Source organism: Mucilaginibacter dorajii (assembly GCF_024808255.1).
Taxonomy (GTDB): domain Bacteria; phylum Bacteroidota; class Bacteroidia; order Sphingobacteriales; family Sphingobacteriaceae; genus Mucilaginibacter; species Mucilaginibacter dorajii.
This window is the reverse complement of the sequence record NZ_JANTYS010000002.1, coordinates 173,015-230,685: the sequence shown is the minus strand read 5'-3', so window position 1 is coordinate 230,685 and position 57,671 is coordinate 173,015. Positions and strand designations below refer to the sequence as shown.

Annotated in this window: 49 protein-coding genes (1 of these 49 cut by a window edge); 30 read left to right on the top strand and 19 right to left on the bottom strand. The window is 44.6% G+C overall.

Going from position 1 to position 57,671, the window contains the following annotated elements:
• Positions 1-336 carry the 3' portion of a contractile injection system cap protein gene (locus tag FHS10_RS02985; protein WP_259087561.1) on the top strand. The gene continues 237 nt to the left of window position 1, outside the view, so 336 of the gene's 573 nt are visible here — the last part of the coding sequence; its start codon lies off the left edge, out of view; its stop codon occupies positions 334-336.
• A gap of 29 nt (positions 337-365) precedes the next feature.
• Here FHS10_RS02985 and FHS10_RS02980 read toward each other — a convergent pair whose 3' ends face one another.
• Positions 366-2,207: an alkaline phosphatase gene (locus FHS10_RS02980; protein ID WP_259087560.1), complete on the bottom strand. Its 1,842-nt coding sequence runs from the start codon at positions 2,205-2,207 to the stop codon at positions 366-368.
• Positions 2,208-2,491: 284 nt separating this feature from the next.
• A complete protein-coding gene (locus FHS10_RS02975) occupies positions 2,492-3,523 on the bottom strand; it encodes an LLM class flavin-dependent oxidoreductase (protein WP_259087559.1) in 1,032 nt (343 codons plus the stop codon).
• Between the two features lie 157 nt (positions 3,524-3,680).
• Between FHS10_RS02975 and FHS10_RS02970 the strand changes: the two genes are divergently transcribed.
• Together FHS10_RS02970 and FHS10_RS02965 are read left to right on the top strand one after the other, a co-directional pair.
• Positions 3,681-4,118: a hypothetical protein gene (locus FHS10_RS02970; RefSeq protein ID WP_259087558.1), complete on the top strand. Its 438-nt coding sequence runs from the start codon at positions 3,681-3,683 to the stop codon at positions 4,116-4,118.
• Positions 4,119-4,155: 37 nt separating this feature from the next.
• Complete coding sequence (locus FHS10_RS02965) at positions 4,156-4,908, top strand: DUF72 domain-containing protein (RefSeq protein ID WP_259087557.1); 753 nt, start codon at positions 4,156-4,158, stop codon at positions 4,906-4,908.
• A gap of 5 nt (positions 4,909-4,913) precedes the next feature.
• Here FHS10_RS02965 and FHS10_RS02960 read toward each other — a convergent pair whose 3' ends face one another.
• On the bottom strand, positions 4,914-5,282 hold the full coding sequence (locus FHS10_RS02960; protein ID WP_259087556.1) for an iron chaperone: 369 nt from the start codon (positions 5,280-5,282) through the stop codon (positions 4,914-4,916).
• Positions 5,283-5,409: 127 nt separating this feature from the next.
• On the opposite strand from FHS10_RS02960, the gene FHS10_RS02955 reads away from it, so the two are divergent.
• On the top strand, positions 5,410-5,796 hold the full coding sequence (locus FHS10_RS02955; RefSeq protein WP_259087555.1) for a putative quinol monooxygenase: 387 nt from the start codon (positions 5,410-5,412) through the stop codon (positions 5,794-5,796).
• 123 nt (positions 5,797-5,919) lie between these two features.
• Here the strand turns inward: FHS10_RS02955 and FHS10_RS02950 are convergent, their stop codons facing one another.
• Both FHS10_RS02950 and FHS10_RS02945 read right to left on the bottom strand, forming a co-directional pair.
• Positions 5,920-7,275, bottom strand: coding sequence for a DUF2142 domain-containing protein (locus FHS10_RS02950; protein WP_259087554.1), 1,356 nt, complete (start codon positions 7,273-7,275; stop codon positions 5,920-5,922).
• Positions 7,276-7,465: 190 nt separating this feature from the next.
• The gene (locus FHS10_RS02945; protein WP_259087553.1) at positions 7,466-7,840 is read right to left on the bottom strand and encodes a hypothetical protein; all 375 of its coding nucleotides are present in this window, start codon (positions 7,838-7,840) and stop codon (positions 7,466-7,468) included.
• Between the two features lie 341 nt (positions 7,841-8,181).
• Between FHS10_RS02945 and FHS10_RS02940 the strand changes: the two genes are divergently transcribed.
• Complete coding sequence (locus FHS10_RS02940) at positions 8,182-8,652, top strand: pyrophosphohydrolase domain-containing protein (RefSeq protein WP_259087552.1); 471 nt, start codon at positions 8,182-8,184, stop codon at positions 8,650-8,652.
• 67 nt (positions 8,653-8,719) lie between these two features.
• Positions 8,720-9,682 carry a 23S rRNA (adenine(1618)-N(6))-methyltransferase RlmF gene (rlmF, locus tag FHS10_RS02935; RefSeq protein WP_259087551.1) on the top strand — a complete coding sequence of 321 codons (963 nt, stop codon included), beginning with the start codon at positions 8,720-8,722 and terminating at the stop codon, positions 9,680-9,682.
• Positions 9,683-9,812: 130 nt separating this feature from the next.
• Here rlmF and FHS10_RS02930 read toward each other — a convergent pair whose 3' ends face one another.
• Positions 9,813-10,964, bottom strand: a complete 1,152-nt coding sequence (locus tag FHS10_RS02930) for an acyltransferase family protein (protein ID WP_259087550.1) — start codon at positions 10,962-10,964, stop codon at positions 9,813-9,815.
• A 247-nt stretch (positions 10,965-11,211) separates the two neighbouring features.
• Here FHS10_RS02930 and FHS10_RS02925 point away from each other — a divergent pair, with 247 nt between their 5' ends.
• The 7 genes from FHS10_RS02925 (at position 11,212) to FHS10_RS02895 (ending at position 23,800) form a co-directional block, all read left to right on the top strand.
• Complete coding sequence (locus tag FHS10_RS02925) at positions 11,212-11,889, top strand: pseudouridine synthase (RefSeq protein ID WP_259087549.1); 678 nt, start codon at positions 11,212-11,214, stop codon at positions 11,887-11,889.
• Positions 11,890-11,959: 70 nt separating this feature from the next.
• Positions 11,960-12,256, top strand: a complete 297-nt coding sequence (locus FHS10_RS02920) for a hypothetical protein (protein ID WP_259087548.1) — start codon at positions 11,960-11,962, stop codon at positions 12,254-12,256.
• Between the two features lie 505 nt (positions 12,257-12,761).
• On the top strand, positions 12,762-14,063 hold the full coding sequence (locus tag FHS10_RS02915; protein WP_259087547.1) for a DEAD/DEAH box helicase: 1,302 nt from the start codon (positions 12,762-12,764) through the stop codon (positions 14,061-14,063).
• A gap of 15 nt (positions 14,064-14,078) precedes the next feature.
• The gene (locus FHS10_RS02910) at positions 14,079-14,330 is read left to right on the top strand and encodes a DUF1456 family protein (protein WP_259087546.1); all 252 of its coding nucleotides are present in this window, start codon (positions 14,079-14,081) and stop codon (positions 14,328-14,330) included.
• Positions 14,331-14,670: 340 nt separating this feature from the next.
• Entirely contained in the window at positions 14,671-15,207 is a 537-nt protein-coding gene (locus FHS10_RS02905) for an AAA family ATPase (protein WP_259087544.1), read from the top strand.
• 151 nt (positions 15,208-15,358) lie between these two features.
• On the top strand, positions 15,359-17,683 hold the full coding sequence (locus FHS10_RS02900) for a PAS domain S-box protein (protein WP_259087542.1): 2,325 nt from the start codon (positions 15,359-15,361) through the stop codon (positions 17,681-17,683).
• Between the two features lie 105 nt (positions 17,684-17,788).
• The gene (locus FHS10_RS02895; RefSeq protein WP_259087540.1) at positions 17,789-23,800 is read left to right on the top strand and encodes an alpha-2-macroglobulin family protein; all 6,012 of its coding nucleotides are present in this window, start codon (positions 17,789-17,791) and stop codon (positions 23,798-23,800) included.
• A gap of 488 nt (positions 23,801-24,288) precedes the next feature.
• Here the strand turns inward: FHS10_RS02895 and lolA1 are convergent, their stop codons facing one another.
• Entirely contained in the window at positions 24,289-24,966 is a 678-nt protein-coding gene (lolA1, locus tag FHS10_RS02890; protein ID WP_259087530.1) for an outer membrane lipoprotein periplasmic chaperone LolA1, read from the bottom strand.
• 70 nt (positions 24,967-25,036) lie between these two features.
• A complete protein-coding gene (locus FHS10_RS02885) occupies positions 25,037-27,622 on the bottom strand; it encodes an FtsK/SpoIIIE family DNA translocase (protein WP_259087528.1) in 2,586 nt (861 codons plus the stop codon).
• A gap of 475 nt (positions 27,623-28,097) precedes the next feature.
• On the opposite strand from FHS10_RS02885, the gene FHS10_RS02880 reads away from it, so the two are divergent.
• Entirely contained in the window at positions 28,098-28,745 is a 648-nt protein-coding gene (locus FHS10_RS02880; protein WP_259087526.1) for an ankyrin repeat domain-containing protein, read from the top strand.
• A 347-nt stretch (positions 28,746-29,092) separates the two neighbouring features.
• Positions 29,093-34,165 carry an NHL domain-containing protein gene (locus FHS10_RS02875; protein WP_259087523.1) on the top strand — a complete coding sequence of 1,691 codons (5,073 nt, stop codon included), beginning with the start codon at positions 29,093-29,095 and terminating at the stop codon, positions 34,163-34,165.
• 47 nt (positions 34,166-34,212) lie between these two features.
• Here FHS10_RS02875 and FHS10_RS02870 read toward each other — a convergent pair whose 3' ends face one another.
• Positions 34,213-34,452 carry a hypothetical protein gene (locus tag FHS10_RS02870; RefSeq protein WP_259087514.1) on the bottom strand — a complete coding sequence of 80 codons (240 nt, stop codon included), beginning with the start codon at positions 34,450-34,452 and terminating at the stop codon, positions 34,213-34,215.
• Positions 34,453-34,962: 510 nt separating this feature from the next.
• Between FHS10_RS02870 and FHS10_RS02865 the strand changes: the two genes are divergently transcribed.
• The 12 genes from FHS10_RS02865 to FHS10_RS02810 all read left to right on the top strand — a co-directional run bounded on the left by FHS10_RS02865 (position 34,963) and on the right by FHS10_RS02810 (position 45,739).
• Entirely contained in the window at positions 34,963-37,242 is a 2,280-nt protein-coding gene (locus tag FHS10_RS02865; protein WP_259087512.1) for a glycoside hydrolase family 95 protein, read from the top strand.
• 264 nt (positions 37,243-37,506) lie between these two features.
• The gene (locus FHS10_RS02860; RefSeq protein WP_259087510.1) at positions 37,507-37,680 is read left to right on the top strand and encodes a hypothetical protein; all 174 of its coding nucleotides are present in this window, start codon (positions 37,507-37,509) and stop codon (positions 37,678-37,680) included.
• Between the two features lie 9 nt (positions 37,681-37,689).
• Positions 37,690-38,322 (top strand): hypothetical protein, encoded by a 633-nt coding sequence (locus FHS10_RS02855; RefSeq protein ID WP_259087508.1) that lies wholly within the window; start codon positions 37,690-37,692, stop codon positions 38,320-38,322.
• Positions 38,323-38,684: 362 nt separating this feature from the next.
• Complete coding sequence (locus FHS10_RS02850) at positions 38,685-39,503, top strand: hypothetical protein (RefSeq protein ID WP_259087506.1); 819 nt, start codon at positions 38,685-38,687, stop codon at positions 39,501-39,503.
• 693 nt (positions 39,504-40,196) lie between these two features.
• Positions 40,197-40,841, top strand: coding sequence for a hypothetical protein (locus tag FHS10_RS02845; RefSeq protein ID WP_259087505.1), 645 nt, complete (start codon positions 40,197-40,199; stop codon positions 40,839-40,841).
• A gap of 536 nt (positions 40,842-41,377) precedes the next feature.
• Positions 41,378-41,953 (top strand): plasmid pRiA4b ORF-3 family protein, encoded by a 576-nt coding sequence (locus tag FHS10_RS02840; RefSeq protein ID WP_259087503.1) that lies wholly within the window; start codon positions 41,378-41,380, stop codon positions 41,951-41,953.
• A gap of 129 nt (positions 41,954-42,082) precedes the next feature.
• A complete protein-coding gene (locus FHS10_RS02835) occupies positions 42,083-42,322 on the top strand; it encodes a hypothetical protein (protein ID WP_259087501.1) in 240 nt (79 codons plus the stop codon).
• Positions 42,323-42,332: 10 nt separating this feature from the next.
• Positions 42,333-42,614 (top strand): type II toxin-antitoxin system RelE/ParE family toxin, encoded by a 282-nt coding sequence (locus FHS10_RS02830; protein ID WP_259087499.1) that lies wholly within the window; start codon positions 42,333-42,335, stop codon positions 42,612-42,614.
• Positions 42,615-42,925: 311 nt separating this feature from the next.
• Positions 42,926-44,260, top strand: coding sequence for an argininosuccinate lyase (argH, locus tag FHS10_RS02825; protein ID WP_259087497.1), 1,335 nt, complete (start codon positions 42,926-42,928; stop codon positions 44,258-44,260).
• Positions 44,261-44,264: 4 nt separating this feature from the next.
• A complete protein-coding gene (locus tag FHS10_RS02820) occupies positions 44,265-44,729 on the top strand; it encodes an HAD domain-containing protein (protein ID WP_259087492.1) in 465 nt (154 codons plus the stop codon).
• Between the two features lie 31 nt (positions 44,730-44,760).
• The gene (locus FHS10_RS02815; RefSeq protein WP_259087482.1) at positions 44,761-44,964 is read left to right on the top strand and encodes a YwbE family protein; all 204 of its coding nucleotides are present in this window, start codon (positions 44,761-44,763) and stop codon (positions 44,962-44,964) included.
• Positions 44,965-45,037: 73 nt separating this feature from the next.
• Positions 45,038-45,739: a DUF1345 domain-containing protein gene (locus FHS10_RS02810; protein ID WP_259087481.1), complete on the top strand. Its 702-nt coding sequence runs from the start codon at positions 45,038-45,040 to the stop codon at positions 45,737-45,739.
• Here FHS10_RS02810 and FHS10_RS02805 read toward each other — a convergent pair.
• The 5 genes from FHS10_RS02805 to FHS10_RS02785 all read right to left on the bottom strand — a co-directional run bounded on the left by FHS10_RS02805 (position 45,736) and on the right by FHS10_RS02785 (position 50,549).
• Positions 45,736-46,662 (bottom strand): DUF72 domain-containing protein, encoded by a 927-nt coding sequence (locus FHS10_RS02805; protein WP_259087477.1) that lies wholly within the window; start codon positions 46,660-46,662, stop codon positions 45,736-45,738. The genes FHS10_RS02810 and FHS10_RS02805 overlap by 4 nt on opposite strands.
• A gap of 53 nt (positions 46,663-46,715) precedes the next feature.
• Complete coding sequence (locus FHS10_RS02800) at positions 46,716-48,347, bottom strand: amidase (RefSeq protein ID WP_259087475.1); 1,632 nt, start codon at positions 48,345-48,347, stop codon at positions 46,716-46,718.
• A gap of 159 nt (positions 48,348-48,506) precedes the next feature.
• Positions 48,507-49,049, bottom strand: coding sequence for a YbhB/YbcL family Raf kinase inhibitor-like protein (locus FHS10_RS02795; RefSeq protein ID WP_259087474.1), 543 nt, complete (start codon positions 49,047-49,049; stop codon positions 48,507-48,509).
• An 89-nt stretch (positions 49,050-49,138) separates the two neighbouring features.
• Entirely contained in the window at positions 49,139-49,996 is an 858-nt protein-coding gene (locus tag FHS10_RS02790) for a helix-turn-helix domain-containing protein (RefSeq protein ID WP_259087468.1), read from the bottom strand.
• A gap of 46 nt (positions 49,997-50,042) precedes the next feature.
• A complete protein-coding gene (locus FHS10_RS02785) occupies positions 50,043-50,549 on the bottom strand; it encodes a hypothetical protein (protein WP_259087467.1) in 507 nt (168 codons plus the stop codon).
• Between the two features lie 216 nt (positions 50,550-50,765).
• Here FHS10_RS02785 and FHS10_RS02780 point away from each other — a divergent pair, with 216 nt between their 5' ends.
• Complete coding sequence (locus FHS10_RS02780) at positions 50,766-51,746, top strand: glycoside hydrolase family 5 protein (RefSeq protein ID WP_259087465.1); 981 nt, start codon at positions 50,766-50,768, stop codon at positions 51,744-51,746.
• 51 nt (positions 51,747-51,797) lie between these two features.
• Here the strand turns inward: FHS10_RS02780 and FHS10_RS02775 are convergent, their stop codons facing one another.
• A complete protein-coding gene (locus FHS10_RS02775; RefSeq protein ID WP_259087463.1) occupies positions 51,798-53,405 on the bottom strand; it encodes a GDSL-type esterase/lipase family protein in 1,608 nt (535 codons plus the stop codon).
• A gap of 142 nt (positions 53,406-53,547) precedes the next feature.
• Here FHS10_RS02775 and FHS10_RS02770 point away from each other — a divergent pair, with 142 nt between their 5' ends.
• Positions 53,548-54,018 carry a hypothetical protein gene (locus FHS10_RS02770; RefSeq protein WP_259087456.1) on the top strand — a complete coding sequence of 157 codons (471 nt, stop codon included), beginning with the start codon at positions 53,548-53,550 and terminating at the stop codon, positions 54,016-54,018.
• 74 nt (positions 54,019-54,092) lie between these two features.
• Here the strand turns inward: FHS10_RS02770 and FHS10_RS02765 are convergent, their stop codons facing one another.
• The 3 genes from FHS10_RS02765 to FHS10_RS02755 form a co-directional block, all read right to left on the bottom strand.
• Positions 54,093-54,509, bottom strand: a complete 417-nt coding sequence (locus tag FHS10_RS02765; protein WP_259087454.1) for a BLUF domain-containing protein — start codon at positions 54,507-54,509, stop codon at positions 54,093-54,095.
• Between the two features lie 132 nt (positions 54,510-54,641).
• Positions 54,642-55,403, bottom strand: coding sequence for an MBL fold metallo-hydrolase (locus FHS10_RS02760; protein WP_259087452.1), 762 nt, complete (start codon positions 55,401-55,403; stop codon positions 54,642-54,644).
• Positions 55,400-55,672 (bottom strand): hypothetical protein, encoded by a 273-nt coding sequence (locus FHS10_RS02755; RefSeq protein WP_259087451.1) that lies wholly within the window; start codon positions 55,670-55,672, stop codon positions 55,400-55,402. The genes FHS10_RS02760 and FHS10_RS02755 overlap by 4 nt, the downstream gene beginning before the upstream one ends.
• Before the next feature lie 137 nt (positions 55,673-55,809).
• On the opposite strand from FHS10_RS02755, the gene FHS10_RS02750 reads away from it, so the two are divergent.
• Positions 55,810-56,868: a polysaccharide deacetylase family protein gene (locus FHS10_RS02750; RefSeq protein ID WP_259087450.1), complete on the top strand. Its 1,059-nt coding sequence runs from the start codon at positions 55,810-55,812 to the stop codon at positions 56,866-56,868.
• A 220-nt stretch (positions 56,869-57,088) separates the two neighbouring features.
• Here the strand turns inward: FHS10_RS02750 and FHS10_RS02745 are convergent, their stop codons facing one another.
• Positions 57,089-57,637, bottom strand: coding sequence for a CAP domain-containing protein (locus FHS10_RS02745; RefSeq protein ID WP_259087448.1), 549 nt, complete (start codon positions 57,635-57,637; stop codon positions 57,089-57,091).
• Positions 57,638-57,671 lie beyond the last annotated feature (34 nt).

Below are 57,671 nucleotides of genomic sequence, written 5' to 3'. Positions count from 1 at the left end.
TATCTCAACCTGTATGTTTTGTTCTCGTCATGTAATTACCTGTCTTACCCCGATTCATTGAAGATGCTTTCGCGGATGGTTGCCTTTTTTGAAAAGAACCCCATATTTACCAAACTGGCCGATACCGACCAGGAAGATGGTATGCCTGGTTTTAGGTTAAATGTAGATAGTTATGCCCCTGGCTTTGATGAAAGCAACAATATGTGGACAACCATGGGTGGCAAACAATTCCCGCATATGCTTTACCGGGTGCGGCTAATTGAGATCCCTAAACCGGTAAACAGCCCTAAAATGGGCATTATTAAACAGTTTGAACTAAAGGACAGGCTAAGTTAACCTGCCCTCATTGATATTATAGTACCCCGTTATTTACCTTTAATCAACGCCAGCAGCTTATTAAAGATCTCGGTGTTGTTATAAACGCCCCTAAAATCGCCGGCATGCACTCCGTAAGCAAAAACGGGTACGGGCGTGCCGGTATGGTCGTTAGTACTAAAACTGCCATGTACATAGCCATTTTTAATGCTACCATCAAGCAGGGTTAGTCCGCCCGTTTCGTGGTCGGCAGTTACAATAACCAGGGTTTCGCCATCTTCGTCGGCAAATTGCAGGGCTTTGCCAACCATCTGGTCAAAATCATTGTTTTCGGTAATTACCTGTTTAATATTGTTGGCATGGCCGCCATGGTCAATCTGCGAACCTTCTATCATCACAAAAAAGCCGTTTGGCTCATCCTTAAGTGTACTTGCCACTTTATTGAAAGCTTGTGGCAGGTAATCGCCCCGGCCATGCATTTTGGGGCGTGTTTCCTGGTCATCAACCAGGGCAAGGATTTTTTTTGATGGCGAGTTTAAAAAGTCATTAAAGCTGCGGATAACGGTATAACCTTTCTGCTGCATTTTGTCTAACGGGCTTAACCCATTTATCTTTTGCGTAAAATCTTTATAGCCCGAACCCAGGAAAATATCTATGGATGATGATGTAATATCATTAGCAATGGCCGTGGTGCTGCCCCGTTCCATTTGGTGGGCGTAAAAAGCCGCGGGTGTAGCATCGGTTAATTCGCAAACTACAATGTCTGCCGTTTTTTTGCCGGCATCGGTGCTGTAAACTGCTAATGATTTTAAGGGGTTACCTTCGGGATCAACGCCAATTGCCCGATCATTGGTTTTTTGTCCCGATGCAATAGCGGTAGCACCAGCCGCCGAATCGGTAATATAAGCGTCGGCAGCATTGGTAATGGAGAAGCCTATGTTTTGCATCTGGAAGATGTTAAGCTGTCCGCGGTTAGCCGTATAAGTAGCGTAGATCTGCGATAAACCCATGCCATCACCAATACATAAAATAATGTTCTTTACTTTTTTATTCGCGCCATCTGTTTTATAGGTGGGCTTATATATGGTAGTAGGGGCGGGCTGCACGTAGGTGTTGGTAGGTTGGGCATTCAGGAAATCGCCAAGCTCCTCAATTTTATCGGTGCCAATTACATCAACCCCTAAACGCATGAGGGCCAGCCAGCTACTTTTGGTGTCTGGTGTTTCCCAAAAACGGATCATTTTGCCTGCCTGGTGCACACTATCAATACCTGCCTTTATTTTGGCAATTTCGTCGCGGTTAAGTACTCCTTTACCGTTCCACTTAATGTATTTGCTTATTGGATAGCTTACCAGGCCAATCTTTTTCCATTGGTTAGGAGTATAGCCATCTAAATGATCAACATCAAAAGAAATCCAATCGGGATAATTATTTACTTCATCGGCTGGTGGCACCGCTCCTGTCATCACAATTGATAACCTGCCCGGGTTACCTGGATAAGAAAAATATTGCTCCAGTGGCTTAAGCTCTTTGATTACCAGTGGTAATACGGCTTTGTGGTCTTCCTTTATTTCGATAAGCAGGCGCAATTGTCTTTTTGGATCACGCTGAAATTTTTCGATCAGCGGATCGATATATAGTTTTTTTAATGAATGATTGGCCGTGATCTCCTTTTTACTGTGTGCCACTATCAATTGTCCGTTTACGGCGTAAACATCGGCCTCAATGCTGCCAAAGCCTTTTTCGTAAGCCCTAAAAAAGGGGATATTGTTTTTATAATCGTTATGCGAGTGCGCGTCTGCAACAGTATATGCCCTGGTTTGGGCTTGCGTAGCGGTATAACAAATAGTGGCGAGTGCTGATAAGGCGATAGTCCGGGTAAAGTTATTCATGCTGATGTAAAGATAAAGCAGGCAATTGCCCGCCGCTATATTAGGCAAAGAAACCTTTATGTTGTTAAAGTTAGTTTAAATAGATGTTAAGAGTATGGGAGCGGATGTAACAATCATCTGCCCTTTTCACCCTGTTATGTCGAGTGGTAAATCCGGGGCCTCTGAATGGGGGGCAAAGTGACGAAAGACTTACGAAGTTTTCAAAACTTCGTAAGTCTGGGATCTACAAGATGTTATGGGTAGGCACAAAGTACTTCCAACTCTTCTGGTGGAACGCATTAAGATTAAGCAGCAGCTGTTTCCTTCCGAATTATAGGCGCCACCTTTGTTCCGTAAATCTCAATTGCCTTCAATATCTTTTCATGTGGGGTATGGCCGGTTACCAGTTGGGCTATAAAACGGGTATTGCCAAATAGTTCATATTGCTGCATTATTTTGTCAACTGCCATTTGCACATCGCCTACAACCAGCGGGCCATCCTGGCGTAGCCATTCAAATGAATCCCTGGTCATGGGCGACCAGCCCCTGTCGCGGCCAACGCGGGTCATGAGGGCAGCGTAGGATGGGTAAAACTCATCGGCGGCCTGGTCGGCGTTATTGGCCACATAAAATTGCGATGATATGCCCAATTGCAGTTTATCTACATCGTGCCCGGCTTTGGCCGCCGACTCACGGTAGGCTTCTACAAAAGGTACAAAATGTTTGGGGTTGCTGCCCAATATGGCAATGATCATAGGCAGGTTCATGCGCCCGGCACGCAGCGCCGAAGCACGGGTACCACCAACACCTATCCAAACTGGAATGCCATCCTGCAAAGGACGTGGGTATACACCTTGTTTAACCGGTGCCCGGAATTTGCCCTGCCAGTTTACAATTTCCTGCTTGTTGATCTGCAAAAACATTTCCAGCTTTTCGGTAAACAGGGCATCGTAATCATCAAGGTTTAAACCAAAAAGCGGAAACGATTCAATAAATGAACCACGCCCCGCGATCATTTCGGCACGACCGCCGGAGATCAGATCGACCGTAGCGAAATTCTGGAAGGTACGCACCGGATCGGCAGAACTTAATACGGTTACTGAACTGGACAGTTTAATATTTTTGGTGATAGCTGCCGCGGCGGCCATAAACACCTCTGGTGCCGAGATCACAAAATCGGGCCGGTGATGTTCGCCAAAGGCAAATACATCCAGGCCAACCTCATCAGCCAGTTTAACTTCTTCCAATAATTGCTGTACACGCAGGTGCGCGTTTTTTGCATTGCCGGGTGTACCATCGGGTTCTACTTCGCCAAATGTGCTGATGCCTAATTCCATGATGTAAAAATAAGATGTTTAAACATGTAATTTATCATTGGAAGTTAAATTTACTTACAGATGATGAGTAAACTTAATATTATTATCATTGATTTTTTATACAGGTGTATCATTTTAATACCGGCGTGCGTAATGTTTATAAACCATTATTACTGTTATGAAAAATTGCCTCACCCTCAGCTTTATCGCCCTTATAATCACCGGCTTTTTATCCTGTAAAAAAGATGCTAATGCCGGTATAACCGGTAAATGGCAACTGGTGAGCGATTCAACCCACACTTCGGGCATCGGCCCAAATGGTACGCCAGGTGGAGGTACCTACGTGGGGCAGGCTACAGATAGTTATGACTTTATGGCAAACGGACAGCTCATAGCCCACGTAGCCGGTAAGGTAGATTCGGCAACTTATACCGTGCAGCCCGGAAATAAATTGCATATCAATTATAGTATAGTACATGAATTTGATGGTGCAATTCTAAAAGGTGCTTCTACTGATTTTGATCTTTCGGTACAATCATCCCACAAAGCTGTGTTAACATCGGATATAATAACGCCTGGCGGCACGATTGCGCGTATTGTGGTTTTAACAAAGTAATTATAAACAATAAGCCACCAACAGCTATTATAGCTACGTGGATCATAATACATTTTACACCGGAACAAGCGGCTTGCAAATCCCGATTCCCAAGCGCGATTTTGCCCCGGAACATCAGCAGTTGAGCAGGCTTGGCTATTATGCCACGCTGTTTAATTCTATCGAGATCAATAGTTCCTTTTATAAACTTCCCATCGGCAAAACGATAAAAAAGTGGACCGATGAGGTACCCGATGGCTTCCGGTTTACCTTTAAACTTTGGCGGGAGATTACCCACAATAAACACCTTGTCTTTAAGCCGGAGGATGTAGAGCGTTTTATGCAGGCGATAGCTAACGCCTGCGATAAAAAAGGCTCATTGCTGGTTCAATTCCCGGCAAGTATCCAGGTAAATAATTTGCACGCTTTTAGGCAACTGATCGATGTGATCCGCATGAATGATCCTGAAAAGGAATGGGATATAGCTATAGAGTTCAGACACGGCAACTGGTACCAGGAAAATGTTTACGAGCTGCTACAGCAATATGGAATGAGTATGGTGATTCATGATATGCCCGCATCTGCAACACCGCTAACAGCGATAGCCGATGATGTGGTTTATCTTCGTTTCCACGGCCCCGAAGGCGGATACCGTGGGAGCTACGCCGATGACTTTTTATATGAATATGCCCAATACATAAAAGAATGGCAGCAGGAAGGCAAAATAGTTTATACTTATTTTAACAATACTATGGGTAATGCTTTGAGCAATTTGCAATTGTTGAATAAATATGTTAATGAGTTAAATTAAATCAATTATTTCTTCTTAGGCTTGGCCATCATTTTAGCCACTCTGAACCGGGTGATCCTTTTGATAAGATCGATAGGCATGGATTGATCAAGCGGAAACTGAACCGATCCCTTGGCTCCTTTATACCCCGAAAGTTCATCCTTAAACTCTTCCAATCCGTTTGGTGTAGGGTAAAGCCCTATATGGTTTTTAAAAGCTGCAAAGTGGATAAGGTTGCCGTTAAGGGTAAAGGTAGGGATGCCATACCCTATTTTTTCGCCGGCCTCAGGAGCTTCCGAGCGGATGGCTTCCCTAACTTCCTGCAATAGCTTTTGAATATCGGCCGGAAAGCCGGCAATATATTCATCAATAGTGGTGGGTTTATCGCTTGTCATAACAGTGGTGTTGGTGATGATAAATTGGGAAATATTCTTTTACTTTCCAAATCAGGTATTCATTCAATAGGCCGAATTTTCAGCCTGTCTGGCTAAAATAGTTAACTTAGGGTAAATCTTAAAGCAGATGAAAAAGAGACTCTTTTATCTTGTTGTTTTACTGGCAGTAATTTGTAACAGGCAGGCTATGGCTCAACAAAAAAATCAAATGGTTAGGACGGCGAAGATTGAGGTTGATCCCGCGCAATTGGAGCAGTATAATGCCGCGCTTAAAGAGCAAATGAAAATGGCCGTAAGCGAAGAGCCCGGCGTATTAAGTTATTACGCGGTTGCCGATAAAGAACACCCATCGCATATCACCATCCTTGAAATATATGCCGATTCGGCCGCCTACAAATCCCATATTGAAACAGCTCATTTTAAAAAGTATAAGGCTACGGTAAAAGATATGGTTAAATCGCTTGAGCTTACCAATCTTGATATTATTGGCGTTGCCAAAAAGCCGGGTATGTAGTTGGTTGTATTGATAGTTATTTATAGTTTATGGTTAAGAGGTAAAACCCGGCTGCCTTGTTGCTTTATGGCGTGGCAAGCCAGGTTTAGGATTGTTTTGTACCTCACGGCAATTGAACCCCAACTAATAATATCTGCCCAACAATTCATGAATCATAGTTACCGCAGTATACACAGGGAATAACAATACAGTTGATAATATCACTGTTTTGAAACCCACATTTTTAAGAAAGCCGGGCTCAGCACAAAAAGCCAAAGCCAGGAAAGGATAAACAGGAATAAGGTACCTGCCCTGCATGCCACCAAACGATGTCGATGCCAACGCTACCCAGGTTACATATTGTGCGGTAATTACGGCGATGACGGTGGCAAATGAGCAAATGATCAACACGGCCCTGATCTTGATATTGCCTTTGAAGTTAATGCCTACATAGCCCGCCAGGAACAAACAAACATAAGCTGCCAGGTAATAATGACCTGGCATTTGCAGATCTAACCAGCCCAGCACACCAACAAACATGTATGCTATATTCAGCAAGCCTGCTTTATCAAAACTAAAAAACATACCAATGAATTGAAACGGCTGCTGTAAAATGTGCTGAACCTGCAGTTTGCTGTTGAGCCGCATTTCGGGTGGGGCAAATTTGATCATGAACGCGCCGTGATTGATGATGAGCCAGAAAATTAATGCCGAGAACGGGATAATGATGCCGATGGCTTTTTGTTTGGGGCTGAGTTTTAAAAACAAAAACAGGAAGGCAAAAAGGATGTACGGAGGTTTGGCCAGGCCGATAATGGCCATCAGTATGATGAGTGCAGCCAACTTTGGCTTGCTGTAAAATTTACCATCGGCAAACTCCACGCTATCTATAATGGCGGTTAGCAAAAAGCAGCAGCTTATCAGCACCGCGTCCTGACTTACAGATGCAAAAAGTGATACTGTCATCGGGAAAAGCAACACCACAAACAACAGGATCCCGCTTCGTTTGGCTAAGCACAGGGCTACAAAGCACATAGCGATAGATAGCAGGCCATTTAGGATCCTTGAAATATATAAGGTGTTTTGGATGGATAAGTTGAAAACTTTGCCAATGCCAATTCCCAACGCCTGCATAATATAAACTACGGGAGGATAAATAGCGGTATTTCCGAAGTTAAAATAGATGTTACCGGTTTTCCACTTTAGGCTTCTCGCGCTGTTGGTATTAGCCGCATTCAGTTTTACCTGGGCATTATGCTCAAGGGCCACATAAGCATGATCAAGCGCGTAAATACCTTTGTCGACAGTAAAACCTCCTTTATCGGGGTATGTTATTTTAGGATCACTTGATATGGAATCGGCTTTGGTAGGGGGATGGGCTTTATCATAGGTGAAAGCCGGTATCAACTCCAGTCGCGAAACTTGTTCGGCGCGGGCAAAATGGTTAGGCTCATCCGGGCTCTGAAAAGGTGGGGTAATTAGCGCCGTGATAAAAACCATCGGCACCGCATATAAAAGATAAATATGCGGCAACCGCTTAAGGAGGTTTTGGTATAAAACGTTAAAATTTGACATAGGCAACCGTAAACTTAACCGCGAAGCTAAACATATACCCGTTACCGGTTGTTTTTCAAGCTTGCATTATTTACGACTTAGCTATGTTTATTTAGCTGTCACCCGTTTATAAAAACTATTTTACAGGTGTGTTCTCAACGGGCTTGGCAGCTGTTTTCGACGCTTGTTTAACTACTTTAGCAACCGGTTTTTTATCGGCGGCAGGTTTAGTTACAGGGGCAGCCGGTTCTTTTGCCATAGTTAAAGCAAGGTCGTCCTTTTTATCCGAAGCTGGTTTTTCGGCATGAACCGGACTTTTTTCGCTGATTTTTGCCGAAAGCGTTTTGGCTAAATTCCTGGCAGCTTTTTCAATAACCTTGGTTAATTTTTTCTGATCGGCTGTAAATTCGGCAACAACTGCTTTCACCTGCGCTGCTAACTTATCGTTTAATTGTTTTTTCAGGGCTTTACGGGCCTCTTTTGCTACAGATTTGATTTCTTTATTTTTCATGGACATGATTGAGAAAATTCAGGTTGGATCTTGAATTTATTTTTATTGCAAAGGTAAGTTAAGAAAAAGATACTTTAATATTATGCTTATGTTAACAAATGTTATCAATGTTAAGTTTTTGTTAATTATAAATACGGTGTATCTTGTTCATATTTAGTTTGTTGTGATGTAGTCATGGCGATTTATAATTATTAACCATATTATTCATCAGGATATATAGTAATGACTTGCTCATCATTTATAGCCCACAAAGAAATGCACCCGATATTAAAAGAATGTGATTTTTTGAAAGCCTTTAGGTTAATTCATAACTTAGCAAACTTAGATACTTCCTCAATAACATGATCAAAGATTTAAACTCATTAAACCAGGTAGCCGAGTTTCACACTACCTTTAAACACCCCATCGTCGCTTCGCCGCAAATTCCGTCAAAAGAGCGTAGCCAGCTGCGTATTGAACTATTGGCCGAGGAATTGAAAGAATTGCAGGATGCTGTAAACGACAATAACCTTGTTGAAATAGCCGACGCCCTTTGCGATTTACAATACGTACTATCGGGCGCGGTGCTGGAGTTTGGCCTTGGCGAAAAGTTTAAGGAACTGTTTGATGAGGTGCACCGCTCCAATATGAGTAAGGCCTGCAAAACGGTGGAGGAAGCTAATCAAACTATTGAACATTACCGTAATACGGCAGGTACCGAATCGCATTATAAAGAGATCGATGGCTTGTTCCTGGTATACCGCACGGCGGATAATAAAACCTTAAAATCCATCAATTATTCGCCTGCTGATCTTGCCGGTAGGTTGAGCTAAAAAGCAAAAAGCGTAAAGCCCAAAGCAAACGATTGACGATTTATCATACAATTTAAAATATACTAACTTGGCCGAATCTGCCCCAAATCAACCCGAAGTAAAAGAAACCATGCACCCGCGCAACGCGCATCGTATGGGTTATGATTTTAAGGCGCTTATTAAGGCGATGCCAAAGTTACGTGCCTTTGTTACCGTAAATAAGTACGAGAACGAAACCATCAACTTCTCCGACCCGGAAGCGGTAAAGCTGCTTAACAGGGCTTTACTTAAGCACCATTACCGGGTTGATTATTGGGATATCCCCGAAGGTTACCTTTGCCCGCCAATACCTGGCCGGGCCGATTACGTACACTATGCGGCAGATTTATTGGCTACTGCTAATGATGGTGCAGTGCGTAAAGGCAAAAAGATACGCGTGCTTGATATTGGCGTAGGTGCCAATTGCGTTTATCCTATCATCGGTCACCAGGAGTATGGCTGGAGCTTTGTTGGGGTTGATATCGACGAGGAAGCCTTAGCATCGGCACAAAAAATAATTGATCAGAGTAAAGACTTAAAAGCCGCTATTGAGCTTAGGCTGCAAAAGCACAAAGCCGATATTTTTACCTTCGCCATAAAGCCTGGCGAGCAGTTTGATCTGACGCTTTGCAACCCCCCTTTCCACGCGTCCATTAAGGAAGCGGCCGAAGGCTCACGCCGTAAATGGAATAACCTGGGCCTGAAAACCGGCCGTGAAGAGCCTGTGTTAAACTTTGGCGGCCAAAACATGGAGCTATGGTACCCCGGTGGCGAGGCCGCTTTTTTAAAGCAAATGGCTACGCAAAGTACCCGCGTTGCCAAACAATGCCTGTGGTTTACTACGCTGGTATCTAAAAAGGAAAACCTCCGTATTTTATACAATGCCCTGCAAAAGGCCGGTGCTGTTGAGGTGCAAACCATCAGCATGTCGCAAGGTCAAAAAGCCAGCCGCATCATGGCCTGGACGTTCCTTACATTAGAGGAACAGCAGCAGTGGAATAAGAAAGCGTAGTCTGAATCAGAATTTAAGAATTAGCAGAATAACCATTATAATTCTGCCCATTCTTAAATTCTGAAAACGGCGCAGCCCTCTTGAACACCTTTGAAAAATAATCAGCGTGTGAAAAATTCTGATTCAGGCATTATACTCTCAGAAAAGTTTTCTTCTGGTACAGGTAATACAAAAACACCCACTTCACCATCACAAAGGTGATAGCTAAAGCTACCGCGTTATAAGGATTGCCTATTAGCTGACCGAGCCATCCAAAAAAGCCGGTGTTGGTATAACTCCATTTTATAAATTTCCCGGATATGTAAATCAGTATGGAATTCATGCCGATTACCCGGAAATAGAATGACCATTTTTGATAACCCAGTACATCAATAATATAGTAAAAAAACGCCATCAGCAGTAAGCTTATGCCGCCAACCTGCATTACAAAGCTGCTGGTCCACAGGTTTTTATTGATGGGGAAGTCCAGGTTCCAGATCTGTGCTATTACCAAAAATGCGACTCCTGTTATGACCAGTATGGCCACCTTTTTCATTTGTGGTAGCTCTGTTTTTTTGAGGATAGTACCTGTAATGATACCTAACAGGCCGGTGCTTATAGCCGGTATGGTGCTAAACAGCCCTTCAGGATCATGAATGCCTAAATAAAGTTTGCCCGGTAATATTACCCTATCCATATAGGATGCAAAATTGCCCTGCATGGTAAGGTCGCCATGTGGAAAGCCCGGAGCCGATGTAAACTTAAGCAGTAGCCAGTAGCCGATAATGAACACCCAAAACCAAACCATTTGCGCGCGTTCACTGCTGTACAGGTAAATGATATTGGCAAACATATAAGCAATACCAATGCGGCCCAGTACGCTGGCAAAACGGATTTCGGATATGGGCATAATTTTTAAGCCGTTGTTTACCACCAGGCCCAATAAAACCAGGATAAATGCCCGTTTAATAACCCGCCATACCAGTTGGCTTTTGCTTTTGCCTTTCTCCAATTCGCGCCCAACCGAAAACGGGGTTGATACACCCGCCATAAACAAAAACAGCGGAAAGATAAGATCATACAAGTGGAAGCCATTCCAATCGGGGTGGGTAAACTGGTTGGCAATAGCACCCCAAAACGGCGAACCCGTGGCTTTGGCCATGGTATGAAAAATTTCTTCGCCACCCATTATCCAAAACATATCAAACCCGCGCAGGGCATCTAACGATAACAAACGGGTAGGGGCGGCATTGATCCTGTCGGGCGCGGTATAGCCTGCCGGGGATGTAATTGTTTTGGTCATAATTTTAGGAAGGTTTTGTTTGTACTAAAGATATATATAAAGAGACGAGAGTCAAGAACCAAGAGTCAAGACGTTCGGTTATTTTCATTTGTTATATTTTAGGCTTTTTGCAGCTATCTTGATTCTTGACTCTTGATTCTATTCTCACGCATTTTGTAGCTGTCTTGATTCTATTTCTAAGTTTTTTGCAGCTATCTTAATTCTTGACTCTTAACTCTTGATTCTATTCTCAGTAACTTCGCCGGTCATGTTAGAGATCATATATCGCGACGAGTATTTAATAGCCATTAACAAACCGCATGGTTTGTTGGTACACCGGTCGTCCATCGCGGCAGATGCATCGGAATTTGCTTTACAGCTGTTGCGGGATCAGATTGGCCAAAAAGTTAACCCGGCACATCGGATAGATAGAAAAACGGGCGGCATATTGCTTTTCGCTTTTAACAAGCCGGTTGAAATTGCCATGCAGCAGCAATTTATGGAAAACCAGGTACATAAAAAATACCTGGCTGTTGTGCGCGGCCATACGCCCGATACCGAAGATATTGATTATGCCCTGCGTAAAGAAAACGGTACCTTACAGGATGCCTTTACCCGCTATACTACGTTAAAACGGGCCGAGTTGGATGTGCCATTAGGTGCGCACCCAACATCACGTTACTCATTGGTTGAGGCTGTGCCCACTACCGGCCGCATGCACCAGTTGCGCAAACATTTCAGCCATATTTTTCACCCTATTGTTGGCGACCGTACCCATGGTTGCAACAAGCAAAACAAGTTATTTAAAGAAAAATGGGAGATGGAAACCATGCTGCTGCATGCTTCATATCTTAATTTTACCCACCCCATAACCGGCGAAAATGTTACGATACACGCCAGTATACAGCCCGAATTTGCAAGGGCAATGCAATTGATGGGTTGGTAACCAATTCATTTTGTAATAATAATATAAACAAAATTGCCCGGCGTTTGTAGGTTAGGCAAACGCCTTAACTATGATAAAGCCGGCAGAATATAATTTATATACCGAGGATGGCGACAGGCACATCACAATTAAGCCCCATATTGAAACCATCCCCGGCGGGGATAAGTACGCCACAGGTGTATTTGCCTTAAGTGAGGGTGCTGTTGGTTTGGGTGATATTGTTTTTGACGATGATATGAACCAGTGGGAATACAGCGGTATTGGCGACCTTACCCATCCCCAGGCCGAAGAAATTGCCCAGTTCATCAAAGATTACCGCGAGCCGAATGCAGAGGACAGGGAATTGGATGAAAATAGGATAGTGTAGCTGTCAGGGCTATATTTTGTTCCTCAAATAGCATAAAACAAGTCATGTCATTGCGAGGAACGAAGCAATCGCATACTGTACAGGGCGGTTTTGCATAGTTCGCGATTGCTTCGTTCCTACCCATGACGTTTTGACTTTACACAAACATTGGCTTTGAACGCGGGCTAAGACTCACCCGGCGAGGCTGCGCCCGCCACCCTCTCTCTTCACCTGCGGTGGAAAGAGGGGTTTTAATAATTAATCGATTGATTACAAGTAATATAAATGCAAAAAAAATCTTCAAAACCCTCTTTCCGGCGAAGCCGAAGAGGGGGTGCCGCGCGTAGCGCTGGCGGGTGAGTCTTCGCCGCCATGCGATCTACGTCATTTCCATCTTCACAGTCCGCCGGATTTTACAACTCGCAATGACATAGTTTTTTTGCTTAATCGACGAATTCTGCTACTGGCCATCCCGATTTTTAAAAGGTAAGCGTTGCGGCTTATTTCCCGTATCTTTGCGCCTATCATGATCAAAGAAGCGCTTGCTAATCTTAAAATTAATGCCCTTAACCCCATGCAGGAGGCCGCCATCAGCGCAGCCAAAAAAAGCGATGTGGTTTTGTTGTCGCCAACGGGCACGGGCAAAACGCTTGGTTTTTTGCTGCCTTTGTTAGGTTTGCTTGATAGCAGCATCCCAACGGTACAGGCGCTTATCATAGTACCATCCCGAGAGCTGGCTTTGCAGATAGAACAGGTTTTCAGGACTATTGGCAGCGGCTTTAAGGTGAACTGCTGTTATGGTGGTCACCCGGTAAAAATAGAACGTAACAACCTGTCGCAGCCGCCTGCAGTGTTGATAGGCACACCCGGCAGGATAGCGCATCACTTACGCCGCCATAGCTTTACTACCGATACTATTCATACACTTATTTTAGATGAGTTTGATAAAGCCCTGGAATTTGGTTTCCAGGAGGATATGGCATTTATTATTGGCGCTATGCCCAATATCAAAAAACGGATGCTTACCTCGGCCACCAAAATGGACGAGATCCCTTTATTTACCGGGATGAACCGGCCTATGGAGCTGGATTATTTAACCAATGCTGCCATCACCCCCGATATCAAACAAAAAGCCGTTATAGCCGAAGCCGCCGATAAACTGGATGCCCTGTTTGCGCTAATCTGTAAAATAGGTGACAAAGCCACCCTGGTTTTCTGTAACCACCGCGAAGCTGTGGAACGCATCAGCGATCTGCTTTACGACCGCGGATTACCCCATGATATTTTCCATGGCGGCATGGAGCAGGACGACCGCGAACGTGCCTTGCTAAAATTCAGAAACGGCAGCCACCGCCTGTTGATCACTACCGACCTTGCATCACGCGGCCTGGATATCCCCGAAATTGAGCACGTGGTACACTACCAGTTACCGCATAACGAAGAGGCCTATGTGCACCGTAACGGCCGCACGGCCCGCATGCATGCCAAAGGCACATCATATCTCATGCTTACACCCGATGAAAAGCCATCGTATTTAAAAGAAATGCCCGAGGTGGAGGAACTGCCAGAAAACCCTGTAGTGCCCAAGCCGTCGCCCTGGGCTACATTATATATTGCAGCCGGAAAAAAAGATAAGGTGAACAAGATAGATATAGTAGGCCTGCTATTAAAAAAAGGTGGGCTGGATAAAGAGGATGTGGGTCTGATAGAGGTGCTTGACCATACCTCTTACGCTGCCGTAAAACGCAACCGGATTGAGAAAACCGTGCAATTGATCAAAGGCGAAAAGATCAAGAACAAAAAAGTTAAAATAGATATTTCCATATAATTAAATACCGAGAGCATGAGCAATAATGATATCATGAAAAAGCTGCGGGTAGCTATGAAGTTTACCGATGATGATATTATAAAGGTTTTGGAACTGGCCAATTTCCGCATTACCAAAACCGAGTTAGGTGCCATTTTTCGTGCCGATGATCACCCCAATTTTAAACCCTGTGGCGACCAGATCCTGCGCAATTTCCTAAACGGCCTTATCATTTACAAACGCGGCCCTATGCCCGATAAAAGAGCACCGAAGGTAGAGGGGAAATAAAATCCCGTCGTCATTGCTTAGTGCCTATCCACAACAAACGTAAAACTATGTCACTGCAAGCGTAGCGTGGCAATCTCGTAGCTTTACAGAGCGGCGCGATTGCTTTGTGTTTACCCATGACAATAAGTATCCCGTCATTGCGGGGAGGAACGACGAAGCAATCCCCAACTGTACAGGGTGAATCTGCATAGTAGGGGATTGCTTCGTACCTCACAATGACGATCACACAAAATGAAGTCATGTTGAAGTAAGTAATCAGCACGACTTTGGGAATAAAAAATGTAATTCTTTAAACATACTTTTAAAGTCCTCTCCTTTGGAGAGGATTTAGGTGAGGCTTATGCAAATCAACATCTTCGGAGCATCCGGCTCCGGCTCAACCACTTTAGGCAAGGCCCTGGGTCAAAAGCTCAACTACCCAGTGTTTGATGGCGACCATTATTTCTGGGTGCCAGCTGAAATGCCGTTCACAGTTAAAAGAGATCCCCAGGAGCGCAACGCCATGATTAACCGCGATACCGCTGCTCATGAAAATTGGATAGTTAGTGGTTCGGTTGTAGGTTGGAATAATAACTGGGATTTTGATCTGTCAGTATTTTTGTATATCCCCCACGAGATAAGAATGGACAGGCTTAAAAAACGCGAATTTGAACGCTACGGTGATGAGATATATACCAACCCTGAACGCATTATACTTTACCACAAATTTTTAGATTGGGCGCAGGGTTATGACGATAATACCACCGACGGTCGCACTTTACAGGTACACCAAAACTGGATGAAAAACCTCAGGAAGTCATTGCTGATCATCGAGGGAGATACTACTGTGGAAGAAAGGGTGGAGCTTATTTTAAACAAGATGGCGGAAATTGGATAGTATTAGTACACAGCGACTATCGATCTTTTATTTTTTTAATATCTATTTTACCTTTAAGCTATTAGTCCTACTTTAGCGTGCAAATTTCACAGGGTATCGGTAAAAAATCCAAATTAGCGATTACTCTCCACCGGAATATTTCTTGGCGTCTATGAAACTAAACTTCAACCGTAACCTGCAGCTTGGATATGGCTTTTCCATATTGATATTGTTAACGGTAGGTATCATTTCTTATAACACTTTAAATAATTTGTTGGATAGTAATAAGGCAGTTGCGCATAGTAACCTGGTGATACAAAAACTGGAAAGCGCAATGTCGGTAATGAAGGATGCCGAAACTGGCCAGCGCGGGTATATCCTCACCGGTAAAGCTGTTTTTTTAATCCCATATCATGGCGCGTATGAAAGGGCGGCAGTCCTCATTAATGAAGCAGATGTACTTACCGGTGATAACCACGGGCAGCAGAGAAATATAGCTAAGATAAGAGCGGTATTAGGCAAAAGGATGAATATCCTGCAGGATTTAATCAGCAAAAAACAAAAGGGTGATATCGTTTCTGCTGTTGATCTGGATGAGGGGCGCATGGCCATGGATGCGTTACGGGCTGCCATTGATAAAGCAGAAAATACTGAACACAGATTGTTAGATCAACGCACTGGTGTATTAAACCGCTATACCTCGGTGGCTCCGTACGCTATACTTGCCGCTTTGGCACTGGCTATAATTATTGCGCTAATCTCTTACTTTGGTGTGGTTAGGGAAATAACTCAAAAAGACATACTGCGGGAAGAACTGCAAAAAAAGGAAGAAGAAACCGCGGCTTTAAATGAAGAGTTAACCGCGGGCAATGAAGAGCTGACGGCCATTAATGAGGAACTTGCGCAGGCTCAGGATGAGTTGACTTTGTTTAACGAACAATTAGAACAACGGGTTAATGAGCGCACCATGGCACTTGCCGAAAGTGAAGAAGAAACACAGGCCCTTAACGAGGAGCTGACCGCCATAAATGAAGAGCTGGCTGCCGCCAACGAAGAAATGGTAGCTACCAACGAGGAGTTGCACGCCAGTCGGGAGGCAACGCTCCGGAACGAAAGGCTTTTCCGATCCATCGCTGTTAATATTCCCCGCTCGCTGATTTTAGTGGTTGATATGGAGCGCAGGCTGGTTACCGTAGAGGGCGACATGCGCGGCATTATGGGCTATCATGACGACAGCTATAAAGGGAAATTCCTGGCAGATGTGGCCGGCGAGCGCTATGAAACCGCCAAAGACTGGTATGACAGAATGTTGAATGGCGAACAATTTAGGGTAGATGTGAAAAGTGTGGCGGACGCCGATTTGCAGGTAGATTTTGTGCCGCTAAAAAATGAATTAGGTGTAGTTTACGCCGGCCTGGTGATTGCCCTTGATATTACCGAAAATAAAAAAGCCGAAGAAGGCAGCGCTAAGCTGGCCGCTATAGTTGAATCAACTGATGATGCCATTATTTCCAAAACTTTAGATGGGATAATTACCAGCTGGAATCCTTCGGCCCAACGTATGTTTGGGTATGCCGATACTGAAATGATAGGCCAATCCATATTGAAACTACTGCCGCCGGATAGATTGGATGAAGAATCACTTATCATTAGCAAGCTTAAAAATGGAGATCGGGTAACCCACTTTGACACCCAACGTTTAACCAGTGACGGGAGGATCATTGACGTATCGCTCACTATCTCGCCTATCAGGGATGCGCAGGGAAACATTACCGGTGTTTCGAAGATAGCCCGGGATATTTCTGAGAAGAAACGCGATGAACTGCGCAAAAATGATTTTATTGGTATGGTAAGCCATGAGCTGAAAACACCGCTTACATCATTGATGGCGCTGGTGCAGGTAACCAATGCCAAGTTGAAGGAAAGCCCGGATAGTTTCCTGGTGGGCGCCATGGATAAAGCCAATGTGCAGGTAAAGCGCATGAGTAGTATGATTAATGGTTTCCTGAATGTTTCCCGGTTGGAGTCGGGCAAAATTGCTATCGATAAAGAAGAGTTTGACCTTGACGAGTTAATCCGCGAGGTGGTGGACGAGCATACGTTAACCATCACCACGCATGTAATTCACTTGACCGATTGTGACCGTGCGCACATCAATGCCGATAGGGATAAAATAAGTTCGGTACTCTCCAACCTCATCAGCAATGCCATCAAGTATTCGCCCAAAGGCCACGATATCATGGTGAAATGCATTCTCGTTAATGGCAGCGCACAGGTAAGTGTAAAGGACGAAGGTATGGGCATAAAAGAACAGGATCTCCCCAAAATCTTCGATCGCTATTACCGCGTGGAAACCAATCATACCCGCCATATCTCGGGCTTTGGCATCGGCTTATATCTAAGCGCCGAAATCATCCGCCGCCACAATGGTAAAATCTGGGCCGAAAGTAAAAGCGGCGTAGGCTCAACGTTTTATTTTAGCTTGCCACTGGGGTAGTTGCGGTGATGTGAAAAATAATATGTTATGGAAAATTGAATCTATCTGCATCTGATAATAAAACAGCAGATAAAGAGTTATTTCAACAACTATAGCCTTAACAACATGACATCTTACCTTATCAATAAATTAAAATGCCTTGTCGCGGTCGTTTTTCTATTTTGCTTCACATTTGCAAACGCCCAAACAAACTACAACATCCTTAGCGCAAAAATAGATACGCTAATGAAGTCTGATTTGCCAAAATCGGCAAAAGATGCTATTGATCAGCTTGATTTTATCGCCATAAAAAATAATAACGCTCCGCAACAAATAAAGGCTGCCATTTACAGGGTTAGCTTGCAAGCAGTGTTAGATGATGATGAGCAGGTAAGTAATATTAAAGCTTTTAACCAGCGTATTAAACAGTCGGCCTACCCGGTTAAGCCTGTTTTACAGTCGCTGTTGGCGCAATTGTATTGGAGTTATTATCAGCAAAATCGGTATCGCATTATACAGCGCAGTAAATTGCTGCATCCCGATGCGGATTTTACCAACTGGGATGTTCAAACGCTGATTAATCACACCGCTAATTTATATGAGCTTTCCCTGGCCGACTTTTCGAAGGAACAAAATACGCCTATAAGTGTACTTGATGGAGCTTTACAAGGGGATAGCACATCCCGAGGCTTTAGGCCTACTTTATATGATTTGCTGGTACACCGCGCGTTTGATTTTTTTCTGAAAGAAGAAGCGGGCATTACCAAACCACGTCTTGCGTTCACATTAAATGATCTGCAGTTTTTTGCCGGTAACCGCGTATTTGCGCAACTACAAGTTGCCACCGCAGATACAGGTTCAAACTTTTACAAAGGGATAAAATATCTGCAACAGGCTACGCTTTTTCATCTGCAAAAACAACAAACAGATGCCCTTGCCGATCTTGACCTCAAACGGCTGGAGTTTGTTTATGCCAATGCTCAAATACCACAAAAAGACTCACTTTACTTAAATGCCCTGCAAAAAATTACGACCAGTTTTTCTTCGAGCCCTGTTAGTGCCGATGCCCTTGTGTTACAAGGCCGATATTATATGGAAAGGGATAGTTTAAAAACAGCCTTGAGCTATTTTAACAAAGCGGTGGCAGTGTACCCCAAAAGCCTGGGCGGTAACAATGCCGCTAACTTTATAAAACAAATTCACCAAACGGATATCTCTGCCATTACCGAAGATATTAACCTGCCGGGAAAGCCTTTGCTGGCCCTGCTAAATTACCGAAACGTTAAAACCGCAAAAATAACGCTTTATAAAATATGGGCAAGCCAGTACAATGAGCTTGCCGCCATGCGCGATGAGAGGTATGGGCAAAGCAACACTTACATTCAGCCACTTTTGCCGGTAATTGCTTATTTAAAAAAACTGAAACCCATAAAGATCGAAACCCTGCACCTGCCCGGTACCGATGATTATCGTTCCCATTCAACAGAATTTAAAATAGACCCCTTAAAGAAAGGCATTTACGCGCTTATTGTAGAGGACTCATTATCTACCGACCCTGAATTATTACAGTTTGCCACGTTTAAAGTAAGCCAATTGGCATTTGCAAGCCGCAACAACAACGCTACCCACACACAGATCAATGTGATGGATAGAGAAACGGGAGCGCCTTTACCAGGTGTACAGGTTACCGTGGCAGAAACTATGCAGCAAAGTACCGACCAAAATGGAGCCGCGTTTTTTAACCTGAATACACAAAATGGTTACTCGGTTAAGCTTACTACCGCCACCGATACCTTATATTGGAACAGGAGATATTGGAGTGGTTTCAATAACCGGGTGCCTGCATTTAAAAGAACAGTATTTTTTACCGATAGGGAAATTTATCGCCCCGGGCAAACTGTTTATTTTAAGGGATTATGCCTAAACGTGCAGAATGGTAAAAGCAGTTTGTTGGTTAACGAAAACTTATCGGTTAATATAAAAGATAATAACGGTAAGCAATTTACAAGTCTGCCGGTTTCAACGAACGAGTTTGGATCGTTTGGCGGCACATTTGTTATTCCCCAGAATATCCTTAACGGTTCGGTTGTGATTACTACTCCTTATGGTAATAAATTTATCAGGGTAGAAGAATATAAGCGACCGGGATTTGCGGTCAGTTTTTTGCCTGTTAAAGAAACCTATAAACCCGGTGATTCGGTAACTATACATGGCAGGGTTACCGCTTATTCTGGTTACGGCTTGTCGCAGGCACGGGTGGCTTATCGTGTTAGCCGCAACCCACAGATAATTAATTATAACCGTTATAACTACAGAGGCACTTATGACCGGGAAATTACTGCCGATACCATTAAAACTAACGACAGGGGTGAGTTTGAAGTAAAGTTTAAAGCTCTGGTTGATGATGCCAGCGATAGAAACCTGCGTTATGATTTTGTAACCAGTGCCGATGTAACAAGCAGCAGTGGCGAAACCCAAACCGCGAGTACATCCATACTCCTGGGGGTTGGTAACCTGGAGATTAGATCAAAAGTGCCTTTGCAGCTTAAAACAGGCGATACTACCTCTATAGCGGCTACGCTAACTAATCTTAGCGGTGTTAGGCAAAGTGGGCAAATGACCTTAAGAGTTTATTCGCTAAAGCCGCCTGTTCAATTATTAAAAAAACGCTTGTGGAACAAGCCCGATCAGTACTTATTGAGTAAAGAGAACTATAAAACCGATTTTCCTGAATTTGCCGAAGACAATGAAGATCAAAGGAATAAATGGCCGGTTATCCGGGAAATTTCCGCGCTTAGTTTAAAAACTGACGGCAATATTGCGGCAATTTTCGACACCCGGAATTTAGGTACACAACCTACAGGTTATTATAAATTGGTTATCAGCGCTCAAAGCTTAAACGGCGATACTGTTTCTGAAACCTACTTTGTAAATGTGTTAAACAAACCTGCAAAACCATCAGATGCAGATGATTGGGTCAGGTATGTTAACAAAGATGCGACAGATAAAAGCTTTGCCGAATTTTGGCTTGGTACAGGCAACGAAAGCCGGGTGCTGATGGAGAAGTTTAATGAAACAGGCCTGGTATCGTTTAAATGGCTAACCGTTTCAGGCGGAAATCAGCAAGTGATTAAAGTACCTGTAAATAGGACCGAAAAAAATGTAAGCATACAGTTTTTGATGGTTAAAGATAACCGCTTGTATAACAGGAGCGAACTTATCAATAGCAATAGTGACGATGGGCTTGATATTAAATTACTCACTTTTAGAAACAAGTTGCAACCCGGCGAAAAAGAACAATGGAAATTACAGGTATCAGACAAAAACAACCCTAAGCAAGTTGCTGAAATGGTTGCAGGCTTATATGATGCTTCATTGGATGCCATTTATGGCGGCGGTAATAGCTGGAACGGCATATTAAACCAAAACTATTACCTGCCTTTTAATTACAACTGGAGCCGGAATATTACCGAGCAATGGAGCACTCATGCGTTAAACTACAAAAACTATTATTTTAATCCCGCCAATCGGGTGTATGAACAGCTTGGTACGTTTGGTGCTTATGCCGAACCGAACAGGGTATTCATGGCCTATGATGAAATTACGCCTGGACTTGCCGTAGCAAGTCCAGGGCAACAAAGAAAAGAAAAGGTTCTGGCAAGGGAAGTGAGTGTAGGCTACGGTACTTACAAAAAAGCCGATATTACTGAGTATAATAGCATGAACCTGCCTGCAGATGTTCTCAAAAGTGTTCAACTGGTTGACAATTATGGAGATCAGGCAAATCCTGGCGGCGGCACGGTTGCAGTTCGGAAAAATTTTGCAGAAACTGCCTTTTTTTACCCACAGCTGCGCACCGATGATCAGGGAAATATCCTGATTGATTTTACCATTCCCGAATCGCTGACCAGCTGGCGGTTTAAGGCTTTTGCCCATACAAAGGACTTGAAATCAGGCTACATTGAGCGCGAAATAATTACCCAAAAACAGCTTAGTATTATCACAACCACGCCCCGCTTTTTACGGGAGGGCGATACTATCATTGTTTCGGCAACGGTGGCTAACCTAACGGCATCGGCTTTAAAAGGCAATGTTGAACTGAAACTATTTAACGGGCTTAATATGCAGCCGGTACAATTGCTGGCCAACGCTGCCGATGCCAAACAAGCTTTTGCACTTGATGCGGCTACCAACAAAGCGATATCATTTAAATTGGTTATCCCGGTCGGCTTAGATGCCTTAACTTACCGCATTACAGCCCAGGCCGACCAATACAGCGATGGGGAAGAGAATACTCTGCCGGTATTGTCAAACCGCATGTTGGTTACCGAGTCGATGCCGATGATGGTGCGTGTAGGCCAAGCCAGGGCTTTTACTTTTGATAAACTGCTTAAACAAACCAGTACTACGTTAAAAAGTAAAACCTTAACCTTAGAGTACACGCAAAACCCGGCATGGTACGCGGTACAGGCCTTGCCATATATGATGGAGTATCCGTACGAATGCTCGGAACAGACATTTAACCGTTATTATGCCAACAGTCTGGCAAGTAACCTAATAATCAAGATGCCCGTAATTAAACAAGTGTTTGATAGGTGGAAGGCCGGTAACAGCGATGAGTTGCTTTCAAATCTTGAAAAGAACCAGGACCTGAAAGCTACCCTACTGGAAGAAACACCCTGGCTGCGCGATGCTCTTAGCGAAACCGAACAAAAGAAACGGATTGCGTTGCTTTTTGATTTAAACAAAATGAGCTATGAGCTGCAAGCCAATCTTGATAAATTGCAGCAACGGCAGCTGCCCGATGGCGGTTTCGCTTGGTTTGGAGGCGACCGTGCCGACCGTTATATAACCCAGGATATATTGGCCGGTATTGGTCAGTTATATCACCTCGGTATAGCCGATCTGTCAAACCTCGGCCTGAAAAATATAGCTGATAAAGCAATGACCTATCTTGATCAGCAACTTGTGGCCGATGCGGCTCTTAGGCAGTCTTCAAAAAGCTATGATACGCGCGAATTGAGTTCTTTAGAGATTCATAGCTATTATACCCAAAGTTATTTTACCGCCCGCGCCTTAAGCCATGAACAGCAGGTATTGCTGGCCAATTACCTAAATCTTGCCCAAAAACAGTGGGTGCACAAAAAGGTATATGAGCAGGCCTTGATAGCATTAACCATGCTGCGTAATAAAAAAGCGCAGGTAGCTGAAGTTATCATCAAATCATTACTTGAAAACGCGCGGCAATCTGATGATTTAGGGATGTATTGGGCTGCCAATAAGCAGGGATATTATTGGTACGAGTCGCCGGTAGAAACACAAAGCCTGATGATTGAGTTATTTACCGAAGCTGGCAACAACAACAAAGCCGTTGATGAAATGAAGATATGGCTGTTGCGCAACAAACAAACCACCAATTGGCAAAGTACCAAGGCAACGGCGGCGGCGTGTTACGCTTTATTGCTTAATGGCAGCAATTTGCTTTCGACGGATGCGGGTACTTCAATAAAACTTGATGGCAAGCCACTTGATGAATTGAAATCCGGTATAAAAGCCGATGCAGAGACGGGCTACATCAAAGCAAGCTGGACTGATGAACAAATAAAACCGGCTTTAGGCAAAGTGGAGTTGAAGAATAGCGGCAACTCTATTAGCTGGGGCGCACTTCACTGGCAGTATTTAGAAAACCTGGATAAAATAACATCGGCGCAAACCAATATACACCTGGAGCGAAAGTATTTCATCAAAAAGCAAACAGCAACCGGCTCTGTACTTACAGCGGTAGATGCTAATCATCAGCCTAAAACCGGCGATGTGTTAAAAGTGGTGGTGTACCTGAAGGCCGACCGTGATTTTGAATACGTGCAGTTAAAAGATATGCGCCCATCAGGTACCGAACCCGAAGACGCGCTATCAACCTATAAATACCAGGATGGATTGTACTATTACCAGGTAACCAAAGATGTAGCTACCAACTTTTTCATAAGCTATTTAAATAAAGGTAACTACGTGTTTGAATACAATTTAAGGGTAGTGCAGCCAGGCAGTTTTTCAACGGGGATCACCTGCGTACAAAGCATGTATGCACCAGAGTTTAACGCCCATTCGGTAGGGGGAAGAATGACAGTGAAGCCGTAAAAGGTTATTTAAAGGACAATAGAATCGTAGTTGAGAGTAGACGTATTGTATTTTGAGGTAGGAGGGCCTGTCAGTCTGAGTGATAAAATTTCGCGAAATTCTGAAGGTGAAATGACAATATAAAGCTATGTCATTGCGAGGAACGAAGCAATCGCGAACTATGCAGATCCGCCCTGTAGAGCATGCGATTGCTTCGTGCCTCGCAATGACATGGTGGACTTGTCATGGGTAGTATGTCGAAGGCTCGTGTGCAGAGGCCTTTACCCGCGTGCTTCGACAGTCTGCCCATAGCAAATTAAAAAAAGAAGTCATCCTGACCTTGTTTCATGACCCCACAGGACAGGTGTTCAGCATGAAGTATACTTAACAAGTGGGGTGCCGAAACAAGTTCGGCATGGCATTTTGTAATATTTACCTCAACAAAAACGGCGGTGATCCCTAAAATCATCGCCGTTAAAGTCTAATATCTCAAATCTCACATCTCAAATCTACCGCAGGTCCACCACTTCAACACCGGGGTGTGCTTTGGCGTCCCAACCAAACGTGCTATCGGGGATGGGGGCATTTGGCGTAAATGCTTTTACAGTATAGTTATACTTGTTACCGTTTTTATCAAACAAAAGGGCGCTGTAAATTTGTTTTTTTACCTTATCAACCAGTAACCTCACCTTAAAAATGGTTTGTTTTTCGTTCTCGGGGGTCAGGTCAATTACCTGGTATGTTTTGCCGGCAATCTTTTGTTCGCCTGTGTACAGGTATTTGTAGCCCTTTTCGTAAATGGTAAAGATTTGCGAAGGGTTGCTTATGCCTTCGCCGCCCTTGGCTGCATCGCCAACCTGCACTTCTTTATCTTTTTTAAGATAAGTCCATTGGCTCTTACCATCGCTGATGATCTCTTTATCCACATCTTTGACGGCTGCCGAACTGTACAGGGTAACTTTATACTTACCGGCTTTCGCTTTTGATATCAGGGTTCCGGTTTGGGTTTCTTTAACGCCGGCCTGCTGGTTATCTAACGTTAAACTAAAATCGGCCTTAATTACGTCATACGATTTATATTTTTGACTTACCTGGGCAAGGATGGCCTTGGCCTGGGCGTCTTTTTGGGCAAATGCGGTAGTACAGGTACTTAAAGCTAACAGGGTATATAGGATTGTTTTTTTCATGGGTTGTTTTATGTTCAACAACTAAAATGTTATTATAGTTAAAGGTTAGAGCAAAGAAATTGTTTTTGGTTTAATCTTTAGGTTTCTGTAAAGTTTCCAGGTAGCGTTCCAGGCTATATTCATCGGGATAAAGCACATCGCGGGCCTTGCTGCCTTCAAAAGCGCCAACAATACCGGCGGCTTCCAACTGGTCGATAATACGACCGGCACGGTTATAACCCAATTTCATTTTACGCTGAATTAATGAGGTTGATCCCTGCTGATGCAGCACAATTAAACGCGCGGCTTCTTCAAACATCGGGTCGCGATCATCCGGATCATACTCCTTGGCGCTGCTGGTTTCGCCTTCGCCTACGTACTCTGGTAGTAACATAGCAGTAGGGTAGCCGCGCTGCTCACCAATAAAGTTGGATATCGCTTCTACCTCCGGTGTATCCACAAAGGCGCATTGCAGGCGGATCAGGTCGCTCCCGGTTGAGAACAACATATCACCACGGCCGATCAACTGATCGGCACCACCGGCATCCAATATTGTACGCGAATCTATTTTTGATAATACCCTGAACGCTAAACGCGATGGAAAGTTGGCCTTAATAGTACCCGTAATGATATTTACCGATGGCCTTTGCGTAGCAATTACCAGGTGGATGCCAACCGCACGGGCCAGCTGGGCAATACGGGCTATAGGCACCTCAACCTCTTTACCGGCGGTCATCATCAAATCGGCAAACTCATCAATTACCAGTACAATAAATGGCAGGTAACGGTGTTTTTCGGGGTCGCTTATTTTGCGGTTAACAAATTTGGCGTTATACTCTTTGAGGTTACGTACCTGTGCGTCTTTCAGCAGGTCATAACGCTGGTCCATTTCAATACAAAGCGAGTTTAGCGTGTTCACTACCTTTTTGGTATCGGTAATAATGGCGTCGGCTTCATCGGGCAGTTTGGCCAGGAAATGCCTTTCTATCTTGCGGAAAAGCGTTAACTCCACCTTTTTAGGATCCACCAATACAAACTTTAGCTCGGCAGGGTGCTTTTTAAATAGCAGCGATACCAATATGGCGTTAATACCAACCGATTTGCCCTGGCCGGTAGCACCTGCAACCAAAAGGTGGGGCATTTTGGCCAGATCGGCAATAAACACTTCGTTGCTGATGGTTTTACCCAGGGCAATGGGAAGATCCATGGTAGTGGTCTGGAATTTTTCTGTAGCGAGGATAGACCGCATCGAAACCATTTCGGGACTTGAATTTGGCACCTCGATACCGATGGTACCCTTACCCGGCATAGGCGCTATGATACGGATACCCAAAGCAGCCAGGCTCAGCGCGATATCATCCTCCAGGTTTTTGATCTTGGAGATGCGCACACCCGGTGCAGGGATAATCTCATACAGGGTAACCGTTGGCCCAATGGTAGCTTTGATCTTATCAATCTCGATGTTGTAATGGTTTAGCGTTTCAACAATTTTGTTTTTGTTGGCTTCCAGTTCTTCGGCATTAACCGAAATTTTGTTTGAACCGTGGTTCTCTAACAGATCAAGGTGGGGGAATTTGTAGGAGGCCAGGTCAAGCCGGTGATCATAAATGCCAAACTTGTTTACCAGTTCCTGTGCTTTTACGTCGTCGGCCTTTTCAACAGCCAACTCCGGCATCGGGCGGTTTACATCGATGGTAAGCGGGATCTCGTCCTCTTCCTCGGGCTCGTGCCTTGCGGTTGTAGTAGGCGTTAGTACAATTGGCTCATGATAAGTAGGCGTTTGTACCATTGGCGGCTGTTGTTGCACCGGCTCGGGCTTTACGGCATTTACCTGGGCGGCCAGGGTATCCTTAACGCGGTTACCGTTACCCCGGGGCCATTCAACGGGGATATCAATATCCTCTTCGTCTATCAGTTCAACCGGCTCGGGTGTTACCTCGTCAACAGCCATGGCATTAACAGGTTTTTCCTTGCGGGATGGTATTTTAAAGTCGATATTATAAGCGATAACCAATACAGCCAGGGCCAGGAATACCAGCAGACCGCCTGTACCGGCCGGGCCTACCTGCGCATCTAACAACCGGTTACACCAGTAACCAAAACCACCTTCTAAAAAGTGAGGATAGTCGGTAATAAACGCGTGGAAATAGCCTATTGCGGTTGATAAAAATACAATGCAAAAGATGGAATAAGCCAGGGTTTTCACCATCGAGAAAAGCCTTACCTTAAACAGCAGGCGGTAACCCAATACAAAAAATATAAAGATAAAAATGAACGAGGCTACCCCAAACCACTCATAAATGAACTGGTTGCTTAGCAGCGCGCCAAATTTACCCAGCCAGTTTTGCGCTATGACGGGTGTACCGGCATCGGCAATTTCGTGCATGGTTTGGCCTGTGGCAAGGTTATGCCAGCCGCCATTGGTTTGCGAAATATAACTCTGATCTTCCTGCCATGTAAACAGGTAGGAAGTAAAGGCGATGAGGAAATAAACCGACAATAACAGCGAAAATAACCCCGCTATTTTTGCCGCCCGTCCGTTTTCCATATCAAAGCGCGGCATTTTGGGCAGCGCTTTTTTTATTCCCCGTTCCTTATCAACCTTACCGCTGGTTTGGCGGGGCTGATCATCGTCCTTAAAACTATTTGATTTAAACTGATTTCCTTTTACCGGCATCCTGATGTAACATCCTTTAACTGCAAACTTACATAAATTTTCACCTATGCAATTTTACAAAAACAACATATCTGTATAAACTCCCCTCGCTGCCCGGCCCCAAACCTACAGCATATCCACATCTTTTGGAATCGTATTACCAAACAAAAACGTTGTCATTTCGAACGAACCGGTGGTGGGCGCGCGCCGGGAGGAGAGGAGAAATCTTATGCGAGCAGCTATGTTTGCTTATCGCTTATACAAGATTTCTCTTTCGCACCCCGCTCATGCCCCACCGTCGCTCTATCGAAATGACATTTTTCTTTTTTTAGAAAGATGTGTATACGCAGCAGGCCCCAAAACAGGCTATGGCCGAAATATAAAGTTAGCAGAATAAGCAAATAGTTAGGTGTATTTTTAATTTTTTAGTATAATTGATAAACGGGCTATAGCTTGCCTTAAAAATAAGCAACAATACCTAAATTTATCTTGCACCATGAGTATCGAAACGCTGGAGGAATACATTACCACCGCCAATTTACCCCAATTGGAAGCCCTGCTTACGCAAAAACCGGCGCTGGCCACAACCTCCACCGGTCATGGGGTTTCGCCGCTTATGTTATCCTGTTATTATAAACAGCCCGAGGTTACCGCGGTACTGTTAAAATACGTTACTAACCTTACCCTGTTTGAAGCCGCCGCCGCCGGCAAGCTGGATATTATGGCCAACATTGTTTACGAAAATCCAATGTCGCTTGATGATTACGCTGCCGATGGTTTTACGGCGCTTGGCCTGGCCTGCTATTTTGGTCATTATGATGCAGCCCGGTATTTGGTATTGAAGGGGGCCGATGTAAACCGCCCGTCAAGCAATGGCTTTCATGTATACCCGCTGCATTCGGCCTGTGCCGGTAATTATACCCAAACTGCCCGCATGCTGATAGAAAACGGCGCGCTCATCAATGTAAAACAGCAGGCAGGAGCCACGCCACTGCACTCCGCCGCCCAAAACGGCAACCTGGAATTATTGATCCTCCTTTTAGAACACGGTGCCGAAGTAAACACCCGCATGGAAGGCGGCAAACTCCCCGCCGACCTGGCATTGGAAAAGGGATTCGAGGAGATAGCGGCTATACTCAGTTAAAAGAGAGGCAAGAATTAAGAGTTAAGATAGCTGCGGGGGGTAAATTACTGTGATTGCTTCATATATAACTAAAGTTTGTTGCTAAAACAGCTGTCATCCTGACGAAGGAAGGATCTATTCTACACCATGCCAGTTAACGCTGCAAAACCCGCGAATAGTCGCCTCCTGCCTCATGACAGGCCTTTTATTAAGGTCAATTCCCCTTAGATGTTCGTAGTATTATCATCCAGAGATTGAGGTTTTTAGAGGGGCTAATCATTCCCCAAACTCTTAATTATTGCCAATAATATTTTTCGATATAAGGCTTAATTTTTATAATTTGTAGCACTTTAATATTATCACAAAGCTTGAGACGGGATTTGCCAAAGGTTATTGAAAAAAAGCGTTATATTCTTTTTATAGCCGTTTTTTGTTTTGTTCATATCGCATTTGCACAAGCGCAGTTATCCTCGCCCCAAATTATTTACCAAACACCACAGGTTTATAAGGTCGATCTGGCAATTACCCCATTAAAGCCGGCCAATACCGGCGGCGCTGTACCTGCCAACAGTTACGCCTACGCCGGCAAATTAAGCGGCAGCGGCAGCGCGGGTGCAGTTAACAGCGACGCCAGTAAATCGTCATTTAACTCGCCCGAGGGTTTGGCAGCCGACGCCAACGGCAATATCTATGTAGCCGATTTTAATAATAACATCATCAGGAAGATAGCGCCCGATGGTACCACAATTACCCTGGCCGGTGACGGAACTGCAGGTAACCAAAACGGACCGGCAAACCAGGCCAGCTTTAATGGCCCCGCATGGCTTACCGTTGACGCGGGCGGCAATGTATATGTGGCCGATACCAAAAACTTCCAGATCCGTAAGATAGACCCACTGGGCCAGGTAAGTGTTTTTGCCGGCGACGGAACCAAAGGATATAAAAACGGGCAGGGAACAGCGGCTGAATTTGATAACCTGGGCGGCTTAATAGCCGCCGCCGATGGTAATGTATATGTATGTGATGACGGTAATAGCCGCATCCGCAAAATTACGCCAGCCGGTTTGGTAAGCACCATTGTTGGCAATGGCGATTTTGGAAAAGCTGATGGCAACGGCGAACTGGCATCAATTGGCTATCCACTTGACATCACCATGGATAAACAAGGGAACTTTTATGTTGCCGATGAGGGTAACAGGCTTATCCGTAAAATTACCCCTTCGCTTGATGTAATTACCTTTGCCGGCAACAGCAACTACGCCAACTATGATGGCATAGGCACGCAGGCTACATTTAACAACATAACCAGTATAACCTGCGATGCTACCGGTACGCTTTATATAACCGATAGATACAATACGCTTGTACGCAAAATAACAAGTGCCGCGGCTGTGAGTACACTGGCCGGCAGTTCACTCAACCACTATAGCAATGGTGTAGGAAAACTGGCCGCTTTTGAAATACCATATGGGATTACAGCCGATAATAACGGCAATGTTTACGTTTCTGAAACTAAGGGTAACCGCATCCGCAAAATTTCGGTAACGGGTTATAGTATTGATAAGGACCTTTTGCCGGGTTTAAGTTTTGATGCTACAACAGGAATAATAAGCGGTACGCCGGCATTACCATGGCAAGCTACAGATTATAGCATAACGGCTTATAACTTAGCCGGCAGCAGTACTTCAATAGTAAATATTACTGTAGTAGAAAATCCGGCCCCGCCTGTTTCAGCTCCCGATATATCCTATCAAACCCCTCAAAGTTACCTGGTGGCCAAACCAATCAACAACCTGGTACCGCTAAACACCGGGGGAGTAATAAAACCTAATGATTATGGTTTGGTATCGGCTGTAGGTGGTACAGCTAAAACGCCTTTTATTGATCCATTTGGTGTAGCCATTGATAAAAATGGCTACGCCTATGTTGGCGATGCCGCTACCGACCAGATCTACAAAGTATCGCCGACAGGCGAAGTAACCCTATTGGCAGGCAGCGGGGAGTTTGATAGCAATGACGGAACAGGCGCACAGGCTTCATTTTATCACCCTTTTGGCTTAGCCATTGATGCAGCAGGTAATGTTTATGTAGCCGATTGGGGTGTTGATAAGATCCGCAAAATTACGCCGGCAGGTGTTGTAACCACCGTGGCCGGTGGGCATGGTTCAGGCTTTACAGACGGCCCGGTAGCGCAGGCTCAATTTAATTCGATATATAATGTTGCGGTAGATGCCGCCGGCAATTTGTACGTGGCCGATGCCGGCAACAACGCGATACGTAAAATAACGCCACAGGGAATAGTAAGTACGCTGGCGGGTGGCGGTGCGGTTGGCTACCAGGATGGTAAAGGCGCTGCCGCGTTATTTCACGCCCCGTCGGGCCTGGTTGTTGATAAGCAAGGTAATATTTTTGTTGCCGATGAAGAAAACGAGGTGATCAGAAAAATAACACCCGATGGCACTGTTACCACCTTTGCGGGCACAGGTGATTATGGCTGGCAGGACGGACCTAAAAGTACGGCTACTTTTAATTTCCCACGGGATGTAGCCATTGATGGTGCCGGTAATTTATATGTGGTAGATGAAGGCAATAATGCCATACGTAAAATAAGTACCGACGGAACGGTTAGTACGGTTGCTGGCAGTGGTCTTTTTTCGCTGGGCAACGGAGCTATTCAGGATAAGGCTATTGGCCGGGCCGCTGTTATTGGTGAACCTTTAGGTATCGCGTCTGACGAAAATGGTACATTATATGTGCCGGATGTAGGCGCGGAGCTATTGAAGAAAATTCAAACAAAGCAATATATTATTGATAAGCCCCTGCCGCCCGGTCTATCTTTTGATAACGCCACAGGGATTATCAGCGGCACGCCAACAACGGTATGGCCTGCTACAGATTATACCATTACGGGTTACAATGCCGGGGGGAGCAGCTCATTTATCGTTAATATCAAAGTCGACGGAGTAACGCCCCTGGTAGCACCTCCTGTTATTAAATACGAAACGCCGCAAACATACTATGTTGGTAAGGCCATACCGGTGCTTAGCCCAACCAATACAGGTGGTGCTGTACCGGCCAATGCGTATTCGCAGGTAACAACTATAAGTACCGGCGGCAATTTTAATCACCCAACTAATGTATGTAGTGATGGCGCAGGTGGGGTATACGTAGCAGATAGAGATAACAACGTTATAAAGCATATCAACAGCAGCGGCGTAATTAGCATACTGGCCGGCAGCGGCGCTGCAGGCAACACAAACGGACAAGGCGCACAGGCCCGTTTTAATGGACCAACTGATATTTGTTTAGGCGTAGATGGAAATTTATACGTTGCTGATACATACAATGACGTAATTCGCAGGATAACACCTGCTGGCCTGGTATCTGTTTACGCGGGCACAGGCTTGCAGGGCGATGATAATGGCAACATTACTACTGCCACTTTTAATGTACCAAATGCTATTACAACCGATGCGGCAGGTAATTTATACGTGGCAGAATACAGCGACCGGATTCGTAAAATAACGCCCGATGGTACCGTAAGTATTTTTGCCGGAAGCGGTACCAAAGGCGTGCAAAACGGGCAGGGTACTGCTGCTTCTTTTAATCGCCCGGCCGATTTGACTACAGATGCTGCGGGTAACCTGTACGTAGCAGATGGCGATAACAAGCTGTTACGCAAAATAAACCCGCAGGGAGATGTAATTACCATTGGGGGTAACGACGGGCGTGTGTTATCAACTATTTCGGGCGTAACCGTTGCACCAAACGGCACAGTTTATTTTTCCGATTCCGGTGGAGCTATTTATTATATTAATGCATCGGGTAGCAGCACCTTGTTTGCAGGCAACGCGGCTTCTGTAGGTATCGATGGTATTGGTACTTTGGCCTCATTTAACTATCCCGAGGGGATTGACATTGGCAAAGATGGCCGTATTTATGTAGCCGATTTTGGGAGCAATAGCATCCGCATGATATACACTACCGGTTATATTATTGATAAGCCCTTGCCGGCAGGTTTAGTATTTGATGCTGCAACGGGTAAAATAAGTGGCACGCCAACAGCCATATCGGCACCGACAGATTATAGCGTAACGGCCTATAATCTTGGCGGCAGCAGCACATTCACTATCAATATAAAGGTAATAACCGAAGCACTGTTGCCGCAAACCATCACCTTTGCGCCAATAGCCGGTAAAACGGTAGGCGATGCCGATTTTGATCCGGGAGCCACCAGCACTAACGCAACCATCCCGGTAACTTATACCAGTGATAATCCCGCGGTAGCTGTCATTGTAAACAATAAAGTGGTTATAAAAGGTGTTGGTACAGCAAACATAATGGCCAGTCAGGCTGGTAACAGCAGCTACGCTCCCGCGGCGCCGGTTACACAGCCCCTTACTGTATCGGCTGCACCGCTGCTGCCGCAAACTATTACATTTGCCCCAATTGCAGATAAAACCATAGGCGACCCGGATTTTTTGCTGCTGGCAAGCAGCACCAACGCCAACATACCTATTGTGTATACCAGTGACAACCCAGCCGTGGCTGTAATTGAAAACAATAAGGTGGTTATTAAGGGAGTGGGTACGGCAAATATTACAGCCAGCCAGGCAGGTAACAGCATTTATACAGCGGCAACACCGGTAACACGTTCAGTTACGGTAGTAGCATTGGTGCAGCAGGAGCAAACCATTACTTTTGCGCCCATTGGCAATAAAACTTATGGCGATGTTGGTTTTGATCCTGGGGCTAACAGCAGTAACAGCACCATCCCCATTACTTACAGCAGCGATAATAACGCGGTTGCGGTTATTATAGACAATAAAATAGTTATAAAAGGGGTGGGCACGGCAAACATAACCGCCAGCCAGGCAGGCAACAACGCTTACAAACCGGCGGCATCGGTAACACAGCCCTTCACCGTATTGAAGGCTGTTTTAACCATTATCGCCAATAATCAAACGCGCCCGGTACAGGTGCAAAACCCCGAACTTACTGTAAGTTATTCGGGCTTTGTTTATGGCGAAGGTGCCGGTGTGCTTGGTACAGCACCTGTAATTACAACTACGGCCGATATAGCATCTGGTCCGGGTACTTATCCTATTTTAGTTAGTGGGGCTGCGGCTGCTAATTACAGTATCAATTATATAAACGGTACGCTCACTATTGTGCCCAATATACAGGTACCCAACGCGTTTAGCCCCAATGCCGATGGTACTAATGATAGCTGGAAAATATCATCGTTAAATTACTATCCCGATTGCACCGTAAATATTTACAACCGGTATGGCCAGGTTGTTTATAAAAGTAATGGATACCAAAAAGAATGGGATGGCACCTTCAACGGTTCAGCCATCCCTGTGGGTACGTACTATTATATTATCGACCTTAAAAACAGTTCGCCATTAATTGTGGGCTATGTTGCTGTATTGAGGTAGCGCATACAGGCGGGTAAATGGCAAATAGTTTAACAATTGCCCAAAACTTATTTTGCCACCTGATCTGCAACAACTTTGGCTGCTTTTTTTGAAAGCTTTGTTTTTTTGCTGATCACGTCGGCAGCTGTTTTTTTGAATTGTTTTTTAATTGTTTTTTTGATTTCCTCACGCGCCGCGGCACCGCTATCGGTTAAATACAGATAGGTAATGGCACTGGCCGCAAGCGCGCCGATGGCGATAGAGGCGATAAGTAATGTATGATCTTGTTTTACAAATGGATTTTTCATGTTGATGTGTTTTTAATTATAACGCCATGAACGTCATTTAGTTTAAAATCATTTCAATAGGCCCCAAAACTCAATAGCGTAATGGTTTACAGCAAAATGACTTTCTTAACTCTAACCTCTTGATTCTTTTCCCCGGCGGCTATCTTGCTACTTGGTACTAACTACTTGCTACTAATAAGGCGGTCAGGCTTTTTGTTCCAGGTCCTCGCAAGGCCATTACCCGCAATGTCCCGTCGTGCCGTGGGCTTTCCGCGTCATAACTTAAGAACATTTGGGGCGCGTCAGCCTGGCGAATTCCCGAAAATGTAAAATAATCCATCATTTCGATATTTCTATCCATTTTTAGAATTCGTCAAAAAGAATAGCTTTAGTTTCGAAAAAACCACTTACTAACCTGATTTCATACTCCCTTTGTTTATGCGAAAAAGCCATTCGTCTTACCTGTTAATTTCTCAATTTCTGCTTTTAATATTTTTTTTATCGACTGCCGCCGCCCAGGAGCATCCGCAAATGCTTTATTACACAAAACCAGCCGGTCAATGGGAAGAAACATTACCTATGGGCAATGGCAGATTGGGTATGATGCCCGATGGTGGCGTAACCAATGAAAATATTGTATTGAATGACATCACACTATGGTCCGGATCGCCGCAGGATGCAAACAATTATGGCGCCTATAAAAGACTGCCGGAGGTAAGACGGTTATTGCTGGAAGGCAAAAATGACGAGGCGCAGGCTATTATAAATAAAGATTTTATTTGCAAAGGAGCAGGGTCGGGGAACGGCATCGGCGCCAAAGATCCTTTTGGCAGTTACCAGGTACTCGCAAACCTGCATTTGCAATTTAAATACTCCGGCGTAGCAAACACTGGCATCAGTCCCGATAATTATTCGCGGAAACTGTTACTAAATGATGCGGTGGCACATTGTTCCTATATGGTAAACGGTGTTACCTATACAAGGGAGTATTTTACAAGTTTTGGCGACGATGCCGATGTGATCAGGATCACTGCTGATAAACCCGGGCAAATTAACCTGAGTGTTTCCATTGACCGTCCCGAACGTTTTACCGCGGGCGCAAACAATTCCAGGCTGGAAATATCCGGGCAATTGGATAATGGCACCGGTGGCAACGGAATGCGGTATTATGGACTGGTAAAAGCTAAACTAAAAGACGGAAAGCTTTCCTACAGTGCTAACGCTCTTGAAATAAAGGATGCCACTGAAGTAATTTTGTATGTTTCTGCCAAAACCGATTATAAGGACCCGCTATATAAAGAACAAGCCAGGAAAATAATGGATGCTGTATTGGCCAAACCCTATGCGCAGCAAAAACAAGAGCACACCAGGAATTATCAAAAAATGTTTAACCGGGTAAACATTACCCTGGGAACAAAGAATGCAGATGGCTTGCCCACCGACGAAAGGCTGGCACAATTTCAACAAGCCCCTCAATCTGATACCGGCCTGCCGGTGTTGTTCTTTCAATTTGGGCGCTATTTACTTATCAGCAGTATCAGGGTTGGTTTGCTTCCTCCCAACCTACAGGGATTGTGGGCAAATCAAATACAAACACCCTGGAACAGCGATTATCACGTAGATCTGAACCTGCAGATGTGCCATTGGCCCGTTGAGGTAGCCAACCTTTCTGAACTGGATCTGCCGCTCACCGAATTTGTTAGAGGGCTGATGAAAAACGGCAGCCGTACCGCCAAAGCCTATTATAATGCCGACGGATGGATAGCGCACGTTATTGTTAATGTGTGGGGATTTACCGAGCCCGGGGAAGCCGCCAGCTGGGGCAGTACCAAGGTTGGCCCCGGTTGGCTCTCCAATAACCTTTGGAGGCATTATTTATTTACCCAGGACAAAGCATACCTGCGCAGCATTTATCCTATTATTAAAGGCGCCGCGCAATTTTATAACAGCTTGCTGATTAAAGATCCAAAAACAGGCTGGCTTGTTACCTCGCCATCATCCTCGCCCGAGAATGCCTTTTACATGCCCAATGGCCATGTCTCCAGTATATGCATTGGCCCCACTATTGACAACCAGATTATCAGGGAACTATTTAGTAATGTGGTGTATGCGGCCTCTTTGCTAAAACAGGACCCCGCCTTTGAAAAATACCTGGCTGCAAGATTAACGCAGATCCCGCCGGCAGGACAGGTTGCCAGCGATGGGAGGCTCATGGAATGGCTGGAAGATTATAAGGAAACAGAACCCCACCATCGTCATATTTCCCACTTGTATGGCTTGTATCCGGCATCGCTGATTACCCCTGAGGGTACTCCGGCCCTTGCAGAGGCAAGCAGGAAAACGCTGGAAGGCCGGGGCGATGACGGCACCAGCTGGTCGCTTGCCTACAAAATGCTTTTCTGGGCAAGGTTACACGATGGTAACCGTGCTTTTAAACTGTATAAAGACCTGATGCGGATTACACGCAAAACAGATATCAATTATGGGGCCGGTGGCGGCGTGTATCCCAATCTTTTATCCGCAGGGCCTCCGTTTCAAATTGACGGGAACTGCGGGGGCACTGCTGCCATTGCCGAAATGCTTGTACAAAGTCACGCGGGATTTATCGACCTGTTGCCTGCAATTCCCGATGCCTGGAAAGAAACCGGGGAAGTAAAGGGGCTCAAAGCACAGGGTAATTATACCATTAATATGAAGTGGCATGAAGGGAAAATAACTGATTTTGAGATCTTGGCGCCTTTTTCTAAAAAAGTTAAAGTAAGGGTTAATGGTATCATGAAATTAGTTAATACAAAAAAAGTAAGGGTTTAAGAGTTAGCCACCTTTTTTAGCGCAGGTCTTGAACGCGGATGGGGGCGGAGGCAGACCTGTGCTTTAAATAGATGTCTTGTTATCCGGGAAATTATTATTCTGTTTCCAGTTTGAGTATGGCGTTCCGATCGCCATCGGTTGCTCTTTGGAGCTATTTATCTATCGGCGGCTGGAACCGCAGACGTTCCCATACATCAAAAAACTTTTACCGATTTTTCTGTTTAATCATAAAGTCGTATCTTTGATAAGTAAAATTCTACACCCATGAGTGATAAGGACATAGCGAAACTAACGGAGCTGGCAAATACACGGTTGGAACGTGCGCGTGCCATGTCCAAAAAGGAAGCAATATTATCGCTGAATGAAGCTGGCATCCTGACAAAAAAAGGAAAATTCATGCAGGCTTATGTTGAATTAGAGGAAGTGGTTAATAAATAACCCACACTCGTGTACGATGTCCGCCCTAATACCATCATTGGCTTTCATGGTTGTGATCTGGATATTAGGACGAAACTTGTCAATAACCCTAATCAGATTGAGATCAGTAAAAAGCCGTACGACTGGCTTGGCCACGGCATGTATTTCTGGGAAAATAATTACACCCGTGCGATGGAATGGGCGGAAACCAGGGCTGCCGATGGTTCATTTAAAAAACCAGCAGTATTGGGTGCTATATTGCAATTAGGCCATTGCTGTGATTTTCTTGACTCCAAATTCACCAATATGATCGGCAGTTATTACCAGGCTATGGAAGCTGAATATGAGAACGCCGGTAAAAAACTGCCCGTTAACATCGATGCGGAAGATGACGAACATAAAGACAAACTGATCCGTAAGCTGGATTGCTCTACCATACAGTTTATGCACGAAGCCATTGAAAAACAATACCACGAGGACATTGCAGAAAAAGGCTACAGCGAGTACCCGGTATTCGATTCTACACGCGGTGTGTTTACCGAAGGTGGCACCGCTTTCAGCGGTGCCGGTATCGAGCGTAAGAGTCACATTCAAATATGTATTCGTAACATGAACTGCATCAAAGGTTTTTTTATCCCGAGAGAAGAGATTTCCTTTCCCTAAAATCCTCCTTTTTAGTGCAGGTGTGGCGCAACGGCAGAACTGCGTATTTAAATATACTTTGTCTCCAAAGTCACAAGTCATCGGCCCGGCAGGCCAGCGCTCAAGACTTGCGCTAAGAGGGGGGAAATAGATCTCGTTTATAAAGTAACAAGTCATCTGCCCGGCAGGCCGGCGCTCAAGACTTGCGCTAAGGGAGGGGCTTGTCTGAGGGATAAACGCCACATGTGCGCTATCGGAGTAGTTAAATACCTGATTATAGGTATTTTATAAGTGATTAATGCAAGTTAACTTCATTTGATCGAAAATGGCAGTCATCATCAACTGCCATCTCACATTAAATATTCAACCTAAACAATCACATTATGAAATTCTTAAGTCTTATTATTCTTTTTATCGCGACGCTGGTATCCGTGAATGCTCAGGAAAAGCCAGATAGAAAAGCTCTGTATCAATTTATACAACCTACAAAATTAACGCAATGCGATTCTTTGGGCAAATCAATAGATGCATCACAAGTTTTTCCATCTGACTATGATTTTGAGATATTTTCTATCTTGCCGACAGGTGATTTGATTATTGATATTGTATATTTTACCAAAAATGGAAGTAATCAAGAGGGGGCTGACAAATTAAATTTAAAATTTAGAGGGACTACAGATCCCAACAAAGCCGAACTTTACTATTTAATGCCTATAAGCATCTTTAATTTAGCAGCTGAAAAAGAGCAGAGCAAATGGAGTATTTCTTTTGGGACAGCCTCCACTTTATTAAAATATAGGCCTGGCAGTGGAAAGGTATTTCAGAATAAATATCCAATTAATTCAGATATAGGTAACGATTTTTCTTTGGCCGCTTTAGTGGGGTTACAATTATCGGTCAATAGTTCTGTCAACGAATATTTTCTATTTGGTGTAAATTATACCAGTATTAAGATGACACCTCAAACAACGCAAGGAGTACTTACATCAGATTCAAATGTGGGCGCTTTGACTCCCACAGTTGCATGGGTATTCGAATATAAAAAAATCCAGTTAGGCCTGTTTTCTGGATTAGATATGCCAACTGGCGCAGCGGGGAAAAGTTGGGTTTACAAAGGTCGGCCTTGGTTTGGATTAGGGATAGGATTTAGCATCTTTAAACCAGGTTCAAGCAGTTCCGACGCAAAACAGCCGACAAAATAGTTGAAGGACATAAAACTTTTTCAGCGCAGTTCGTGAAGTTAGATGTCGAGCTACGGCAGACCTGCGCTTCAAACATATCTCATCTACATAGTCGCAAGTCATTCGCCCGACAGGCATGCACTCAAGACTTGCACTAAAGAGGAAGCTTTAATAGATGATGTACTCAAACTCGGTACCCACAATTGAGTTGCAAAAAATGAAGCCACCTTTTCGCTGCTGTATAAAATTGGAGTAATAGGTTTATAATATATTACATTCATATCAATATCAGAGTTAGCAAGAAAAGGTATTTCGGTTCAACGAAATGCCGCCGGTAACGAAGTTGTTGGAGACAACTCCAACAACGGCTAAAAAAGAGAATATGATAAGCGGTTCGCCCCTTGTTGGTCTTCTATGCCCCGTACTTTCTTGAGCTGTCTCCATTAAACTCGGTACCCCTTATCCAATCGCCGAAAACGGAAGCCGCTTTTTCCTTGCTGTCTAAAATCTGGGCAATGAGTTTGTTATACATCACATTAAGCCAGGCCGCAACCGGGCCGCGCAACACCTGCGCCAAGGGGGACAGTCCGGTACTTACCGCAGGCCTTACAGCACCTTTCTTAAACCCTTTTCTTCTCTTATAAAAAGGTGTTTTTTACCCTGTTGTGTAAAATGATAACGTACTAATTTGCAGTAACTTAAAAACTTCATATTATGACGATGCCAACGATTAAATTATTGCCGGATCCACCGGCCCCCATCGGACTAAATAACTTTCCGGGCCCGCCGCCTGCCCAGGTGCTATTGAAAATACCCTTGCCTGATCAAACCATCGTTTTAATGGATGCCAAGATGATGGGCATGCATGCTGTTGTAGAAAAGCGGCTTACCAAACAGCAATTAGAATTTAAACAACAATGGGTGCGTGTAACCAGTTGCACTATTACGCCTGATACGCCTTTTTCGCAAGAGGAATCTGTGAGTATTGGCGTGGCGCTAAGTGTTGGTGCCCGTGAGGAATTTTCGGCCTCGCTTGGTTTAAAGCTGACTTCGTTTATTGATATAGGCGCAAAACTGACCATGGAGCTTTCGGCGGAAGTGACACTTGCCGAGGTGGTTACCAAAAAGAAAACCTTCAATGTCAAAACGCAGGTCCCAAAGGCATCATATATGTGGTGGCAGCTCAAAAGTACCTACACAGTTACCGGACATCAGAGAGTGATTATGATAATGAATGGAAATGAGGGGGATCCTATAGATGTCGACTTTACAAAGCCGTTGGTATGCGACGAAGATGTTAGCATCAGTACCCAATTCCCTGCTGCAGCAAAAGCAGACTTTTTGGTTTCAGACATCTAATAACCCCGGTATGGTTAAATGCCGTACGGTTGGGATCACAATACAATAAAAGCCTTTGATTGAAAGATTAAAGGCTTTTATTTTGATGAGTGATTCCCGGATGAATAAGGAATTTTGCCTTTGTTGGTGTTTCTTGCCCGCAGCCATATGTATCAAATAGTTAAAACAGGAGCGTATTAAATGGTTGGTTAATGGGATAAAAAGTCAAAAATATATTGATAATTCTCAATTATTCTCAGCTTCCGCGTTAGTGAGTGGATACCGACCTATGTCATTGAGTTAAGAAGAAACCCCATCGGGGTTTAATATCGGTAGCAGACCACACCCATTAGGATGTTCGTGCCGTTAGGTACGAAACCGGCGATGTTACGTACCTAACGGCTAATGTGGCTAAGGCTTGTGCAGTATGAACGTACAGCACGGCCCCGCTTCTACCGGCGGGGAAACGCCCATCATTACGCTATGGCGGCATCATCAGCATGAAAGTAAAAGTTAAGAAGATAGGTGGGATTAGAATTGTTTCTTAGCTTTACTTTATGAGTACATTCCAATTCAAAATCCAGATCAAATACATCGACAACCCTCCTGTTTGGCGTAGGCTGCTTATTGCCGGGGATACCACGTTTCATGAATTTCACGAAATTATACAGGTTGCCTTTGAATGGGAGAACAGCCACATGTACCAGTTTTCACCTAAGGGCTGGGGCTCAAAGCCGGTAATCACGCTTTCGGAATATGAGAAACAGGATGAACTGGATAGTCCGGAGGTTAAGCTGTCGGAGATTTTTACTAAGAGAGGCCAAACCTATATGTACATTTACGATTTTGGTGATGACTGGAAGCACGATATCAAACTGGAAAAAATTATCCCGGAACCTGTTCTTTATCCTACTTGCACTGGCGGCGAAGGAGCGGGGCCGATAGAAGATAGCGGCGGCGCGCCCGGCTATGCCAACCTGCTGGCTGTAACCAGCGATCCCGACAATCCCGATTATGATGAATTACGCGGATGGGTGGGACTTGAAGACGACGAAGATTTGGATGCCGGCTATTTTAACATGGATGAATTAAATGAAGACCTGAGGGAATGGAAACTGGCGGAAGAATCCTGAAGCCTATAACCGGGATGTTTCTTTTTTGCGTTTGTGTACATATGTAAGGCTTGTGACAATTTGAAGGATTTGCCCGGTTAACCTGTTTTTGGCTTGTTTATTATTGAATTATTTGAGTAAATTTGGATTATGAGCGTATTGGTAAACACGAAAAACGAACAGGAAGAAAAAGTGCTATTGGCCTTTTTGGATAGCTTGCGTTATAACTACCAGGCTGATGTTGAAAAAAACGCCGATGAACTTAACATCGCATTTATTGATCAGTATAATGCCGAAATTGAACAAGCGGACGCCGCCATTGAAGCCGGAAGTTTTGTTAGCCATGAAGATGTTGAGCAGCTTTTTAAAAACAGAAGAAAAGCGCTTTAATGGAAATTAAATGGAATATTTGGCTGTAAAACAGTTAATAGACGCTATTGAATACCTGGAAGACAACGACCAATTTGCCTACGCCGAAAAGATTGAACAACGAATACTATTAAAAATAGGTTTGCTCCCCCATAAATCAGAACTTTATCAGCCCGATAGGCTCAAGAAAAATAACGACGGAAGTTTTCACGCTTTTGAAATTGACAGTTACCGGATCTCGTACCGGGTACTGCCAAAAGAAATACGCATTCTGCGAATAAGGCATTCCAGCAGGAGGCCATTCACACGGTAAAGATTTTCACCATCACCAAGTGGTGACAAGAAAATGCGTTTTTTACCCGTTTTTTCAAGACAAAAATTTAAAAATAGGGCTTAAGTATTTGATAATTAGCTATAAAAGTGTTCCATTGTTGATGTTTTTTTAAAATCGTAAATATCTGATTATCAATGGTAACGTGTTCCAAAGCGTACTAGGTGTTCCACCCGTTCCGGTGGAACACCTACTGGTTATGAGGCATAAAGAAGCCTGCTGGGCTAAGCTATTACTTCAAAATGTTGCCGCGGGATACTTGCTACTTGCTGTTAAATCCACATCTTTGCAGCATGAGTAAGTTATGGCAAAAAACTACCAGCGTTAATGAGCTGGTTGAGAATTTTACCGTGGGCCGCGATCGTGAATTCGACCAGGAAATGGCTGCCTTTGATGTGTTGGGCTCGCTGGCCCATAGCCGTATGCTGCACAGCATCGGCCTGATGGATACCGCCGACCTTGAACTGGTACAGCGCGAACTGAAAGCCATTTATGCCGATATTGAGCAGGGCGGTTTCACCATTGACGATGGGGTAGAAGACGTACACTCGCAGGTAGAAATGCTGCTTACCCAGCGCATTGGCGATGCCGGCAAAAAGATCCACTCGGGCCGCTCCCGTAACGATCAGGTGCTTGTTGACCTGAAACTGTTTTTTCGCCACCAGTTGCAACAGGTAGTTGAGGAAACCGAAACCCTGTTTAGGCAGCTGATTTCCTTGAGCGAACAGCATAAGGATGTATTGCTGCCCGGCTATACACATTTGCAGGTGGCTATGCCATCGTCATTCGGTCTGTGGTTTGGTGCCTACGCCGAAAGCCTGGCCGATGACCTGGAACTGGTATTGGCCGCTTACAAGATCACCAATAAAAACCCCTTGGGTTCAGCAGCCGGTTATGGCTCGTCGTTCCCCTTAAACCGTACTTTAACAACTGAATTGTTGGGCTTTGACAGCCTTAACTATAATGTGGTATACGCCCAGATGGGGCGCGGTAAAACCGAGCGTGTGATAGCGCAGGCATTATCGAGCATTGCAGCAACGCTTGCCAAAATGGCTATGGATCAGGCCCTTTACCTGAGCCAGAACTTCGCCTTTGTAAGCTACCCGGATACGCTGACCACCGGAAGCAGCATTATGCCCCACAAAAAGAACCCCGATGTTTGGGAAATTATGCGTGGCAAATGTAACCGCCTGCAGGCCTTGCCTACCGATGTAGCCATGATGACCACCAACCTGCCATCGGGTTACCACCGCGAGCTGCAACTGCTTAAAGAACTACTTTTCCCCGCCTTTGCCGACCTGAAGAACTGCCTGCACATGGGCACCTTTATGCTGCAAAATATAACCGTTAACGCCAACATACTGGCCGACCCTAAATACGCCTACCTGTTTAGCGTAGAGGAGGTTAACCGTATGGTATTGAGCGGCACGCCGTTCCGCGATGCCTACAAGCAAATTGGCCTGGCCATTGAGCAAGGCGATTTTAACCCCGATAAAACCGTTAACCACACCCACGAAGGCAGTATTGGCAACCTGGGCAATGACCACATTACCGCGGCATTTGATAAGCTGATTGGCAATTTTGATTTTGCCAAAGTTGATGGTGCGATAAAGGGACTGGTTGCCTAAAGCGATGATTATCCTTTTGGATATCGATGGTGTGTTGGTAACGCAACCATCATGGAAAAAGGTGGATATGGACGCTGACGGCTTTATGGCTTTTAATAAACAATCGGTAGGTAACCTGGCAGATATCATATCGGTAACAAACGCGGCAGTGGTTTTAACTACAACCCACCGCATCACTTTCGGCCTGGATAAATGGGATGAGATATTTAAGTTGAGAGGAATAAATATCCCAGCTATTACCAAGTTAAATGAAACAATATCCCTTGCTGATATGCCCGACAGGGCGACAGAGATAAAAGAATGGGTTGATAAACATAGTGATGAAAACTATGTTATTATTGATGATGATCCATCGATAAACAATCTTTCTGATACGATAAAGGACAGGTGGGTTGCTACAAAACCTTTTACAGGCATTGATAAAGAGGTCAAACAGAAGGCGTTGAATATTTTATTAAATAATCGGTGAAATCACTAAAAAAATCAGTGTAATCCCAAACATGAACGGACAAAACAGAAGCGACATATACCCCGGCCTGGAGGTTGATATTATACTAAAGAAAGACCAGCGGAGCGGTACGCTTACCCGTGGCTTTGTGAAACGTTTACTTACCAGCGCGGCCTATCACTCCCGCGGCATTAAAGTACAGCTGGATGACGGGCAGGTTGGCCGCGTAGCCTGGATAGTGGACGAAGAAGATTAATTTGCTGCAATTCATCATTTCTACATAATTGATTGCCATATTTACCTTGTACTTACCATAGTATAAACCTTATATGCCTGCAAAGCCGCGCGTAAAATCCAAAATATGGTTCCGGTTAGATACCCACCATCGTTTACTGATCTCGTTGGCGGTGAGCGCCGTAGTGCTTTTCTGCTTTGTTGGTGGCAGGTTTAGCGTACCTGCCCTGATCCTGGTTACCTGGATAGCATTCGCGGTATCTATCATTGTTATGGATTGGATTATCATCCTTACCTCGCACCCCAAAGAGGTACGTACCATAGCCAGGATTGAAGACAGTAGCCGTACGCTGATATTTGTTTTTGTGCTGATCTCTTCGCTGGTGAGTACGCTGGCTATATTTTTCCTGCTTAAATCATCAAAACAACTGTCGCCACAGGTGGTAACCGGGCACGTTTTGCTGGGTATGGCATCTGTTATAGCCTCGTGGACATTGGTACACACCATTTTTACCCTGCGCTACGCACACATGTTTTATACTACCGATACCGATGACGACGGCAAAAAGAAACAGTTAGGCGGCCTGCAGTTCCCAGGTGATGAAACAGAACCCGACTACCTGGATTTTGTATACTTTTCCTTTGTACTGGGGATGACGTTCCAGGTATCGGATATCGAGATCTCCAGCAGGCAGATCCGCCGCCTGGCCTGGATTCACGGGATGATCTCCTTCGCGTTCAACACTGCCATAGTGGCGCTCAGCATCAACGTAATATCGGGCCTGGTATCAAACTAAAACATGCTGCCCTGCTGTTCAATGAATTTGGGGCGAAGCAGGTTTAAGCCTAAAGCTTTGTTGAGCCCGTCGGTCACGTAATCGGATAGAACGGGCGAAAAGCGTTCGTCGTGTTGGTGCATAAAAAACCAAACGGATTTAAGGCCCAGTTCCTGCCATTCCTTAATGCGGGCAACCCATTCATCCAAACGGGCTTTATCAATGCCGTATTCGCCTTCCTTATCGGTACAACCCACAAAGCGGATGAAGGCATGGGGCGTAGGGAGGGTCATGTGCACCACATCCCGGCGGCCCGAGGCATCGGTGATGATCGATCCGATATTAAGCTCATGAAACAGCTGGAAAACCTTTTCGCTGTTCTCCTTTACAGAAAACCATTCTTTATGCCGCAGCTCCACAAAAACAGGCATATCCTTGGGTAGCGACTCCAGGTAAGCCTTCAACTCGGGAAAGCTTTTGGGTGTATAATTATCGCTCAGCTGCAAAAACAGCGGGCCTAATTTTTCGCCAAAGGCCAGCATGCTTTGGTAAAACGTGGTGGTAATATCATCGGCATTTTTAAGTCGGCGGATGTGGCTGATGCTCTGCGTAAACTTAGGGCAAAACTTAAAATCGGGATTGCTTAGTGCTTTATCCTTCCACTTGGCAATGGTTTCTGGCGGGTAAGCATTGTAAAAGGTGGCATTCAGCTCGATGCAGTCGAAATGCTTCACGTACTCATCCAAAAAATTGGCGTCCTTGGTTTTAGGCGGATAGATCTGGCCTATCCATTCCTTGCGCCCCCACTTGGCACAGCCAACATGTACCTGCAAGGGTTCGCTGTTTTTAGTGTTGGTAAGGGTACTGATGGTAAATTCAGTGTCCGCAGGTAGTGTAAAATCAATTGAGGCTAATTGTTCTGGTGATACTTTGCCAAATTCCATTGTAGATAATTAAATGACTGTTTTAATTGAGCTGATCTCTTGGGCAAAGTTAATTAACCTAACAAATCAACCTTAAACAATGGCTTAACTCTTTTTTTGCTGGCTTGTTCATAAGCATAACCCAATTTAATGATCTCGCCCTCGTGCCAGGCCGTGCTAAAGAATGATAGCCCGATTGGTAAACCATGAAGCAGGCCCATAGGTACGGTGATATGCGGGTAACCGGCCATAGCCGCCGGGCTCGAAAACCCAAAGCCGTTGTCATAATCGCCATTCACCAGGTCGATACACACGGCCGGGCCATTGGTTGGGCCGATGAGGGCGTCCAGTTTGTTATCGGCCAACATTTTATCTATCACTTTGCGGGTGCCGGCATTGGTTTGCTTTATGGCATCCAGGTATTCTTTGGTGTTCAGATCGCCTTTGGTTTGGGAATATTCTAAAGTTTCCTGTTTAAAAAAGGGCATGGCTTTAGCCTCGTTCTGCTTGTTGTAGGCGATAACATCGGCCAGTGTTTTTACTTTGCTGTTGGCATTGCTTAGATATTGGTTAAGGCCATCTTTAAACTCGTAAACCAAAACAGTAAACTCATTTTTGCCGATGTCTTTAAGTTGTTTGGTCAGTTCTATTTCAACAATGGTGGCACCCTTAGCTTTCAAAACGTTTATGGCTTCCTGCAATAAAGCCTCCATACCGGGATTGCCCTCCAAAGCCGATTTTTCGATACCCAGGCGTTTGCCTTGCAAGCCGTTGGCATCTAAGAATTTGGTATAATCTGTTTCGGCTTTGCCTTTGCCAGCCAGGGTAAAACTATCCTGCGGATCGACACCTGCTAATGCCCCTAAAAATATCGCTGCATCCCTTACCGTGCGGGCCATTGGGCCTGCAGTATCCTGGGTTTTTGAGATGGGGATAATACCCGAGCGACTCCATAGCCCTACAGTTGGTTTAATGCCCACCAGGCCATTTACTGATGATGGCGATACAATGGAGCCATCCGTCTCAGTACCTATCGCTATGGTGCACAAATTAGCCGCCACTGCCGATCCTGATCCGGCGCTTGAGCCGCTTGGATTACGATCAAGGATATAAGGGCATTTGGTTTGCCCACCCCGGCTGCTCCATGCACTGGTAGAGTGGTTAGACCGGAAGTTGGCCCACTCACTCAAATTGGTTTTGCCTAACAGCACAGCACCGGCTTCGCGCAGTTTGTGTACAATAAATGCATCCTGTTTGGCAAAGTTATCGGCTAAGGCTAATGAGCCTGCAGTAGTGTGCATGTTATCGCCGGTGTTGATATTGTCTTTGATGAGTACCGGGATGCCGTGTAAAGGGCCGCGCACTTTTCCGGCTGCGCGTTCCTTATCCATGGCATCGGCCATGTTTAGGGCGTCTTTATTCAGTTCGATAACCGAATTTAGTTTAGGTCCGTTTTTATCTATTTCGTCAATGCGTTTCAGGTACAGTTCGGTAAGCAGGCGCGAGGTATATTGTTTGGATTTCATTTTTTCCTGCAGGCCGGTTATCGTGGCTTCGGATAGCTCAAACAGATCATCCTTACTATCGGTTGCGGTAGTATCGGTTTTTTTATCATCAGCCGCTGGCGCGCTGCATGATGCAGCAACTAAGGTTGATATGGTTAATCCTGCTAATGAGCCTGTTTTAAGGAAATTTCTTCTGTGCATACCCGGTTTTTGAAAAGCTTTTACAAGTAACAAAATATTTGGCTAATTAAAGATTATCGGCGTAAAATGTTACAGGTGGTATAGGGCTTAACCGCGTTTTAAATAGCGATGGGTTTTAAAGCCATCGCTATGGTGGTGAGTTTTTAAAGTTATAACTGTCTACCTCTTAGCATAAACCATCAACGATGCCTTAGCTATCACATTATGGTTCAACATAAACCCGGTTAAAGCAGCGGAGTTTTTACCATCTAAGCCAAGCTTAGCAACCTTCAATGCGTAAACAGTAATAATGTACCCGTGCGCGGCATCATTTTCGGGCGGACATGGGCCACCATAGCCGGCAACGCCAAAATCGGTATTATTTTGAATGCTGCCCGCGGGTGCTATCCCTGTCGATGTGCTACCCGCGCCTTGTTTAAGCTGATGGATATTGGCTGGGATATCAAAAATAACCCAGTGCCACCAGCCGCTGCCGGTTGGTGCCTGCGGATCATACATGGTAACGGCGAAGCTTTGTGTACCCTCCGGCGCGTTTTGCCACTCCAATGCCGGCGATTTATTGGCCCCATTGCAGCCAAAGGTATTTGAGGTGAACTCGTTGGTAAACTGGCCGCCAAGATCTGCACTTTTAATGGTGAATGTTTGCGCTTTTGTGCTTAGGCTGCATGTAGCAGCAAATAAAAATAAGATGAATGTTTTCATAATCTTTTGAATAATATTAATTACCCAAAAGTGCGTTGAATGGGCCAGGTGCAGTTAATGGCGACGGCTCAAAAACTATTGCAAACGGCTCAAACTGTTTGCACGTTCAACTGGTATTGTTTTGGGCTTACACCAAATTTCTTTTTAAAGGCCGATGAAAAGTTAGATAGGGTATCGTATCCAAAATCAATATAAAGCGATGTGGCGTTCTTGCCTTGTTCTAACTGCAGCCGGGCCATTTCAAGCTTACGCTCGCGGATGTATTTGCCCGGGGCGATGTGATACGCCTTCTCGAAATCGCGCTTAAACGAGGCCAGGCTTTTGTTTGATAAAAAGGCCAGCTCATCAAGGCTTAGGTTATTGAAAAGATTGTTTTCTACTACGTTTCTTAATATTAATTCGGGCGATGGCGCGTTGCTTTTTAACAGGCTGATGAGCTGCGCCCCATGACTTTGTAACAAAACCAACAGCAATTCTTCTACTTTGGTGGCCGCCAATTCATAAGGTAAATTTCGGCCCTCGTCAATAAGCGCCTGCAAGCTTTTAATATACCCGGCAAAGTAATTGGTTTGCTTGAACTTGATGTAATCGGTTTCTTTTACTGCCGATGGTTTTGCGGTAAGCTTATGCCTGTTCAAAAAATCATGAGCCAACCTCGCCGGGAAAAATACCAATACGCTGCTGTATTGATATTCGTTAAGGGTATGCTCGGCCATAATGGAATTGCCCTCGGGTATTACGATGCCTTCGCCGGTGCTTACTACGGTGTTGTTGGATGGCCTAAAAATGGCTTTCTCGCCATTAGTAACAAAGCTGATTGTATAGCAGTTAAATACTACCCGGCTCTTTTGCAGGCTGTCCCGCTCGGTATAATGCACAAATGATATATCACCGGCAGTTATCCTTTTTTGGTTTTCGGTAGCTTGCGGTATGTATATACTGGTCATTATAGTTTTAAAAAAGGACAAGTTAAATGTTTTCGGTACAAAATGGCTAATCTAAGCGCTCAGTAGTGGCCTTTGGTATCTGCAGGTCCGGGTTAAAATTAGGGAGGATCTGTTTTACCTGTGCCGCGCTTGAATTATTCATGTCTAAAAACGACCAGCTTTTGCCGCCATCGCTGCTGATGCCCAGCATACTGCTATGGCTGGCAATACGGGCATTGGGTAGTTGTAAAATAATGGTTTCGGGTAAAAGACAATGGATCTCGGTGCCGGCTTTGTAAAACTTGCCCGGGGCATCAACCTTTACACTTTCAAACGTTATGCCCTGGGTTTTCATTTGCTGCATGCCGTTTGTAACCAGGGCAATCATTTTCTCCTTGCCGCCGCCCATTTGCACCGCTTTGGGGTACATGTAGTTAACCAGGGTTTTATAGTCGCCGGCTATCATGGCTTTGGCTACCATATTAGCCTGGTTTTTTACCAAAGTGGTATCCTGCGCGTGCAGAGTTAATGATAGGGCGGTAGTAAATAAAAGGCACAGTAATAGTTTTTTCATGGCGGGGGATAATCAATAGCGACAGGCAATTGTTTATTAATGCAAATGATACCCTAAGATAAGCCATCTATCAGGTAATCTCCAAGAGATAAAATGAGCTTTTACTTTAGGCACCCGTATCCGGCATCTTGGTCAATTTTATCATACTATGATGCAATTTTTGCAAACCGGCATTTATAAAATCTCATTTTTTACATTGGCCTATCCAATTATAAAATGATGAGAGGGGTATTGCCGATTTTATTTGCTTTGATAGTTTTTAAAGCCTCAAAAGCGCAAAATTTAACACCTGTTGCCCGTAACGGCGTGCTAAAAGTGCAGAATGGCAAACTGGTAAACGGGCAGGGGATAGAACCACAATTGCGTGGTATCAGTTTTTCATGGACTTTGTGGCAAGGTCAAAAATACTACAACCCTGGTGTGGTTAACTGGCTTGCCAATGATTTTAAAGTATCTATTATACGTGCCTCTATGGGGGTTGAACCCAATGGAGGTTATCTGCAACAACCCGATAAACAGCAAAAGCTAATCACCGACGTGGTTGATGCTGCTATAAAAGATGGCATCTATGTATTGATAGATTGGCACGACCATCATGCCGAAAATCATATGAATGAATCCAAAGATTTTTTTAAGCAGATGACAAAAAAGTACGCCGGTGTACCCAACGTTATCTACGAAATCTATAACGAACCTGCAAAAGCCAATTGGAAAACCGTGAAAGAATATGCTTTGCAGGTGATCCCCGTAATTCGTAAATACGATAAAAACGCGGTGATTGTGGTGGGAAGCCCGCACTGGGATCAGGATGTGGATATAGCAGCAACCGATCCAATAATTGGCTACAATAATATTGTGTACTCGTTCCATTTTTACGCCAGCGACCCCAATCACCAGGAAGCTCTACGGGCCAAAGCTAATAAGGCAATTAAGCTTGGTCTGCCGTTGATGATTACTGAATGGGGTGTTGGCGAATCAAATGGCGACGGGGAGTTTAACCTATCAAAAACCCAAACCTGGGTAAAGTGGTTAATAGATAATCACCTGAGCTGGGCCAACTGGAATATTACCGATAAACACGAAACCACCGCCATTTTACAAGCTGGTGCCCCCATATATGGTGGCTGGACAGAGGCCAATTTAACGCCCGCAGGATTGTTTATCAGGGAACTATTGAGACAGCCGAAGCCCCTCTAAATCTCCCCTAAAGGGGAGACTTAAAAAATATCTTATGGATGCTTTTTTGAATTACTTTTTTAAAGCCCTCTCCTTTGGAGAGGGTTGGGTGAGGCTCTCCGCAATCGCCTTCTCCACCAGCGGCTCCATGACCCTGTAACCTGCAAGAGTAGGGTGCACACCATCTTTCGCCAAATTTGAAGGCAAGCCGTTGCGTTCATCGGCCATGGCCGAAAAATAATCGAGGTAAACCATCTGGTTCTTCTCTGCAAAGTCTTTGATCATGGCATTCAGTGCCATCACTTTGGGTGCCGGTTGCATGGTTGGTTTCCATGGAAAAGCAAAGGCTGGTAAGGTGGATGATAGCACCACTTTAATGTTAGCCTCCCTTGCCAGTATAGCCATCGATTTAATGTTGCCAAATACATCTTCCAGCTTAATGGGGCCATTGTTTTCGGCAATATCATTGATGCCGGCCAGGATCACTACAACGGCTGGTTTTAAATCAATCACATCATCTCTGAAACGAACCAGCATTTGCGTTGTAGTTTGTCCGCTGATGCCACGGTCGTAATAAGGTTTTCCTTTCCAGAAGTCAGGGTCGGCCCCTAACCAAAAATCGGTTATCGAATCCCCCATATAAACTACCCGCTTTTCGCCGGGAGCAGGTGCTGGTACTTTTTCGTTATCGGCCTGGTAGCGCTTAATATTTGCCCAGTCTTTATGAAAACCGGCCTCCCGGTTTTTATGATTATTTTCATCATCTATCGCCCTTTGTTTGGGCGATTTTATTTTAGGATCGATGGGGGTAAGGAAACCTTCCAGATCAAGCCAGTCGCCAAAGCGTTCCATCCAGGTATCGGTAGGAATATCCTGCCTGCGCGATCCAAAACCGTGGCCTCCTTTGGCGTACACGTGCAGTTCGGCAGGGTGTTTTGCTGCTATCCATTTGCTGTAGATCTCAACACTATGCGGCGCAAGGCCAAGCTCGTCATCGGTAGCGGCGGCCAAAAACATAGGCGGGGCATCAGCGGCGATAGTCGTTTGCAGTTTTTCGGGAAAGAATGGATAGATAGGAGCCACAAAATCTGGCTTATTCGCGGCAGTATAACCATAAGCCGTAGCAGCAGCTAACGTGCCGCCTGCCGAAAAGCCCATAATGCCAACCCGTTGTGGCGATACGCCATATTCGGCGGCGTGCTCACGTACATAGGCTATGGCATTGCGCGCATCGGCAATGCCCAGGTAAACTATTTTGGTTACCTCATCGGTGTAATCTTTTTTAGTTCTCCTTTCGGCAAGTTCTTTTACAGGATCGTCGGTAAAGCTGTGCATTACCCTGTATTTTAATACAAAAGCGGCCACGCCATGCTGGTTAAACCATTTGGCTTCGTCGCTGCCTTCCATGGTAACATTTAAGGTAGTAAAGCTTCCGCCGGGGCAAATGATTACGGCGGTACCGGTAGCAATGGCCGCATCTGGTAAAAAGGCGGTTAGCGTAGGGCGTGTTACATTATAAACCTTTTGTGTATTGTACTGGTTGTTATAGGTTACGCCCTCGCTCCAGTTCCAATCTTCTGATCCGGGTGCGGCACCGGCGTATAGTGGGATTACTTTTTGCTGCGCATTGGCACCAATTGCTAAAAATGCCAATAGGGTTACAATAGAAGTGATTTTCATAAAGGGTGGTTGTGGCGTTAAAAGTAATGCTTAAATGTAAACTGGGTGTATAGTTTCTGTATAAATTGCATTACATTAATCTATTTCACAGGGGTATTAGGTATCTTCAATCTTTCGCAAAGATCTAATCGTTTTTTATTTGATGACTACGCACCAAAGCCTGCTAAAAATATTGCTTCCAGCTATCCTGCCGGCTTTGCTGTTTGGTTGTGGCCGTCACACCAAAACTTTTGTAAGCGATTGTAATGATGATGACTCACCGGTGTACAAACGGGTGGCTTTTACAGAACTGGTCAACCATCTTAAAAAATACGATAGGCAATACGTCGAAGTTACCGGCAAATACGTTGAAGCACCAGAGCAATCCGCACTGTTTAATGACAGCCTCTTTGCTGATCATTCTGTTAAGCAAGCCATTTGGATAGATTTTAACCCCGATTGCCCCTTGTATTTAAAAGGTACTAAAATTGGCTTGTTTCAGTACAACAACGACCAGTTTACGCAGATAAATAATAAATATGTAACTATTAAAGGCCGTGTGGATGCGCATGATACCGGTCATCTCAACCAATATAATGGCGCTATAGAGCGGATTAGTTATATTGATTTGTAGTTGATGATTTTTCCCAAAGCAGAGGTCTCCAAAGGTATCAACAAACAGCAGCACAAAATCAACCTTGGGCTTACTTAATAAGTAAGGTTATTGGTTTGGGCAAATATCCTGAGCATGTTTGTTGTTGTATCGTTGTTGCTACCTAAAAAACTTGGATCTGCCGGATCAAGAAAGCCCTCAAAGGACTGCAGGATTTCGGAATTTACCGATGCAAAAGCCATTGACCAGTCAGGGAAATTTCTTTGGTTTATCACCCCATTCATTAGTTTGATAACATTTTTATGCCTGGTATCTGATTCGATTTTTTTAAAAATCCGGTCTACATTTTCTTTCTCGCCTTCAAGCACCTGTATGAATGTGCCCTGGCTGTAAAGAAGCATTCCTGTTATACTGTGTGCATTATTTTCGGATCGGGCTTTGATTAAAATGTCTAATAATTCTTCGTCATTCATCAGCCTTTTGGCTGTGCTTACATAAACTAAGTACTCCATTTACAGAGGGGGATAGGGGATTATACACAAAAACAATAATTGTGGTAACAACACGCAAACACTTAAAAAGATTTTGCATTTGTGTAATATTTTTGTTAAATAGTATTCCCAAAAGCGCTGAAATAGCGATACTTACATGTTGAGCTCTAATCCGTCGTAAGAAAGGAAGATGCCTGGCGGGAGTTCTTTCGCAATATCCTCATGTTTCCCTAAACGGTGGCTGATGTGGGTAAGGTAGGTGGTTTCGGCCCCAATATCCTTTGCAAAATTGATAGCTTCATTAAGAGTGAAGTGCGAAATGTGGTTTTCCTTTTGCAAGGCATTGATTACCAGTATTTTTGTTCCTTTTATCTTTTGTTTTTCGGTTTCTGATATTGTTTTGGCATCGGTGATGTAGGTGAAATCACTCACTCTAAAACCAAGCACGGGTAACATATAGTGCAAAACTTCAATTGGTATAAGCTTAATCTCGCCAATATTAAAAGGTTCCAACCCTATAGGATGTACATTAACCTGTGGTATTCCGGGATAACCGGTTCCATCAAAAATATAAGGAAACTCGCGTGTGAGTGCTTTGCGTACCCTTGCATCGGCATACACATCAACCGGGCCGCCCTGGAAATAATTAAACGCGCGTATGTCATCCATCCCGGCAATATGATCTTTGTGCTCGTGGGTAAACACAATGGCATCCAAATGTTTTACACCGGCGCGCAACATCTGGTACCTGAAATCGGGTCCCGAATCAATAACAATGGTTTTATCTTCAGCCTCAATTAAAATGGAAGTGCGCAGCCGGTTATCGCGCCTATCGGCAGATGTGCAAACTTCGCAGCCGCAGGCAATAACAGGTACGCCCTGTGATGTTCCGGTTCCTAAAAATGTTATGGTCACAGCTGCAGTTTTGTTTGTTTAATATCCTGCAAAAAGGCAGTCTGCTTATCATCCAGTAGTTTAATATCTACATCAAGGTCGCGTAAAAGTTCAAACAAGGCCAGGATCTTGCTTTCCAGGTTCGAGAAACGGTTTACAATAATGAGGCGGCTGTTAAGTAGCAGGCACGCACCGGTTTTAAAATTGCCTTTTTCATACCTAACCTTGTATCCTGCTGTTTTAAGCAGTATTTCCAGTTTTTCGAGGGTATGGTTAGTGGCCGGTAGCATTATTTCAAAAATAGTAAATTAAGTGTAATTACAGGTTCATTTTTACAAGTAGGCCAGCGCATGTACGTTTTACAAGTATTTGTTTAAATGGTCATATTAGCTATATTTAATAAACCAACTATAAAACCTGTACCATCATGAAAAAGATTCCGCTCCTGTTATTGGGTTTAGCAACTTGGTTAGCCGCGTTTGGGCAGCAAACTAAAACCTACGCCGAAAGATTGGGTTGGCCACAAGGAGCACGTGTAATTATTTTGCATGTTGATGACGCGGGCATGTCGCATGAATCAAATGACGGAGTGGAAAAAGCCCTTGGCGAAGGTGTAGCCACATCAACCAGTGTAATGATGCCTTGTGCCTGGGTGCCGGAGTTTAAACAATACCTGGATAAACACCCCGATACAGATGCAGGCCTGCATTTAACGCTGACATCGGAATGGGAGAGCTACCGTTGGGGGCCGTTAGCAGGGAAAACAGCGGTACCCGGGCTAACAGATAAACAAGGCTGCCTATGGTCATCTGTTGAGGCAGTATATTTCAGGGCTTCGGCCGATGAGGTAGATAAAGAGATCAGGGCGCAACTGGATAGGGCTTTAAGCATGGGTTTTAAGCCAACGCACCTCGATTCGCACATGGGTACCTTATTTGCTAAACCATCTTACCTTGAAAAGTATATCAAGCTGGGGATAGAAAAGAAGATCCCGGTGATGTTCCCGGGCGGTGACGATCTGTTTTATCGCGCCGAAGCAAAAGCGGCTACGATTGCCGAATTGAAGAAACAGGGTAAGTACACCGAGGGTATGGCCATTTCAGAACCTGCTGCACTGGGGCAGGCCAAAGCTACCGGGGAAATGATCTGGAAAGCCGGCTTGCCGGTTTTGGATGACCTGCATAATTCAAGCTACGATTGGCAGATGCCCGATATTGAAAAAAAGACCGATAAGCAAATCCAAAAATGGTATACCGATCATTACATTGAAAGCATTGGTCGCTTATCGCCGGGCTTAACCATGGTGATCATGCATTGCACCAACCCTACACCAAACTTTGATAAAATAACCAATACCGGCAGAAAACGTAAAGGCGATTTGCTGGCCATGACGGATCCCCGATTAAAAGCATTCCTAACACAACGCGGCTTTATATTAACCACCTGGCGGGAAGTAATGGAACGAAGAGTGAAGGCGGGGGAGTAGATGCACAGATTTCAGATGCACAGATTTCAGATGTGCAGATTTCAGATGTGAACAATTTCTATTTCAAGTGTAATCTCATGAATGCTACATGCAACCAAAAAACCAAGTCATGCTGAATTTATTTCAGCACCCCATGTGCTGGGTATACATCAAGTTGCCAACTGCATATCTGAAATCTGTGCATTTGAAATCCGGAATCTGCACATCTGAAATCTGCACATCAATTTTTAATCAGCCTATACTTTCCAGATTTGATGAGCTTTTGCTGCTCGGCGGTAAATGAGGTGCGGCCGCCAAAATCCTGTACCCAGTAGTCGTTGTATTGGGCTACGCCAACTTCTTTAAAGTCGCGGTTCATCAGGTTTTTACAGTGGCCTTCACTTTTAAACCAGCCATCCATCACTTCGGCAATGCTTTGTTGCCCCTGGGCAATGTTTTCGCCTATGGCAAAACTTTTGAATCCTTTAAAAATATAACCAGCTAAAACTATCCTATCCTCCATGCTACGGCCATCCTGGCTGGTATGGCTAAAATAATTGCGTTTGGCCATGTCTTTTGCGTGGCCGATGGCGGCGTCAAATAATTTATTGTTCCAGGTAAGGGGAGGTGCCGGCGGAAAATAGGTGTCGCCACAATTACAGCCTTTGGCCCGGGTTGCGTTGATGCTTGATAAAAACTCGTTTCTAAAATCTGCACTTTGGCCGTAAGTTTTGCCAAATGTAAAAAGTGAAACCAGGATAAACACAGCCTGCACAATTGATCTTTTCATATGTGTATCAGACAACTAAAATATATTTGGGTTT

Excerpts from the sequence above, each read along its gene's own strand:
- FHS10_RS02920 (WP_259087548.1), top strand. The coding sequence starts at position 11,960 with ATGATAAAGCCGGCAGAATATAATTTATATACCGAGGATGGCGACAGG.
- FHS10_RS02970 (WP_259087558.1), top strand. The coding sequence starts at position 3,681 with ATGAAAAATTGCCTCACCCTCAGCTTTATCGCCCTTATAATCACCGGC.
- FHS10_RS02750 (WP_259087450.1), top strand. The coding sequence starts at position 55,810 with ATGAAAAAGATTCCGCTCCTGTTATTGGGTTTAGCAACTTGGTTAGCC.
- FHS10_RS02845 (WP_259087505.1), top strand. The coding sequence starts at position 40,197 with ATGACGATGCCAACGATTAAATTATTGCCGGATCCACCGGCCCCCATC.
- FHS10_RS02940 (WP_259087552.1), top strand. The coding sequence starts at position 8,182 with ATGATCAAAGATTTAAACTCATTAAACCAGGTAGCCGAGTTTCACACT.
- FHS10_RS02785 (WP_259087467.1), bottom strand. The coding sequence starts at position 50,549 with ATGAAAAAACTATTACTGTGCCTTTTATTTACTACCGCCCTATCATTA.
- FHS10_RS02925 (WP_259087549.1), top strand. The coding sequence starts at position 11,212 with ATGTTAGAGATCATATATCGCGACGAGTATTTAATAGCCATTAACAAA.
- FHS10_RS02840 (WP_259087503.1), top strand. The coding sequence starts at position 41,378 with ATGAGTACATTCCAATTCAAAATCCAGATCAAATACATCGACAACCCT.
- FHS10_RS02745 (WP_259087448.1), bottom strand. The coding sequence starts at position 57,637 with ATGAAAAGATCAATTGTGCAGGCTGTGTTTATCCTGGTTTCACTTTTT.
- FHS10_RS02795 (WP_259087474.1), bottom strand. The coding sequence starts at position 49,049 with ATGAAAACATTCATCTTATTTTTATTTGCTGCTACATGCAGCCTAAGC.
- FHS10_RS02975 (WP_259087559.1), bottom strand. The coding sequence starts at position 3,523 with ATGGAATTAGGCATCAGCACATTTGGCGAAGTAGAACCCGATGGTACA.
- FHS10_RS02755 (WP_259087451.1), bottom strand. The coding sequence starts at position 55,672 with ATGCTACCGGCCACTAACCATACCCTCGAAAAACTGGAAATACTGCTT.
- FHS10_RS02880 (WP_259087526.1), top strand. The coding sequence starts at position 28,098 with ATGAGTATCGAAACGCTGGAGGAATACATTACCACCGCCAATTTACCC.
- FHS10_RS02820 (WP_259087492.1), top strand. The coding sequence starts at position 44,265 with ATGATTATCCTTTTGGATATCGATGGTGTGTTGGTAACGCAACCATCA.
- FHS10_RS02915 (WP_259087547.1), top strand. The coding sequence starts at position 12,762 with ATGATCAAAGAAGCGCTTGCTAATCTTAAAATTAATGCCCTTAACCCC.
- FHS10_RS02775 (WP_259087463.1), bottom strand. The coding sequence starts at position 53,405 with ATGAAAATCACTTCTATTGTAACCCTATTGGCATTTTTAGCAATTGGT.
- FHS10_RS02810 (WP_259087481.1), top strand. The coding sequence starts at position 45,038 with ATGCCTGCAAAGCCGCGCGTAAAATCCAAAATATGGTTCCGGTTAGAT.
- FHS10_RS02930 (WP_259087550.1), bottom strand. The coding sequence starts at position 10,964 with ATGACCAAAACAATTACATCCCCGGCAGGCTATACCGCGCCCGACAGG.
- FHS10_RS02895 (WP_259087540.1), top strand. The coding sequence starts at position 17,789 with ATGACATCTTACCTTATCAATAAATTAAAATGCCTTGTCGCGGTCGTT.
- FHS10_RS02780 (WP_259087465.1), top strand. The coding sequence starts at position 50,766 with ATGATGAGAGGGGTATTGCCGATTTTATTTGCTTTGATAGTTTTTAAA.
- FHS10_RS02800 (WP_259087475.1), bottom strand. The coding sequence starts at position 48,347 with ATGCACAGAAGAAATTTCCTTAAAACAGGCTCATTAGCAGGATTAACC.
- FHS10_RS02950 (WP_259087554.1), bottom strand. The coding sequence starts at position 7,275 with ATGGTTTTTATCACGGCGCTAATTACCCCACCTTTTCAGAGCCCGGAT.
- lolA1 (WP_259087530.1), bottom strand. The coding sequence starts at position 24,966 with ATGAAAAAAACAATCCTATATACCCTGTTAGCTTTAAGTACCTGTACT.
- FHS10_RS02980 (WP_259087560.1), bottom strand. The coding sequence starts at position 2,207 with ATGAATAACTTTACCCGGACTATCGCCTTATCAGCACTCGCCACTATT.
- FHS10_RS02835 (WP_259087501.1), top strand. The coding sequence starts at position 42,083 with ATGAGCGTATTGGTAAACACGAAAAACGAACAGGAAGAAAAAGTGCTA.
- FHS10_RS02945 (WP_259087553.1), bottom strand. The coding sequence starts at position 7,840 with ATGAAAAATAAAGAAATCAAATCTGTAGCAAAAGAGGCCCGTAAAGCC.
- FHS10_RS02905 (WP_259087544.1), top strand. The coding sequence starts at position 14,671 with ATGCAAATCAACATCTTCGGAGCATCCGGCTCCGGCTCAACCACTTTA.
- FHS10_RS02790 (WP_259087468.1), bottom strand. The coding sequence starts at position 49,996 with ATGACCAGTATATACATACCGCAAGCTACCGAAAACCAAAAAAGGATA.
- FHS10_RS02770 (WP_259087456.1), top strand. The coding sequence starts at position 53,548 with ATGACTACGCACCAAAGCCTGCTAAAAATATTGCTTCCAGCTATCCTG.
- FHS10_RS02900 (WP_259087542.1), top strand. The coding sequence starts at position 15,359 with ATGAAACTAAACTTCAACCGTAACCTGCAGCTTGGATATGGCTTTTCC.
- FHS10_RS02955 (WP_259087555.1), top strand. The coding sequence starts at position 5,410 with ATGAAAAAGAGACTCTTTTATCTTGTTGTTTTACTGGCAGTAATTTGT.
- FHS10_RS02910 (WP_259087546.1), top strand. The coding sequence starts at position 14,079 with ATGAGCAATAATGATATCATGAAAAAGCTGCGGGTAGCTATGAAGTTT.
- FHS10_RS02860 (WP_259087510.1), top strand. The coding sequence starts at position 37,507 with ATGAGTGATAAGGACATAGCGAAACTAACGGAGCTGGCAAATACACGG.
- FHS10_RS02850 (WP_259087506.1), top strand. The coding sequence starts at position 38,685 with ATGAAATTCTTAAGTCTTATTATTCTTTTTATCGCGACGCTGGTATCC.
- FHS10_RS02830 (WP_259087499.1), top strand. The coding sequence starts at position 42,333 with ATGGAATATTTGGCTGTAAAACAGTTAATAGACGCTATTGAATACCTG.
- FHS10_RS02865 (WP_259087512.1), top strand. The coding sequence starts at position 34,963 with ATGCTTTATTACACAAAACCAGCCGGTCAATGGGAAGAAACATTACCT.
- FHS10_RS02870 (WP_259087514.1), bottom strand. The coding sequence starts at position 34,452 with ATGAAAAATCCATTTGTAAAACAAGATCATACATTACTTATCGCCTCT.
- FHS10_RS02815 (WP_259087482.1), top strand. The coding sequence starts at position 44,761 with ATGAACGGACAAAACAGAAGCGACATATACCCCGGCCTGGAGGTTGAT.
- FHS10_RS02765 (WP_259087454.1), bottom strand. The coding sequence starts at position 54,509 with ATGGAGTACTTAGTTTATGTAAGCACAGCCAAAAGGCTGATGAATGAC.
- FHS10_RS02805 (WP_259087477.1), bottom strand. The coding sequence starts at position 46,662 with ATGGAATTTGGCAAAGTATCACCAGAACAATTAGCCTCAATTGATTTT.
- FHS10_RS02960 (WP_259087556.1), bottom strand. The coding sequence starts at position 5,282 with ATGACAAGCGATAAACCCACCACTATTGATGAATATATTGCCGGCTTT.
- FHS10_RS02885 (WP_259087528.1), bottom strand. The coding sequence starts at position 27,622 with ATGCCGGTAAAAGGAAATCAGTTTAAATCAAATAGTTTTAAGGACGAT.
- argH (WP_259087497.1), top strand. The coding sequence starts at position 42,926 with ATGAGTAAGTTATGGCAAAAAACTACCAGCGTTAATGAGCTGGTTGAG.